The sequence below is a fragment of the Martelella sp. HB161492 genome, from assembly GCF_013184775.1.
GTDB lineage: Bacteria > Pseudomonadota > Alphaproteobacteria > Rhizobiales > Rhizobiaceae > Martelella.
Genome location: NZ_JAATVV010000006.1, coordinates 346,029 through 388,698, shown reverse-complemented (window position 1 = coordinate 388,698; position 42,670 = coordinate 346,029). Strand labels below are relative to the sequence as shown.

31 protein-coding genes and 2 pseudogenes (1 of these 33 running past the window's edge) are annotated in these 42,670 nt (G+C 60.0%); 6 read left to right on the top strand and 27 right to left on the bottom strand.

Going from position 1 to position 42,670, the window contains the following annotated elements:
• Positions 1-774: 774 nt before the first annotated feature.
• The 10 genes and pseudogenes from HCK86_RS24305 to HCK86_RS12580 all read right to left on the bottom strand — a co-directional run.
• Positions 775-987: pseudogene (locus HCK86_RS24305) on the bottom strand (TniB family NTP-binding protein); the annotation flags it as partial.
• 38 nt (positions 988-1,025) lie between these two features.
• The gene (locus tag HCK86_RS12620; RefSeq protein ID WP_176084818.1) at positions 1,026-2,099 is read right to left on the bottom strand and encodes a saccharopine dehydrogenase C-terminal domain-containing protein; all 1,074 of its coding nucleotides are present in this window, start codon (positions 2,097-2,099) and stop codon (positions 1,026-1,028) included.
• Positions 2,096-2,881, bottom strand: coding sequence for an amino acid ABC transporter ATP-binding protein (locus tag HCK86_RS12615; RefSeq protein ID WP_210259903.1), 786 nt, complete (start codon positions 2,879-2,881; stop codon positions 2,096-2,098). The genes HCK86_RS12620 and HCK86_RS12615 overlap by 4 nt, the downstream gene beginning before the upstream one ends.
• Before the next feature lie 16 nt (positions 2,882-2,897).
• A complete protein-coding gene (locus HCK86_RS12610; protein ID WP_176084817.1) occupies positions 2,898-3,563 on the bottom strand; it encodes an amino acid ABC transporter permease in 666 nt (221 codons plus the stop codon).
• 187 nt (positions 3,564-3,750) lie between these two features.
• Positions 3,751-4,668: a 4-hydroxy-tetrahydrodipicolinate synthase gene (dapA, locus tag HCK86_RS12605; RefSeq protein WP_176084816.1), complete on the bottom strand. Its 918-nt coding sequence runs from the start codon at positions 4,666-4,668 to the stop codon at positions 3,751-3,753.
• A gap of 26 nt (positions 4,669-4,694) precedes the next feature.
• Positions 4,695-5,438: a dihydrodipicolinate reductase C-terminal domain-containing protein gene (locus HCK86_RS12600; RefSeq protein WP_176084815.1), complete on the bottom strand. Its 744-nt coding sequence runs from the start codon at positions 5,436-5,438 to the stop codon at positions 4,695-4,697.
• Between the two features lie 10 nt (positions 5,439-5,448).
• Positions 5,449-6,840: an aldehyde dehydrogenase family protein gene (locus HCK86_RS12595; RefSeq protein WP_176084814.1), complete on the bottom strand. Its 1,392-nt coding sequence runs from the start codon at positions 6,838-6,840 to the stop codon at positions 5,449-5,451.
• Between the two features lie 7 nt (positions 6,841-6,847).
• Complete coding sequence (locus HCK86_RS12590) at positions 6,848-8,191, bottom strand: FAD-dependent oxidoreductase (protein WP_176084813.1); 1,344 nt, start codon at positions 8,189-8,191, stop codon at positions 6,848-6,850.
• Entirely contained in the window at positions 8,184-8,438 is a 255-nt protein-coding gene (locus tag HCK86_RS12585; protein WP_246739572.1) for a 2Fe-2S iron-sulfur cluster-binding protein, read from the bottom strand. The genes HCK86_RS12590 and HCK86_RS12585 overlap by 8 nt, the downstream gene beginning before the upstream one ends.
• Positions 8,435-9,610, bottom strand: coding sequence for an FAD-binding oxidoreductase (locus HCK86_RS12580; RefSeq protein WP_176084812.1), 1,176 nt, complete (start codon positions 9,608-9,610; stop codon positions 8,435-8,437). Before HCK86_RS12580 ends, HCK86_RS12585 begins: the two co-directional genes overlap by 4 nt.
• A 154-nt stretch (positions 9,611-9,764) precedes the next feature.
• Here HCK86_RS12580 and HCK86_RS12575 point away from each other — a divergent pair, with 154 nt between their 5' ends.
• Together HCK86_RS12575 and HCK86_RS12570 are read left to right on the top strand one after the other, a co-directional pair.
• Positions 9,765-10,688 (top strand): LysR family transcriptional regulator, encoded by a 924-nt coding sequence (locus HCK86_RS12575; RefSeq protein WP_176084811.1) that lies wholly within the window; start codon positions 9,765-9,767, stop codon positions 10,686-10,688.
• Positions 10,689-10,849: 161 nt separating this feature from the next.
• Positions 10,850-11,674: a transporter substrate-binding domain-containing protein gene (locus HCK86_RS12570; protein ID WP_176084810.1), complete on the top strand. Its 825-nt coding sequence runs from the start codon at positions 10,850-10,852 to the stop codon at positions 11,672-11,674.
• A 223-nt stretch (positions 11,675-11,897) separates the two neighbouring features.
• On the opposite strand, the gene HCK86_RS12565 is transcribed toward HCK86_RS12570, so the two are convergent.
• Entirely contained in the window at positions 11,898-14,201 is a 2,304-nt protein-coding gene (locus HCK86_RS12565) for a molybdopterin-dependent oxidoreductase (protein ID WP_176084809.1), read from the bottom strand.
• The gene (locus tag HCK86_RS12560) at positions 14,195-15,175 is read right to left on the bottom strand and encodes a hypothetical protein (protein ID WP_176084808.1); all 981 of its coding nucleotides are present in this window, start codon (positions 15,173-15,175) and stop codon (positions 14,195-14,197) included. Before HCK86_RS12560 ends, HCK86_RS12565 begins: the two co-directional genes overlap by 7 nt.
• A 169-nt stretch (positions 15,176-15,344) precedes the next feature.
• Between HCK86_RS12560 and HCK86_RS12555 the strand changes: the two genes are divergently transcribed.
• Positions 15,345-16,298, top strand: a complete 954-nt coding sequence (locus tag HCK86_RS12555) for a LysR family transcriptional regulator (RefSeq protein WP_176084807.1) — start codon at positions 15,345-15,347, stop codon at positions 16,296-16,298.
• A 2-nt stretch (positions 16,299-16,300) separates the two neighbouring features.
• On the opposite strand, the gene HCK86_RS12550 is transcribed toward HCK86_RS12555, so the two are convergent.
• From HCK86_RS12550 to HCK86_RS12500, 11 genes and pseudogenes are all read right to left on the bottom strand, one after another.
• Entirely contained in the window at positions 16,301-17,488 is a 1,188-nt protein-coding gene (locus HCK86_RS12550; protein ID WP_176084806.1) for an MFS transporter, read from the bottom strand.
• 3 nt (positions 17,489-17,491) lie between these two features.
• Entirely contained in the window at positions 17,492-18,658 is a 1,167-nt protein-coding gene (gene metC / locus HCK86_RS12545; RefSeq protein ID WP_176084805.1) for a cystathionine beta-lyase, read from the bottom strand.
• Between the two features lie 38 nt (positions 18,659-18,696).
• On the bottom strand, positions 18,697-19,521 hold the full coding sequence (locus tag HCK86_RS12540; RefSeq protein WP_246739571.1) for an ABC transporter permease: 825 nt from the start codon (positions 19,519-19,521) through the stop codon (positions 18,697-18,699).
• Complete coding sequence (locus tag HCK86_RS12535; protein WP_348641072.1) at positions 19,521-20,303, bottom strand: ABC transporter permease; 783 nt, start codon at positions 20,301-20,303, stop codon at positions 19,521-19,523. The genes HCK86_RS12540 and HCK86_RS12535 overlap by 1 nt, the downstream gene beginning before the upstream one ends.
• A gap of 94 nt (positions 20,304-20,397) precedes the next feature.
• On the bottom strand, positions 20,398-21,444 hold the full coding sequence (locus HCK86_RS12530) for an extracellular solute-binding protein (RefSeq protein WP_176084804.1): 1,047 nt from the start codon (positions 21,442-21,444) through the stop codon (positions 20,398-20,400).
• Between the two features lie 54 nt (positions 21,445-21,498).
• Positions 21,499-23,490, bottom strand: coding sequence for a hydantoinase B/oxoprolinase family protein (locus tag HCK86_RS12525; RefSeq protein ID WP_176084803.1), 1,992 nt, complete (start codon positions 23,488-23,490; stop codon positions 21,499-21,501).
• Positions 23,487-25,562 (bottom strand): hydantoinase/oxoprolinase family protein, encoded by a 2,076-nt coding sequence (locus HCK86_RS12520; RefSeq protein ID WP_176084802.1) that lies wholly within the window; start codon positions 25,560-25,562, stop codon positions 23,487-23,489. The genes HCK86_RS12525 and HCK86_RS12520 overlap by 4 nt, the downstream gene beginning before the upstream one ends.
• Before the next feature lie 3 nt (positions 25,563-25,565).
• Complete coding sequence (locus HCK86_RS12515; protein ID WP_176084801.1) at positions 25,566-26,648, bottom strand: ABC transporter ATP-binding protein; 1,083 nt, start codon at positions 26,646-26,648, stop codon at positions 25,566-25,568.
• 464 nt (positions 26,649-27,112) lie between these two features.
• Positions 27,113-27,283: pseudogene (locus tag HCK86_RS12510) on the bottom strand (IS481 family transposase); the annotation flags it as partial.
• A 130-nt stretch (positions 27,284-27,413) separates the two neighbouring features.
• Positions 27,414-33,164 (bottom strand): choice-of-anchor D domain-containing protein, encoded by a 5,751-nt coding sequence (locus HCK86_RS12505; RefSeq protein WP_176084800.1) that lies wholly within the window; start codon positions 33,162-33,164, stop codon positions 27,414-27,416.
• A gap of 361 nt (positions 33,165-33,525) precedes the next feature.
• The gene (locus HCK86_RS12500) at positions 33,526-34,389 is read right to left on the bottom strand and encodes a LysR family transcriptional regulator (protein WP_246739570.1); all 864 of its coding nucleotides are present in this window, start codon (positions 34,387-34,389) and stop codon (positions 33,526-33,528) included.
• Positions 34,390-34,551: 162 nt separating this feature from the next.
• On the opposite strand from HCK86_RS12500, the gene HCK86_RS12495 reads away from it, so the two are divergent.
• Both HCK86_RS12495 and HCK86_RS12490 read left to right on the top strand, forming a co-directional pair.
• On the top strand, positions 34,552-35,715 hold the full coding sequence (locus tag HCK86_RS12495; protein ID WP_176084798.1) for an MFS transporter: 1,164 nt from the start codon (positions 34,552-34,554) through the stop codon (positions 35,713-35,715).
• Positions 35,716-36,136: 421 nt separating this feature from the next.
• A complete protein-coding gene (locus HCK86_RS12490; protein ID WP_176084797.1) occupies positions 36,137-37,312 on the top strand; it encodes an MFS transporter in 1,176 nt (391 codons plus the stop codon).
• A 285-nt stretch (positions 37,313-37,597) separates the two neighbouring features.
• On the opposite strand, the gene HCK86_RS12485 is transcribed toward HCK86_RS12490, so the two are convergent.
• On the bottom strand, positions 37,598-38,479 hold the full coding sequence (locus tag HCK86_RS12485) for an arginase family protein (RefSeq protein ID WP_176084796.1): 882 nt from the start codon (positions 38,477-38,479) through the stop codon (positions 37,598-37,600).
• A gap of 433 nt (positions 38,480-38,912) precedes the next feature.
• Here HCK86_RS12485 and HCK86_RS12480 point away from each other — a divergent pair, with 433 nt between their 5' ends.
• On the top strand, positions 38,913-39,842 hold the full coding sequence (locus HCK86_RS12480) for a helix-turn-helix domain-containing protein (RefSeq protein ID WP_176084795.1): 930 nt from the start codon (positions 38,913-38,915) through the stop codon (positions 39,840-39,842).
• Positions 39,843-39,933: 91 nt separating this feature from the next.
• On the opposite strand, the gene HCK86_RS12475 is transcribed toward HCK86_RS12480, so the two are convergent.
• The 3 genes in view from HCK86_RS12475 to HCK86_RS12465 are tightly spaced (at most 25 nt apart) and all read right to left on the bottom strand, a layout consistent with a single transcriptional unit that may run on beyond the window.
• Entirely contained in the window at positions 39,934-40,935 is a 1,002-nt protein-coding gene (locus HCK86_RS12475) for a sugar ABC transporter substrate-binding protein (RefSeq protein WP_176084794.1), read from the bottom strand.
• Between the two features lie 11 nt (positions 40,936-40,946).
• Entirely contained in the window at positions 40,947-41,909 is a 963-nt protein-coding gene (locus HCK86_RS12470; protein ID WP_176084793.1) for an ABC transporter permease, read from the bottom strand.
• Positions 41,910-41,934: 25 nt separating this feature from the next.
• Positions 41,935-42,670, bottom strand: partial view of an ABC transporter permease gene (locus tag HCK86_RS12465; protein WP_176084792.1) — the 3' portion only. 248 nt of this gene lie beyond the right edge of the window; only the last 736 of its 984 coding nucleotides appear in the window; the start codon falls outside the window, past its right edge; its stop codon occupies positions 41,935-41,937.

Genomic DNA, 42,670 nt, shown 5'->3' with positions numbered 1-42,670 from the left:
GTTTGAAATCGTCACTGAAATTCGATTTGCTCATGGTCGCCTTCTTACCTCATTTTTAGGCAGGAAGGTGTCTACAGTTCCCGGGGCTATTCAGAATGGGCCGCTTGGAAAGATGAGCGATTGATGTTGTTTCCATCCATGTCCGTATTCCAGAGCGAAGTATGAAGTCTCGAGGCCTGTAATTGGTGTCATAGGCAAAACAGATAGAAAAATCCCATTTTTGAATAATGAACTGAAGGGGTTGTCTAATCGCAACTGGGGCGTCGGGATTGAATTTCTCGGAAGATTGCTGCCGGGTGCATGGTTGTCTTCGCGGTCGACATCAGCCGCCGCATGTTGGAGCTACGCAGCACGAGCCTTCAATGTGGATGACCTATTCAGCTGAGACAGCTATCGCTTGTCACTTAAGTGGAAGAATGCGCCAGTTCGGTTCGGGTTTGGCACTTAATTGTGAGAATCTTTGCAGCAGGATTCTCAAATTCGCTGCATTTTCCCATAAGCGCGCAGCTTGTTGGCGCGAGCGATCATGTTCTCGGTGGCGCTAGAGAATCGAGCACGGTTGTCGCCCATCATGCACCCACGCAGCATTCGGAGCATGTCCGGTCCAGCACGCTCGACGATCGCTACGCCCGCTCGCGGAGCCGCAACGCGATTTTGCGGGAAAGGGGAGGGGAGTTCGCGCCCGTTTTCAGCTCGAAGCTGGTCACAGCACAGGACATGTGACGCGCCATCCCAGCGGTTGGCTTCGCAGGATTGGTAACGGTCCCGGGTCCCCAGTGTCTCGAACTGCTCGTTCGCAGCCCATCTGCTCAATGTGAGTTGTCTGAACCTCCGCGCAAGCTGAACGTCGCCGCTGATCGCCTCCCGCGCGTCGTTGACACCGAAGCATACCAGCAAGATCTGTAAACGATTGCTGAGGAAGCGCAGAGTGTTAAGAACAATGCGCTGCTGGCGACAGGTGCCAGCAAGACTGTTGTGCGCATCGTCCTTTCGCGAAGATCGATTCCGATTTTCTAGCTGATGCACTAGGCGGCAATCAGCCTGCTCAGGAACGGGCCCTTCAGCAGCGTAAGGCTTTCGATCTGGTGATGATCGACAAACCCGACCTGGCCAAGCTGGCCGTCCTTCACCAGCGCGATCAGGCTTGCGGCATAGGCCGATGCAGCCGAGATCATGGCGTTGAAGGGATGGTCAGGACCGGGCCGAAAACGGTAGGTCTGTGACTGTTCGATACGCCTCGCACCTGCCTTTTGCCAGGCAGTGAGAAACAGGACCAGTTCATCATCCTTTACGATTGGCAGGCCGTTCATCAACAAGGAGCGCAGCATATCGCGTTTTTCCCGCAGGCCCAGATCATCCAGCAGGAAACGCATATGATCGAGATGACCCGGATAGCGCAAGGTCTTGAAGGTCAGCCGGTCAATGCCCGCGGCGCGGTAGGGTGAGAGGTCGGAAAGCCCGCGCGAGGTTGTGAAACATTCATAGTCCGTGCCGTTGAAGCGCAACTGTTCCAGTTCCTCAAGCGGTGAAATCATAACGGTATTGCCGTCGCGGATCGCTTCGCAGGGTTTCGTGTATTCATCGATAAGCGCATCGATATCCCAGATTTGACCGTAACCGAGACGATTGACCGGGAAACGCGGCAGAGAACCGACGCGGATGGTCAATTCGCTTACCCGTCGGCATTCTGCAATCAGATTGCAGGCAATATTCTCGACCAGTCCGGGTGCGATGCCGCAGCCATTCAGCACCACACGTTTCTGTGCAAGTGGACCAAGCACGTTCTTTACTTCGGCCCGCAGCGGCGCAAAATCGAGAAAATGCGTCTTTGCTCCGACCGCAATCTCGGCAATGCCGCTGACTGCCCAGCCCGGGGTTGCCGCGACAATCAAATCGGCCGTTCTGGCCGCGGCAGGTATATCGCCTGATCGCTTCGGCCGCACCGTCTCGGCCTCGAGGCCGAGTGCCGAGAAGCTATCGAGCGCGTCTTCCGAAGGTTCGATCATCGTGACGTCGACATCCTGCCCGTGTGACAGGTTGGCGGCAAGTGCCGAGCCGATATTGCCGGCGCCGAAAATTGCGACCTTGAACCGCGTCATGCCCCGACCCCTCTGAACCGCGAGACGAAAGCCTGCAGGCGCGGATTTTGCGGATTGAGGATCACTTCGTCGGCGGAGCCCTGTTCGGCGATCACACCCTGATCCAGAAACAGTATGCGGCTTGCGACATCGGCGGCGAAAGCCATTTCATGAGTCACGATCGCCATGGTCATGCCGCCTTCGGCGAGATTGCGGATAACCGCCAGAACCTCGCCGACGAGTTCGGGATCAAGCGCGCTTGTCACCTCGTCGAGCAGCAACACCTCCGGTTTCATGGCGAGCGCCCGGGCAATGGCGACGCGCTGTTTCTGCCCGCCGGACAGATGATTGGGGTAAGCGCCGTGTTTGTCGGCCAACCCCACCTGCTCCAAAAGTTCCATGGCATGGGCCTCTGCCTCCCGTTTCGGCTTCTTGCAGACGATCAGGGGACCTTCGATGACATTCTGCAGCACAGTCTTGTGAGGGAACAGGTTGAAATGCTGGAAAACCATGCCGACATGGCGGCGAAGCGTGCCGATGCCGATCTGCGGGCCGACGTCCCGGAACTTGTTGCCGACCACGCGCTGACGAAAGCGCACCGCACCGCCGGTCGGCGTTTCCAACAGGTTAAGACAGCGGATGAAGGTCGATTTGCCGGAACCGGACGGCCCAATCAGCGCCACCACTTCGCCGCGCGTGAGACTAAGATCAAGCCCTTTGAGAACCTCGTGAATGCCATAGCTCTTGTAGAGGCCGACAGCTTCCAGCACCGGTGTGGTCTTCGTTTTTTCGATCATGTCCATGGGGAACTCCGGTCTCTCAGTCACTCTTGCGCATCCGTTTTTCCAGCCAGTCGGCAGCCTGCATCATCGGCAGCAGAACGACGATATAGAGCACGGCCATGACGGTATAAGATTCGAGCGGGCGGTATGTCTGTCCGTTGACGACGGCGGCCATATAGGCGAGGTCAGCGACGGAAATAACCGAAACCAGCGAGGTATTCTTGAACTGGATCACCGACTGGTTGATGAAGGACGGCAGCATCCGCTTCAGAGCCTGCGGCATGATGATGCGCCACATCGCCTGCGCCGGGCTCATGCCAATGGCAGCAGCAGCCTCGCGCTGCCCCTTTTCGATCGAAACGATACCGCCACGGAAAATCTCGGCATAGAAAGCGCCGACATAAAGCGACAGTGCCAGCGTGGCAGCGACACGGTTGTCGATCGAGATGCCGACGATCAGCGGGAAGGCGTAATAGAACCAGAGAAGCTGGACCAGAAGTGGCGTACAGCGAAAGATTTCCTGATAGATGCGGGCAATCCAGTTCAGCATTTTCCAGGTGGAAAGACGGGCTGAACAGGTCAGAAGACCGATGGCGATCCCGAGAATAATGGAACCGACCGTGTAGACGATGCTGGTCCACAGTCCGAAGATGAACAGATCGCGATATTGCCAGACGGAGTGGAAGTCCCAGTGATACTGCATCACGGTCTCCCCTTCGGCCGTGGTTCCGCCGCGCTGATCACGACATGCCGACAGCGACGGCTTTCCCGTCTTTCTTGCATAAAAATTCCCCTGTCTTTTTTGATTGCCGGTCCGTGAGAGGCCGGATGATATTTTTCAATTCTTGCCTGCAAAGCGAAGGCCGACAATGCAAAGCACATGAGGCCGCTTACCGCATTTCTTGGAAGTTTGAGGCTGCCGATGCGTAACGGCCGAGAATACCGGCAAGCCGTTCCCGGTTCGCATCCGAAACCGGCACCATCGGCAGGCGCATTTCGGGGCCTGCGAGATTGGAGATGGCAAGCGCCGCCTTGACCGGGCCGGGATTGCTTTCGATGAACATGCCATCGGTCAACTCGGCGACGAGTTCATGCAGTTTCAGGGCTTTATGAGTGTCGCCATTCTGGAAGGCGTCAACCATCGCCACCATGACATCCGGTGCGACATTGGCGACCACCGACGTAACGCCGATCGCGCCAAGCGACAGGAAGGGAAGCGTCAGCCCGTCATCACCGGAATGAATGATGAAATCCGGACCGCAGGCAAGGCGCAGAGCCGTCACGCGGGCAGCAGAGCCACCGGCTTCCTTGATGGCGACAATATTGGAATGACGGCCGGCCAGTGTTGCGCAGGTTTCTGGCGCAATCTCAACGCCACAACGCCCCGGGACGGAATAGAGCATGATCGGCAATGTGGTTGCGCTGGCGACAGCGCCATAATGGGCAATCAGGCCGGATTGCGGCGGCTTGTTATAGTAAGGCGTGACGACCAAAACCGCATCGGCGCCTGCCTTTTCTGCGCGGCGCACCTTGTCGACGGCTTTCTTCGTATCATTGGCGCCAGCGCCCGCCATTACCAGCGCACGGCCCTTTGCAAGGGCAACAGTCCTCGCGATCAGGGCTTCGGCTTCATCATCGGAAAGAGTGGCCGCCTCGCCAGTGGTGCCAACCGGCACAAGCCCGGCAACACCGGCTTCAAGCTGGCGCTCTACCAGCGCGTCGAAGGCATCGAAATCAATGGTGCCATCGCGAAAGGGCGTCACAAGTGCGGTAAAAACGCCGGTGAAACGGCTTTTCAGGTCTGTCATTATCTTATCCTCTGGAAATTGGCCACTCAACCTTCAAGGCTATCGGCAAGCGTGTAACGCCCCGCCGGGCGCGGCGTTGCCACCAGCCATTGCGCAGCAGCAAGCGCACCTTCGGCATAGGCAGCGCGTGTGTGTACGCGATAGGTGAAACGGGTTTCGGCCGAACCAAGATCGAAACTCACTTCGTTAATGCCGACGATATCGCCTTCCCGCTTCACCGTGATCGGCGTTTCGGGTGCTTCAAACCCCATCGCCGTGCTGCGGGTCTTCGATATCTCGGCCGCCAGCAGTTTCGATGTGCCGGACGGATCCGCCTTCTTGCGGGCGTGATAGGTTTCGAACACACGCGGTTCGGCATCGGGCATCATCCGGGCATAGCCCAGGCTTGCGAGGCGGAAAGCTTCGAAACCACGGGCGAAATTGGCGCTGATCAGCATCGGCCGGTGCGCGCACCAACCGGTCAGTGTCGCATCGTCTTTGGCGGAAAATCCGGTAGTACCGATTACGGTCGGGATGTTCTTTTTTGCAATCTGGGCCTGAAGGGAGAGGCTTGCCGCCGGCGTCGAAAAATCGATCATCACGTCGCAATGGCTGTTCATCTCAGCGTCAGCCGGGCGGTATTCGATGCCACCGCCGGCAACCGGTGTTCCGGCAAGGCGCGAACCGGGCGAGACAAGGGCAGCGGCCAGTTCGAGGCCGGGACTGTCCAGGATCAGTTGAACCAAACAGGTGCCGACAAGACCCGAGGCGCCGAGAATTCCGATACGCATCATTCTCTCCTCAATCGATCACGACTTTGGGTTCCGACATTTCGCGCATGGCAATGCGCACGCCCTCGCGACCGAGGCCGGAGCGCTTGACGCCGCCGAACGGGACGTGTTCAGCGCGGAAATCCGGGCCCTCATTGATCATCACGCCGCCAACAACGAGATCGCGCGAGAAGCGGCGGATCAGCGCATGGTCATTGGTGAAGACACCAGCCTGAAGTCCGTATGAGCCAGCATTCACTTCAGCGATTGCAGCAGCGGCATCCGTGAAGGTGCGGATCGCGATGATCGGGCCGAACGTTTCCTCGGCGATGATCGGCGCATTCGCAGCGACATCGGCGATCACGGTCGGTGCGAAGATGGTGCCATCATGGGTACCACCAGTCAGCAGCCTGCCACCGTGATCGGAAAGCGTTGCCGAAAGGCGATCGGCCACGGTCTTTGCAGCGGCAAGGTCGATTACGGTGCCCATGTCGGTGTCTTCCTGCGAAGGATCGCCGAATTCAATCGCATCGACGGCGGCCAGCAGTTTCGCGGTGAAGGCTTTCTCGATATCGGCGTGAAGATAGAGCTTTTTCACCGCTGCGCAGCTCTGTCCGGCAATCTCGAAGCGATGGCCGATAGTTGTGGCGACCGCCCGGTCGAGATCGGCGTCGGGCAGGACGAACAGCGGATCATTGCCGCCAAGTTCCATCAGGCAGCGGACCAGGCCGGTGGCATTCTTCAAGGCCAGTCCAGCAACGGGTCCGCCGGTGAACGACAGGAGATCAATGGGCGAGCGGGCGAGCGCCGCCGCCGCCTCGGCTCCGCCATGGATCACCTGAAACAGATACTTCGGGAAACCGGCCTTTTCGGCGAGTTCGCAAAGCCTTGCAGCAGCAAGCGGCGCCTTTGGTGACGGCTTGGCGACAACGGCATTGCCAGCAGCGATCGCAGGGCCAAGCTTGTGGCAAAGAAGATTCAGAGGATAGTTGAATGGGGTGATCGCACCAACGACGCCCACCGGTTCATAGGTGATCGTCGCCAACCGGTCGGCGCCGCCTTCGACGATCGCGCATGAAAGCGCCTCGCCGTCATTGAAGGTGGCGGCATCGCCGGAAAGCTTCAGCGTGTTCTGGGCGCGGCGCACTTCATTGCGGGCCTCGCGAATGGTCTTGCCCATTTCAGTGGAAATGATCTGCGCAAGATTGTCGGCATCCTTGGCGATTTCGCCGGCCAGCGCATTCAGGAGCGCGCGGCGCATGGCCGGTGTCGATGAACGGAAGTCGGCTGCAGCGATCTTCCCACAGGCAACGGCGGCTGCGACTTCAGCCGGCGAGGCCGCGCCGACCGCACCAACAATGGCGCCGTTGAAGGGATTGCGGACGTCTATCGTCACGGTATCGGCTTTGCGTGCCAGGGTCATCTTGTCCTCATTTGTCTTGTATGGCGTCGGGGGAGGTTTCGGGCTCTTGTTTCAGGAATGCGCCGATCGCAACCGGGCGCACGGGCCAGCGTCGGCCGGTCAGATCAGCGGCCGTCACCGGGGGCGAAGTCGGCCTGATTTCCGCCATCAGCGCCGCTGTATTGTGGGCGCAGAAGCGCCCCTGACAGGCGCCCATGGCAAAGCGGCCATTATGCTTGACCTCGCGCCCGCCCGGCGCATCGGCTCCGGTCATCAGCGCCTTGAGCTCGGAGAGCGTCCGGCCCTCGCAGCGACAGATCACCGTCTCGTCCGGCAGGCCGGAAAGGGAGGGTGATGGGTCGGCAGCGCGGAACATCTCTGTGAGGATCGTCTGAGCGCGGCGCATTCGGGCGACCGGCGAAGTGCCTTTGCTGTCAGGCCCGGAAAGGGCGGCAACGGCGTCATCGGCGGCGCGGCGCCCATCCGCCTCTGCCGCTACCGCGCCCAGCGCCTCGCGGCAATCGCCCGCGTGGCGAATGACGGGCTTCACGCCTTCCGAAGGCAGGCCGAAATCATTTGGCCGGATGCCGTCGTGAAGGCAGATTCGGTCGGCGGCAATCTCCTCAAACTTTCCGGAACGAAACCGGATCGTCGCGACGAGGCCGGAATTTTCCGCGCGAATGGCGACAAGCCTGGCGCCTTGCCGGTATGACAGTAAGCGGATGAAGAGCGTTGCCATATAGCCGATGGATTCCATCAGCAGTCCGGGAAACGCCATCAGTTTCAGACCGGCAAGCGGCCGGGCAAAAGGCGTCCCGGCTTCGATGACGGCAATGGGGCGGTTGCCGAGCCGGGTCATCTGGGCGGCCACGGCAATCAGAAGCGGGCCATTGCCTGCAAGAATGATGCGGCCAGCGGGCGCTTTTCCGGTCTCCTTCATCATCACCTGAAGACCGCCAGCGGTGGAAACGCCGGGAAGCTGCCAGCCCGGCCGCGGCAGAACCTTTTCAACCGCGCCAGTGGCGACGATGACGATGCTGGGCCGAAATCGCAACACGCGGCCTGACACCCGCTCCTCGCAAAGGGCAACGCCGTCACCATCGACGCCGAGAAACAGGCATTCGTGGAGCCTTTCGATCGCGCGGGCACCGACAGCTTTTCGCAGAGCTGCAAAGCGGGCCTTTGCGGCGGCTGGCTGCGGCACTGGCGCGACGCCGTCAATCGGCTGGCGATAGATGGCGCCGCCAATGGTCGGGCGCTGTTCTATCATGGTGACGGCAAGACCCAGATCGTCCAGTCGTATTGCGGCGGCAAGGCCAGCGGGGCCTGCTCCGATGACAAGGGCATCGATGGCTTTCTCTGTTTCAGACATAACCGCCCTCCAGACTTTCTACACGCATGCCGGGTCGCGCTGGCGTCAGGCAGGTCTCGCGGACAACGCCATCAATACGGGCAAGGCAGGACTGGCAGGCGCCAATGCCGCAGAAATAGCGGGTTGGCTGACCAAGTCCGTCGGCACCAAAGCGGTTGATGCCTGCTGTAACAAGCGCTGTCGCAACGGTTTCGCCGCTACGAAAGGGAATGTCCTGCCCCATGAAGGTAAAGCTTTGCGTTTTCATGCCGCACGCTCCCGCATGGCAAAGCGACCCGGACTGAACGGGGAAAGATCGAGCGTTGGCGTTTCACCGCAGCACAGCTCGGCAACGCTTTTGCCGGTTACGGGGCCAAGGCATATCCCGTCGCCCTCGAAACCGGTCGCGATATAGGCGTTTTCGAAGTCGGGCAGCCGGCCGATGATCGGCAGGCCGTCGCTGACGGCGGTGCGGGCCCCGGCAAAGGTGCGCAACAGCCGCGCTGTGGCAAGACGCGGTACAAGCGCCACGGCATCGGCGAGAATATGGGCGACAGCATCGATATCAGTGATCTGTTTGTCGCCGAAATCCTCGCGGGTGCCGCCGATCAGGAACTGTCCGGTGCGCAAGGGGTCAATCACCAGACCGAGACCGCGCGCGGGTTCGCCGCTTGCGCCTTTCTGGCTGCCCTTGCTCAGCAGATAGCGGCCGGACATGATCGAGCCGGGCATGGAAGCGTTCAGCGCTGCCACCCGCTCGGTTATCAGCAGCTGCCCTTTTCTGGGTGTCAGCACATGGTCAAGGCCGGCAAGTTTGGCTGAACCGGTGCCAGCAGCGACAATGACAAGATCGGCAGTGAGTAGGCCATTGGCGGTTTCAACGCCCATAATCCGGGTGCCAGCGCGGTTTGCGACAAGCTTCATGACGCTGGCGTTGCGCATCACGGCAATACCGGCCGCCGCAATCAGGCGGTTGACGATCTGATAGCCGATCGCATGACCGTCATTCATCACCTCAATCGCCATTTCGGCCCTGTCCGAAAGCACCGGATAACGGCGGTGCAGCGCACCGCGATCAAGGTGTTCAGTCGCAACACCGGCACCTGAGAGCGCGCTCCTGTGCGCTTCCAGCACCGCGCATTCCACATCGGAGGCGGCGATGATGAAGGTCGACCGATCTCGGAATAGATCGGAAAACAGTCCGTCACGGGCAAGCTGACGATAAAGCTCCACCCCCTTGAGGGCGGCATTCATCATTACGCCCGGACGCTTGCTGGCAACCGAGACGGCGCCGTCGGCAGCCCCCGAGGCTTCGGCTGCGGGTGCTTTCGCATCGAGCAATGTCACGGTGACGCCACGCCTTGTGAGAAAGAAGGCGGTGGCCGCGCCGACGATACCGGCGCCGATGATGATGGCAGTGGATGGCGGATGAACGGGCATTCTGTTTGACCGATTTGCAGGCATTCGATATCGATCATATTGACGGCCGTCAGCGCGGGCCGTCGATACAAGAGAACGGCCCTCAAAGCACAAGAATTTTGTATCGGCGCCTGACTGCCCCGCCCCCTAAAATTGACAAAAGGGGATTTTCAACATGGCAGAAATCAGCCTTACGCTTATTCAGACGTTCTATCAGGTCGCTCGGCACGGGTCCTTTTCGGGAGCTGCTCGCGAACTCAATATTTCCTATCAGTCGGCAGCAAATCACGTTCGGCGTCTCGAGCAGATCCTCAAGGGCAAGCTGATCGACAGCGAGCAAGGCGCCAAGCGCATTGCGCTGACACCACGCGGCCGCACACTCTACAATCTGCTGCATCCGGAACTTGATATCATGCTGGAACGGCTGGCCCGGCTCATTGAGGCGCAGCGCTCCTCGTTGCGTGTCGGCATGCCGCAGGCGACCTTTTTTTACCTGTTCCCCAAAATCATGACACGGTTTCGCGAGGCCTTTCCCGATATGGAGTTCGCCGTCTACGAGCGCGATACGGTGCTGGCGGAACTGGTCAAGAATGGCAGTCTCGATGTCTGTATTTCCGAGCGCTACTTCGGCGATCCTGTGGTGCCGCAGCGGCTGCTTGGCAGTTATCACTTAAGCCTTGTCTATCCGGCGAGCTGGGGCGAGGCACCGGCGCTGGAGCTCATTCCGGACTGGGCCGAAGGACGTCCTTTCGTCACTTACGAGCCCGGCCAGACGCTGCGCAATCTGGCGGTCGACTTTCTGGGCAGCAACGGGCGCAATATCCAGCCGGTGATATCAACCTCGGGCAGTTCGAGCGTCAAACGCTGCGTTGAGGAAGGACTTGGCTTTTCCATCATTCCCTCCTGGTGCGTCGGGCCTGAAGACCTGACGCTTGGAACAAAAAGGCTTGTCAATCTGCCGGAGGTTCGGCTTTATTTCGGCAATGCCGTCTTCCTGCAGCAGCATCCGGTCGTCCAGCAACTGTTCGATGACTGTCTGCATGAGCTGGTCGGACCGATCCTAGATCCGCCACGCGGTGATGCGTTGCCGCCGCTTTGAGGCGGACATACAAAAAAGCGGATAAGCATCTCCAGTTCTCTAGCATTGTTAGCAATTGTCGAGTCGCTAGTCTGATCGTCGTCCGCGACGGCTGCCAAAGCGAAGTCGGCTTCTGCTGAGCGGATCCAACTATTCATTTGGGGAACAATGGAGAATTAACAATGAACTTTTTTGCCAAGATCTGTGGGGTGGCGGCCGTGGCGCTTTCGCTTTTTACTTCGGCGGCGTCGGCTGGCACGATCGATGACATCCGCTCGCGCGGTGTCCTGCGCATTCCGGCAATCCTCAATGAGGTGCCCTATTTCAACAAGGACCCGCGCACCGGCGAATGGTCGGGTTTTGTCATCGATATGGCAAACGACATTGCCAAGACGCTCGATGTAAAGCTTGAAGTGGTGGAATCAAGCTGGGCCAACGCCATCCTTGATGTCCAGAGCGGCAAGGTAGATATGGCTTTTGCAGTAACCGCGACGCCGGTCCGTGCCCTGTCCGTCTCCTTCTCTGACCCAACCTATTACAACAGTTTTGTCGTGGTCTCTGCCGATGATGAACTCTCGGGCAAGAGCTGGAATGAGTTGAACGACTCGAAATACACCTTCGCCGTCGATCTCGGCTCGGCGCAGGACCTGATGGCAACGCAATTTCTGCCCAAGGCCAATATTCTGCGCTTCAAGACTCGTGATGAGGCGATCGTCGCCGTCACCACGGGCAAGGCACAGGGCCTGATCAACACCATGCTCAACGGTCTGGTGATCTCGAAGAAGGCGCCAACGGTCGGTTCGGTCAAGGTTCCGACCCCGGTTCTGTCAACCCCATCGGTGATCGCTGTAAATTACGAAGCGGACGAGACGTTCAAGAGCTTCGTTTCCGCCTGGGCCGAATATAACCGTCGCATCGGTAACAACCAGACCTGGATCATGAAGAGCCTCGAGCCCTTTGGCATCACGCTCACCGACATGCCTCCCGGCTTTGGTTTCGGCGGCTGAAGCGGCTAGTGCATCGGCTAATAATCGGTATCGGCTTTCGGAAAGAACGATGCTCAGATTCAATCAATAGGAGCGCCGGGCGGACAAAAGGACGCCCAGCGCTTGTCTTTTCAGGCTGCAGGATTTGCTGCCCTCTCGGTCGGTGCGGTGTTGATGGCAGAACGGCCGACACCCTCCATAAAAATGGAGGGAAGCCGGGTCCCAGGTCAATCCGGATCAGTCGTTATGAATCTGTGGCCGACCTCGGCCTCGTCACTGGCGCTTGCGTATAGACATCAAGTCTCCGCAGGGTGCCTTCGCAAGGGGTGACGGTCACGCGGCAGGACTGGGCGACAGACCCCTGGGCAAGACGGGATGTTCCCTTGTCGCGGGTCACTGCATTGACATTGCCGGCAAGACAATGCGGCTGCGCGTCGTCCGGGTTTTCCGGCGCGAACCATGCCCCGGTCGAAAGCTGGATCACACCGCGGCGCAGGTTTTCACTGTAGACGGCTCTGGCGATGCAACTTCCGCGCGTCGTCGACAGCTTTATCGTCGCGCCATCGGCAATACCAAGCGCGGCGCCATCGTCGGGGTGAATGCGCGCGGGTTCGCAGCCGCCGGGGCGGCCCTGTTGCGCATAGGAGCCGAATTCGAGCTGCGAATGCAGTTTGCGGTTCGGCTGGTTCGAGATCAGCGCCAGGCCTGGTTCCGACCAGCTTTCAGGCTCAAACCATGTCGGGTGGCCGGGGCAGTCCTCATAGCGGAACGCGGCGATCGTTTCCGATGCGATCTCGATCCGGCCTGTCGGCGTGCGCAGCGGGTTTGCTGCCGGATCATCGCGGAAGGCGCCAAGGAGATCGCCGGCATCCCCGCCTGGAATTTCCAGCGGGCCGCCGGCCCAGAAGCTCTCGAAGTCGGGAATTTCCCGGCCGATATCGGCGAGCCGTCGGCGTGCCTGGTCATAAAGCCTGCGGATCCAGCCCTCTTCGGCCAGCCCCTCGCTGAATTTCTGGCCCGCATCGAGCCTGTCGGCCAGGCCGCACAGGATCGCATAGTTGCTGCGGGCGCCGGCATAGGGTTCAAGGATGCGGTGTGAGGGTGTCAGGATGGCATCACGGGATGAGCAGCTGATATCGTCGCGTTCGACCTGCATGACAACCGGGAAGACGATATCGGCCATTCGGGCCGTCGCGGTCCACACATGATCCTGCACGATGATGGTTGACGGCCGGCGCCAGGCGCGCGTCAGACGCCCGAGATCCTGATGATGGTGAAACGGGTTGCCGCCCGCCCAGTGGATGAGTTCGATTTCGGGATAGCGGCGCTGCTCGCCATTGAAATCATAAGACTCGCCCGGATGAAGCAGCATGTCGGCGATGCGTGCGACCGGAATGAAGCTTTTGACCGGGTTGATGCCCTGAGGAAAGGATGGCCAGCGTATCGGAGCTTCGCGGCCGGTCCCGTCGACAGCGCCATATCCAAATCCGAATCCGCCGCCCGGCAGGCCGATCTGGCCCAGCATGGCCGCGAGTGTCACCAGCATCCAGAACGGCTGCTCGCCATATTCGGCGCGCTGCAGCGACCAGGCCATCATCAGGAAAGTGCGGCCTTTCGCCATGCGCCGGGCGAGAGGACGGATTTCGTCCGGCGGAATGTCGCAAAGCGGCGCTGCCCATTCCGGCGTCTTTGGCTGCCCGTCGTCGCTGCCCCGCAGATAGCCCGCGAAGACGTCGAAGCCGGCCGTGTGGCTCTGAAGAAATGACGTGTCCGTGAGGCCTTCCTCATCAAGGACGAACGCCAGTGCGAGCATCAATGCCACGTCCGATCCAGGGCGGATCGGCAGCCATTCCGCCCGGGTGCCGAGCGGCACGTCGTCCCGGATCGGGCTGATATTGATCGCGCTGACGCCCCGTTCGGCAAAACGGGAAAGATGGGTGCTCAGGCTGTGGCGCGCGACACCGCCGGCATTGACCTGGCTGTTCTTCCAGGGCGTGCCGCCGAACATCACCACCAGATCGGCGTTTTCCGCGATCCGCTCCCAGGATGTATGCCGGCCTGAAAGGCCGTCCGATGAGCCGATGACATGCGGCAAGAGTGTCGAGCCCGCACCATGGCTGTAGGTGCCGACCGAAGAGGTGTAGCCGCCGACACAATTTAGGAACCGGTGGAGCTGGCTTTGTGCGTGATGAAACCGACCGGCGCTGCCCCAGCCGTAGCTGCCACCGTAGATCGCTTCGTTGCCCCGTTCCGATATGACCTGGCGATAGGCACTGGCGGCCAGATCAAGCGCTTCGTCCCAGGACACTTCGACATAGTCTTCGCGCCCGCGTCCATCGCCGCCAGCATCCGCGCCACGCTCAAGATAGGAGCGGCGCACGGAGGGCCGGGCGATGCGAACGGGATGACGGGCCGCTGCCAGCATGTCGAACCCGATCGGCGACGGATCGGGATCGATCGGGTGCGGTTTGAGCCGCTCATCACCCGTCTCGTAGAGATAGGTGCCCCAATGCGTTGCGACGGTTGCGCGGTCGGGTGTGATCAGCATTCGTTTTCCCTGAGATCGAAAAAGACGTCGTCTGCCGCGTATCGTTTTGCAACAAGCGACTGATCGTGTGCCATGTCCAGAAAGGTTTCAATGCCGGGGCCGGCGCTGTCCAGCCCGTAAGGCCAGATGCCTGACGGCATGACCGCGGCCGCCTTCTCGACAACTTCCGACAGGAAGGGCAGCGAGGTGGTGAAAACCGCAGTTTCGGCAAGATCGGAAAGCGCCAGATCGCGTGCGGCAACGAAGGCGCGAAACAGGCGATCGGGCAGGGCAGGCTTAGCCTCCGCAAGCTCTTCACGCATGGCGATCACGTGCAGCAGCGGCACGGTGCCTCCATTTTGCAGATCACGCTGCCATTCTTCCTCGGGACGGGAAAACAGCCGGCGCATCTGGCCGGAACCAACCTCCGCCGGAACCTTGTAGGACAAAATCGCATCGAGTTCGCCGCGCAGAAGCATGGCGACCTGCGTGTCGCCGGCGGCGATCGGAGCGGTGTCAAGCGGGCCCTCCGGCAGGGTCTTTGCCGTTTCCACCGGCTTGTCCAGCGGACCGATCATCCATTTCACGGCGTTGTAGCCGACACCATACTGGCGTCTGAGGATTTCCCTGACCCACATCGTCGTCGTGCCGTGCAGCAGCGTTGCACCGATCCTTTTGCCGGCAAGATCTGAGCCCGTCGCAAGCGGGCTGCCGGCGGCGACATAGAGCGTATCATGCCGAAAGCCGATCGAAGGAAAAACCGGCAGCGCCTTCACGCGCTCTCCCGCCTGTCTGAGGGCAAGCAGTTCACCGAACGAAATCTCGGCGAGATCGAGTTCTCCCCTGGCGAAGGCCGACGGGATGACGGCGACCGACATCGGCTTCCAGTCGATGAACGGGGCCTCGACGCGGCCGTTGGCAAGCGGTTGGATCCGGTCGTAGCGACCGGTTCCCAGACGGAGTGACTGAATTTGGCTGTCGCGTGCTGCGCTCATGTCTCATTCCTGAATTAATTAGTACCGACGTTTCCGATCTAGTTGAAATGGTTCGATCTTCTGTGTAGCTTTCATGCAAGGGGACAGGCGGGTATCGCCAGAAACGGGCGCGGAATGCCGCGATATTCGCGTCCGGTGTCAGAACATTCGCGCGCCGAGGTCCTCCTGCATGGTTGACACTCAAAAGCCAGCTTTCATCGGCAGCAATGCCGATGACAGTGATCGCCTTTCGTTGATTTCCGCCTTTGTAAATGTCGCAAGTCTGGGATCGTTTTCGGCAGCGGCTGAAAGCTCCAAAACCAACGCTTCGACGATCAGCCGTCGCGTCTCGCGACTGGAAGATCTGCTTGGCGTGCGCCTGTTCAATCGGACGACGAGACGTGTCTCTCTGACCGAGCCGGGCCGCCTTTATTACGACAGCTGCCTGCTCATTCTGGAGCAGATTGCCGAAGCAGATGCGATGATGGGCGAATTCACCTCTGCTCCGCGTGGCAAGCTGCGGATCACCATGCCGGTTGCCTTCGGCCGGCTTCACATGGTCGACGCGATTACCGAGTTCATGATCCGCTACCCCGATGTCGAGGTCGAAGCCAATTCGACCGACCGCTTCGTCGATCTGGTCGCGGAAGGCTACGATATCGCGATCCGGACCGGCAGCCTTCAGGATTCCGGCCTGGTGGTCCGGCAGATTGCCGCGAACCGGCGCCTGCTTGTCGGCCGGCGCAGTTACCTTGAGCGCCATTTCTATCCGCGCCAGCCGGAGGATCTGGTTCACCTGAATTGTCTGCGGTTCACCAACTATTCTGCGGCCCACTGGCAGTTCCAGAACGAACGCGAGATCCGCGATATCCTGATCAGCGGGACAATGACTTCCGATAGTTCCGATGCCATCTATGGTGCCATTCTCAAGGGGCTCGGCATCGGGCTCGTGGCGGAATATATGTGCCACAATGAGATCGCCAGTGGCGAGATCGAAGTTCTGCTGCCGGAATGGGCGGTCCAGCCGGAGGCAAAGATTTATATTTCCCACATCGGCAGCCGTCATATTTCGCCCAAGGTCCGGGCGTTCTCCGATTTTGTGGTCGGCTATTTCCGTCGCAGGGATTTTCCGCGCTGGAACTGAAATCATGCCAGTTTCCGGATCATGCTTCCGGCAAGCGCCAGGATCGCAAGCGCGAGAATTGCATCGGTAATCAGATCCCAGCCTGAATAGGCATAGAGATATCCCGACAGCAGTGCAGTCACCGCGACGGAGCCGAAAACCACGAAATCATTGGCGCCTTCCACGGCCGAACGTTCTTCGGGCGCAGCCGCCTGAACCAGCATCGTGGTCGCGCTGATGAAGGTGAAATTCCAGCCGACACCAAGCAGAATGAGTGCAGCCCAGAAATGGGCGACGGAGACGCCCGCCAGACCGGCGACGGCACTCAACGCGAGAAGGATCAGGCCAACCGGTGTCATGCATTTCGCCCCGAACCGATCGATCAGCCTTCCGGTCACAAGGCTTGGAAGATACATGGCGAGAACGTGCCATTGAATTCCGAGGGCGGCGGAGGAGACGCTGTGGCCGCAGGCAACCATCGCCATCGGCGCCGACGTCATCATCAGCGTCATCGCAATGTATGAAATCACGCCCGCTGCGACCGGTCCGGCAAAACGCGGCTGCAGCAGCAGCGACGCGGCGCGGAGCCCCGGCACGACCGCAGCCCCCCCGATACGCCCCGGCCGAAGCAGCGAGACGGCTGAAAGTGCAAGCAGGGCCAGTACGGCCTGCCCGGCAAAGCCGCCGAGATAGGGCTGGTCGGGCAGGGCAAGCCCGGTCCAGACGACGATCTGCGGGCCGATGACCGCGGCAACGAGCCCCGCCGCCATCACATTGGAGATGGCCCGGCCCTTCAGCTCCGGAGCGACCGTTCGGGCCGCCGAGAAGCGGTAGCTCTGCACTGCGGCCCCATAAATGCCGGTGACACCCGTCCCGAGACAGAAAAGCCAGAAATGGGCAAACGCTATTCCTGTGATCGAGCAGAGCGAGGCCAGAAGCGCAATGCAGGCCGTTATCATATAGGTCCTGCGCATGCCCGCGCGTCGGATCGACCCGGCCACCGGCAGGGTGCCGACGGCAATGCCGAACGTATAGGCAGCAACCGGCAGGGTTGCGAGCGACGCATGCGGCGCCAGAACCCCGCCGACCAACGCACCGAGCGACATGATGATCGGAGGTGAGGATGCCCCGAGCGCCTGGGCAAGCGTCAATACCCAGAGATCGCGCGGCATCCTGCTTTCGCCTTCGGCCCGGGCGTTGGTGGCATCCATCGACTAGAGCGCCTTTCCAAGTGCGGTGAGACCGGCTTCAACATTCTCGAGCAAATCATCGATATTCTCGAGGCCTGCATGGAAGCGGATAACCGGCCCCTTGTCGGTCCAGGGGCTGACGGTGCGGGCCTTTTCGGGATGAACCTGCATGACGAGGCTTTCATAGCCACCCCATGATGCGCCGATGGCGAAGAGCGGCATGGCGTCGATGAAAGCGGCGAGCGCCTTTTTGGACATCGGCTTGAAAACGACGCCGAACAGACCGCAGGCGCCGGTGAAATCACGCTTCCACAAGTCGTGCCCGGGATCGCCGGGGCGCTGCGGGCAAAGCATCCGTTCGACAGACGCCGAGCCGGCGAGAAGATCGGCGAGTGCAAGCGCGCTCTTCTGATGCTGGGCCAGCCGCACATGCATTGTGCGCAAGCCGCGCAGCGCGAGGTAGCTGTCGTCGGGGCCCGGAATGAGGCCGAAATCCTGGCGGCAACGCTGAACCTTCGGCGCATGCTCGGACTTTGCCGTCACCAGGCCCATCATCACATCCGAATGACCAACGATGTATTTGGTCGCCGACTGGATCGAGACGTCCACGCCGTGCTCGAAGGGTTTGTAGTAGAGCGGTGTGCCCCATGTATTGTCCATCAGCACAACGGCGCCGATCTTGTGCGCTTCGGCGGCAATCGCCGGGATGTCCTGCATTTCAAAGGTCAGTGAGCCGGGGCTTTCCACATAGACGACCTTGGTGTGGGGGCGGAAGTGCTCCTTCACGCTCGCCCCGGCCAGCGGATCGAAAAACGAAACTTCGACACCCATGCGGCTCAGGACATTGTTCATGAACCGGCGGACGGGGCCGTAAACGCTGTCGGTGAGGAGCACATGGTCGCCCGCGCTGACAAAGGCGACAACCGCGCCGACATTGGCGGCGAGGCCGGACGGATAGGCGAAACTGCGGTCGCCGCCTTCCAGTTCGGCTACGGCTTCCTCCAGCGACCACACCGTGGGTGTGCCGAGCCGTCCGTAGATCATGCCGTCATAATCAGGCTCGTCCATCCGGTTCCAGTCGGCGACGGTTTCAGCGACGACGGTCGATGTTCTGATCACGGGGGTATTGACCGCTCCGCCAAAGCGCTCCGGGTGGCGCCCTCCGGTGACGACTTTCGTTTCTTGACGCATCTAGTATGTCTCCTTGGATAATGCTTTTGAGCGCGTGCTCACATCGACAGGGCCATCCGGCGCAGGCCGTACATCCGCTCCATGATCACGAGCAGCAGGATGGCGAACAGAAGCTGGATCGTGCTGATCGCCGCAATGGCGGGATCGAACTGGTTTTCGAGGTAGGACAGTACGACGACCGGAAGCGTGTTGGTGTTGACTGAACTGAAGAAGAACGACAGCGGCAGGTTGTCGATTGAAATCAGGATGGCAAACAGCGCTCCTGCAAACACGCCGGGCCGGATCATCGGGAGTGTCACATGCCAGAAGGTCTGCATGCTGCCGGCGCCGAGCACCGCCGCCGCTTCCTCATAGCTCGGCGAAACCGAGCGATAGATGCCGATGACGGAACGCATGATGTAGGGAACGGTTACCACCGTGTGGGCGATGAGCAGCGAGGTGATCGAGAGAGGCACGCCGATGGCCGAGAGATAGAAGAGCAGCGAGAAACCGAGGACGATCGCCGGCAGCGACAGCGGCGACAGCATGAAGCTGGAGATCGCCCCGGCGAAGGCCGACCTGGAACGGGCGAGATGGAGCGCCGCCGGGATCGCCAGAATGGCGCCGATAATGGCGGAGCCGAAAGCCACTTCCAGCGAAACGATGAAGCTGTCGACGAAGGGTTTGTAATCCCAGACCTTTCCGAACCATTTCAGCGAAAAGCCCACTGGCGGGAAAGATACATAGCTGACGCTGGTAAAGGACGCAGCGACCACGACCGCAATCGGCGCGATCATGAAGATGAAGAAAAGCAGTGTGAAGACGCTCAGCACCCAGTCTGGCATGCGCGCGGCGAAGCTTCGGGAATAGACATGAGCGGCCATCACTGAACTCCCTTGCGGCGGATCAGACGCAATTGCAGAAACAGGCAGATGACAGCAATGACCAGCAGGACATTGCTCATCGCTGCGGCGAAGGCGAAGTCACGGGTGACATTGAACTGCTGATAAATCAAAAGCGGCAGCGTCTGCATCGAACCTCCGCCGAGCAGCAGAACGGTCACGAAGCTTCCGTTCGCGAGCATGAAGACCAGGATCACCCCCGTGCCGATGCCATCAAGCGTCAGCGGCAGCGTGATCTTGAAGAAGGTGGTGAACCGGGAGGCGCCGAGAATACGCGCGGATTCCTCCAGGCTTGGCCTGACGCCCTGAAGCGAGCTCGCGATCGCCAGAACCATGAACGGCGCCATGACATGCACGAGGCCGATCACCGCCGATGTCGGATTGTTCAGGATTGCCAGCGGATGATCGATAATCCCCCAGTGCACGAGCTGATTGTTGAGCAGCCCGCGGCGGGCGAAGATGACCCGCCAGCCATAGGTGCGCATGATGATCGACGTCAAGAGCGGCGCAATCAGCAGGAATACGATCAGGCCGCTCCATGAGCCCGCCTTTCGCACCAGATAGACCGCTATCGGGTAACACACGATCACGCAGACCAGGGTGACGACCGCGCTGAGCGCGATCGTCTTGAACAGGACGCCAAGATAATAGCTGTCGCTCAGCAGCTTCTCGTAATTCGCCAGCCCCTCGTGCCAGGACGGAAACGAAAACCTGACCGTCCAGACGAGAGGCATGACGTAGAAGGCGAGGAGGAACAAAGCCACCGGAATGAGAAGATACGACCCCGACCGACGCCGGGGTCTTGAGCGCAGCCTCTGCATTGTCGCAGGCGCAGCAGCCGGGATCGTTGTCATGGCCTCAGAACCCGAGCTCGCGATTCCAGGTCTCCACCCACTTGGGGGTGACAGCGGCGATTTCCTCCGTCGGGACAAGGCGCCCCTGTTGCCAGCGCGTGACAATGTCTTTCACGCTGTCGGGATAGACAATCTTGCTGTTGGTCATGCCGTAATAGGTGATCGCGGCAAACTGCCCCTGCAGCACGGGATCGAGCATGTAATTGACGAAATCCCAGGCTTTGGGATGTGCATGCGCCGGCACCATCGCCGCGATGCATTCGATGACCGCGCCTTCTTCCGGATTGATGAACTGGAGCCAGGGATTGCCGGCGCGATTGAAGGCCCAGGTGCGGCCGTCGGTATAGACACCGATATCGGCTTCGCCGGACTGCATCAGGGTGAGGAAGTCGGGCAGGCCGGTCCAGAAGACCAGATTGGGCTTCATCGCCTTCATGGCGTCGATGAACGGGCTGATGTCATCGACGGTTCCACCGAGTGCGTCGTTGAATGCCCAGATCAGATCGGTCGGGGTCGCCTGCCAGGACAGCGTCGGCAGGGCGGCGACCCATTCGCCGTCGATCGTGCGCTGTACGAACTCCTTGATCGACTTGGGCGGGTTCTTGACCGCATTCGTGTTGACCGCAAGGCCGCCGCCGCCATAGTCGAAGGCAACGCCGTAGCCGCCGCAGATATCGACAAAACGGGGATCGACGTCTGCGAGGTTGGGGAGATCGTGGTCGGAAATCTTGCCGTAGTTGCCGGTTGCACCCTCGCTGAGGGCATCGCGCGGCGAGGTCAGGATAACATCAACCGGCGGGCTGTCCGGATTGGCATCCACCTGGCTCAGCCACTGGGAAGGGCCGCCGATCGAAAGCTCGACCGGAACGCCGGTATCGGCGACGAACTTCTGCACAAAGGTCGATTTCATCGCCTCTTCGAATGTTCCGGCATAGCTGCCGACGATCAACGGACGGTCTGCGGCAAAGACCGCACGGCCTGCGCCAGTGGCTGCAACGGCAACGACGCCGGCAGTGGTCTTCAAGAAAATGCGTCTGCTAAACTGGGTCATGCTACGTTCCCCTTCTGGAACTATTGTTTCGTTTTTATTAGCTGGCTTGGTTATTCACTGTTTGAGAAGCGCGAGCGCCGTGTCGAAGCGCCGGCCCTCCGGATCCTCCGCGATATCGGCGAGGATAACCGGCCTGCCATCGCGGAATTCGGGATAAAGGGAGGAGAAGAAGGCCTTGCGGCGCTGGAAGCGGGCGGCCGGGGGATAGCTGTTCAGGGCGGACAGCAGTTCGTGATAGCGATCGTCGGGCATCAGCCGTTCCCAGGCCTCGCGCTCCGGCCCGAAGGCGAACAGCGCGGCCCCGGCGTTTTTACTGCTGCGTTTTCTGCGCAACCCGGCCGTCGCCTCCGCATCCAGTACGCCGTCGCGGATAACGACCCCGTAGCAGGTCTCAGCGGTTTCGGCGTCGATCGCCCCGAGGTTGAGATCGGCAAGGACGGCCTGCGGATCACGCATCAGCGGGTCGCCAAAGCCGCCACCGCCGGGCGTCATCACGGTAAAGGTGTCACCCTTGGCAAGGGTCACCACGTCGATCTTGCCCATGCGACGCTCGTCGGGCCGGCCGAGATTGACGATGTTGACCGCGCCCGCGCCGGGCGCGCCGCCATTCAGGCCCCAGGGCTGGAACCGGAACCGGTCCATGCCGCGACCGAGGACCTGGCAGCCGTCCTTCAGTGCCTCAAAGGTGAGAACCAGGCCATTGCCGCCGCGATACTGACCGGCGCCGCCGGAATTGCGCCGCAGAGAAAATTCGACGATGTGGACCGCGGCGCTGTCCTCGATGATTTCGATCGGATTGTTGACCATGTTGGCAAGCGTCGCACCGCGACCGTCGACGCCGTCCAGACCTTCGCCGGCGCCAAGGCCGCCGACCATCAGTTCGAGCACCAGAACGGCAGCGTCCTTCTCGCTCGGCGGTTCGGCGAAAACCAGCGGGATGATGATACCCGCAGCAGCTGCAGGCACCGATTGCGGGTCCGCCTTGGCCAGCGCGCCGTGGACCACATCCTTGCAGCGCATGGCGATCAGATGGCGAACGCCGACCGATGCGGGAAACACCGGATTGACCAGCGACCCTTCTGGAAGCCTGGCGCGGATATATTTGAAAATGCCGGCATTGCGCGGGATTGTCGGGTCCCTGGTCAGGACCATCATCAGCAGTCCGCCGGTCAGATAGGCGTGCCGGCGTCCGGCGGTCACCATATTGAAGGATGCGCCGGTCTGCGGATCCGTATCCTCGAAGTCGAAGACGATTTCGCCGTCGGTCAGCTCCATCTTCACGCGGATGCGCATCGGAATGGCGGTGAGCAGGTCGTCATCGATATAGTCCGAGAACTCGTAGATGCCGTTCGGGAATGCCCGCATCACGTCGCGCGCCTTCTCCCCGGCATAGTCCATCAGGGCGTTCTGGCAGGCGATGAATGTCTCGAGACCATGCTGGGCGATGATCTGGTTGACGCGCTCTTCGCCGAAGCGATGGGCGGCAAGCATGGCCTTGAGGTCGCCGATATTGTCCTGCGGCGTCCGGGTGTTGGATTGCAGCAGCGCGAGGACTGCCTCGTTCATCTTGCCGCCTTCAACCAGCTTTACCGGCGGGATCAGAATGCCTTCCTGGAAAAGCTCGGTAGAACTCGGCGAGATCGAGCCCGGAACCTTGCCGCTGACATCGGAAATGTGCAGGAACGACCAGCCGAGGCAGACCAGCTGGTCGCCATGGAAATACGGAACGATGATATTGATATCCGGCGTATGGGTCGCAAGCCCTTCGGAGGCATAGGGGTGATTGGTGATGATCACATCGCCCGGCTTCAGCGCGCCGACGGCGGCAACCGAAGGCCCGCAGTCGAGGTCGATGAAATTGGCGACGCCGATCGCCGAAGGATAGGCGAAGAACTTTCCGTCCGGCGTGGCGAGCGCCGTGCCGAAGTCGGCGATTTCCTTGACGAACAGCGAATGACCGATCCTGCGGATGGTAAAGCCGACCTCTTCGGTTACGGATGAGACCTTGTTGTTGAGAATCTCGAGAAGAACGGGGTCGAAGTTCATGCTTGCGTCCTTTCAATGAAGATGACGCCCTTGTCGGTCACGCGTCCGGTCCAGCCAGGCAGGATCCAGACCGTGGTATCTTCCTGTTCGACGAGCGCCGGGCCCGTGAGTTCAGAGCCTGGTTTCAGGCGTTCGCGGCGATAGACGGTGGCCATCTGCGGCCTGCCGTGGACGAAGATTTCGCGGGTGTCGACGACCGCGTTGCTTTCCGCATCCGGGTCATGGGCCGGAAAGCCGAGAGGCGGCATCTGGCCGGTGACCTGAGCGCGCAGCGTGATGAATTCGACAGCGGCATGATCGTCACGAAAGCCGTAAAGCGCATCGTGGCGGGCGTGAAACAGCTCGATGATGCTGGCGAGATCCGCGTTGGCGACCGCGCTTTCCGGCAGGTCGACCATGGTTTCCTGGCCCTCGCCCTTGTAGCGCATGTCGGCACTCCAGCGAGTGGTGACCGGACCGACGATATCGCCTTCTTCCGCGATCCACAGCGCGGCCTCCGCCTCCACGTCCTTTGCCGTTTCGGTCAGGGTGGATGCAAAATCGGCGTCGCCAGCTGCGATCAGTGCACGGACGGAGCGCAGATAGTCCCGTTTCAGGTCGGTCGAGATCGCGCCGAGTGCGCAGAGTGTTCCGGGCGATGGCGGGACCATGATGGCCCGGCAGGCGATTTCCTCGGCCAGATAGTTCGCGTGGGTCGGTCCGGCGCCGCCATAGGCGACCAGCGTGAATTCGCGCGGATCCAGACCGCGCTGAGCCATGAGCTTCTGAAGTTCGGTCGCCATCTTGGCCGTTGCGATGCGCAGAGCCGCTTCGGCCGTCTCGGCCGGACTGTTCAGCCCGACGCCCCTGCCGACCGTCTCGAGTGCAGCCAGCGCGGCGTCGCGATCGAGTTTCATGCGGCCGCCCAGAAAGCCATCGGGCCGGAGAATGCCGAGGCCGACGAAGCAATCGGTCAATGCCGGCTGGGTGCCGCCGCGGCTGTAACAGACGGGGCCCGGATCAGCACCGGCACTGAGCGGACCGACCTTCAGGATGCCCTGAGGGTCTACCCATACGATCGAACCACCACCAGCGCCGATCGCCGAAACATTGACCACAGGCAGGATCAACGGAAAATCGCCGATCATTGTGTGGGTGGTAAATTCCGGCGTCCCCTTCAGCGATACGGCGATGTCGGACGACGTGCCGCCCATATCGAAGGTGATCAGGCGCTCCGTGCCGCTGACCTCGGCAAGCCGCGACGATGCGACGACACCAGCGGACGGGCCCGAGAGGATGGTGTCGATCGGTCGTGAGCGTGCTGTCGAAAAACCCAGCGTGCCGCCATTGTTCGCGGTGATGTAGATCGGTGCGGTCAGGCCGCTTCGCGTAAGCCGCTCTTCCATGCGATCGAAATAGCGGTTCATCAGCGGATGGATATAGGCATTGAGCGAGCAGACGAGGGCGCGTTCATATTCACGGATCTCGGGCCAGATGTCGGCGCTCTCGGAGACAAGAACGTCGGGCAGAGCCTGCTTGATCCGCGTCGCGAGGCCATGCTCGGCCTCCGGTGCGCGATAGGAATTCAGCAGCATCACCGAAACAGCATCAGCGCCGCAATCACGGATCTTTCCGACCAGCGCGGCAAAGCCCGCCTCGTCAAGCCCGTCATCGGTCCGGCCATCCGGCCAGGTCCTGATCGGAACCTCGAAGACATGGTCACGCGGGATGAGGCTGTCTTCCTTCTGAACCCTGTAATCAAAGGCGCTCGGCAGCTTTCCGCGGCCGATTTCGAAAACGTCGCCATTGCCCTTTGAGACAACCAGCGCCATTTTCGCGCCGCGTCGCTGAATGATGGCATTGAGCCCGATCGTCGTGCCGTGAACGATCAGCTCGATATCGGCGGGCGTTTTGCCGGCGCGTTCGATCACGCCGAGAATGCCACGTTCAACAGCTTCGGAGGGATCGGACGGGGTCGATGGTTCCTTGAAAAAGGTCAGCTGGTTGGTTTCGGTGTCGGCCAGGACAAAGTCAGTAAAGGTGCCGCCGACGTCGATGCCGACGCGGCATTTGGATCCGGTAGGCAATGCCATCGGTCAGTCCTCAATTTCAAATACGAAAGAATTGTGCTTATCCCAGCCGATCCAGACCATTTCGCCTTTTGCAGGCAGGCCGCTTCCGGAGAGATCCGAAGCAAGGGAATAGGCGAGTACGGAGCTTGAAAACGCAGGATGAGAAAGCTCGAAGGCACGCGACGAGCCGCGGAAGACCTCGGCCTCGATCCGGCACTGGATTGCGGTGTCGAGGGCGGGCCGCTCTGCCGACATCCGCATCTTCTCCGGGCGTACGCCAAGCGACAGCATTTTTGCGGAAGGGGCATCGTCCGGCAATGTCACAGAGATGGCATCACTGCCGCCGCCGATGCGCAGGCAGTCTTCACTTTCCCGGGTGCCACTGAAGATATTCGCGGCGCCGAGAAACTCGGAAACGAACCGGCTGTTCGGCTTGTCATAGACGGTTGTCGGGCTTCCGAACTGACGGATACGACCGGCTGACATGACCGCGATATTGTCCGAAAGGGTCAAGGCTTCTTCCTGGTCATGGGTCACCATGACCGTCGTGATCCCGAGCTCCCGCTGCAGCCGCTTCAGTTCGAACTGCATGTTTTCCCGCAGGTTCTTGTCGAGTGCGGAAAGCGGCTCGTCGAGCAGCAGAACTTGCGGGTTGGTCACCAGCGAGCGCGCAAGGGCGACACGCTGGCGCTGGCCGCCCGACAGTTCATGCGGAAAACGTGCTTCGACGCGCGGGAGATGAACCATCTCCAGCGCTTCGCGAACCTTCCTTTCACGATCGGCACGTCCGATGCCGGCCATGCGCAGGCCGAAGGCGACATTGTCGCCAATCGTCATGTGCGGAAACAGCGCATAATCCTGAAACATCATGCCAAGATTTCTGCGGTTGGGCGGCAGCGACAGGACATCCTTGCCGGCAATCCTGACTGTGCCGGTGTCCGGCGTTTCGAAACCGGCTATGATGCGCAGGGTCGTTGTCTTGCCGCATCCCGAGGGGCCAAGGAGAGCACAGAAACTTCCCTCTTCTATTGTGAGATCGGTTTGTTGCAGTGCAACCACTGAGCCGAAGGTTCGGCTGACACCGCAGAGTTCCAGCGTTCCAGACATAAGTTGGTATCGCCTTGTTTAGCTGTTGCATTTGACGCGTGTGAGGAACGCTATCAACCGTCCGAGGGCTTAAAAATGGGGTCAGCTGCATTTGATTGTTGCGTGCATTGCAATAAAAAACCCAAAGGGGGAGTGTTTTTGTCTATTTCGTAGGCCAAGTGCAAAGATAACGAGCAGGTCCTCTGCTGCCAGACGATCGGCACCATTGGATTGCCTTCGATCGCCGTCGAGGAATGTGACCCCTGAACTGTTGATTTCCGCGCATAAGTGAGGCGGCCGTCGCATCCCCTTGTTGTCGACCGCGGCATCTACAGGCACGAATTGTCGCGGGTGCCTGCCTTGCAGCCACCGCCCCTTCATATCGTTTGACCAGCGGCGCACACGTTGCGCAGGGCTGACCTGTGCCAGCGATGAGCCGGATCGGCATCGAAACGCGGATGCCACGCAAGCGAAATTGCCAATGCCTCCGCACCGATGCCGTGTGAATTGCTCTTTCCGGTCCTGTCGCCTGTGATGCGGTGACCAACGCGATTGAAGCGGCCAAGGCGCTTGATATCGAGATGGATCAGGCCGCCCGGCTCCTTGTATTCGTAACGCACAACCGGTTCGGCTGGCGCAATGTCCTTCATCCGCGAACAGTCCGGCCCGCCAAAACGAAAAACCCGCCGAAACATCGACGGGTTTGTCTGCAGTTGGGAGCAGCCCCGGGTGCCCGGGGCTGCTGTAACGTCCGCGGAGCGGACCGGAAATCGGCCGCGCGAGCGGTCAGCCTCCGGTTTCGGTGCGCACTTCTATATCGAGTGGCTTCTTGCCGTCGGCCTTTTTCCAGCGTGCCTGGATCGCCTCGCTGAGCGCGTCTGCACGCATTTTCTGCAATGCGCCATTATGCTTGACGCGGTAATTGATCCTGAGCGGCGCCGGCTGCTGTTTCAGCACGGCAATCAGCTGGTCAAGGCCCTGATCCCAGTCGGGGCTCAGTGCGGCCTCATCCTTGAGGAAGGCATCATCGGTAATCTCCAGTCCGATCACCGTGCCGGCCTCCGCACCGAAGTTGAACTTGATCATCTTACCGGCCGTCAGGCGCATGACACGCGGGTTCTCCGTCGTCATGTGATAGCCCTGTGGCAGTGTCCGCTCATCCAGTTTCAGGATGAAGTTGCTACCGATCGTGTTGTCGGGCAGGTCCGCGCAGGCGATGTGGAACCGGCCATACGGATCGGTGGTCACCAGCAGACCGTTGACGGTTGCAACCCTGACGCCCGGCAGTCCCGGTTCGCCATCATCGGGGTAACCATCGCCGTTCTTGTCGTCGAACACGCGGCCGATGATATCCGAGCAGTCAAACACCGGATCGACAGCGATGACCACCGATGCCTCGCCCCGACCCGAGATGGAATTGCCCTTTCCATCATCGGCAATCGCGACATTGGTGTAGGTGCCCGGTGATACCGTCGACAGGGCCATCATCTGCAAGAAGATCGTCAGCTGCTCCTTCGGCTTGAGCGTCAGGTTCTCGAAGCGGACCTGGCGCCCGGCAACAACCGGAGTCACGGATTGACCATTGATCGTTGCCGTGCCCGTGACATAGCGGAAGCCCGAAGGAATGGTGTCGACAACGCTGAAGCCTGTGACCTGACGGTCGCTGTTATTGGTGGCGAGGATGGTGAACGGGGCTTTCTGGCCGCGATGCACCGTGCGGATGCCTGCCGTCTTGACCACCGAAATATCGGCGGGCTCGGTGCGCGGCAGGCTTACCTTGGCTGTCGCGATATTGGCGGGCAGCTGTTGCTTTCCGGCACGGCCGGTGGCCGTTGCCTGGTTGATCACCGCCTCATCCTTGCCAGCCGCAGCTTCAATATCCGCCTCACTCAGCGTGTAGGTCACGGTGTAGTGCTGCGAGGCGCCCGGTGCCAGCGTCACTGGCCCGGAGGGATCGAAGGCGGCGAGCGTGCCGGTGGCCTCATGGCCATCAAAGCTCACGCCCTGATCGACCGGCAGCACGTCTTCGGCCGTCTGGCCACCGTCATTGGTGATGGTGACCTCATAGGTGATCGTATCGCCGAGAGACGCATAGGCGTTCTGGTCGACATCATTATAGGTGCCGGTTTTCTCGACCTTCAGCGTCGAAGGCGCCACCCAGGAAACGGTTACCGTATCCGGGTCGCTGTCGAAGGGCGAGCCGTCGCCGGGCCGTGTGCCTGAGGCATGCGCTTCATTGGTCACGCTGGACCCCTTAGCGTCGCTGTCCGATAGCGGATAGATCGCTGTGAATACCTGCTTTTCTCCCTGTTTGAGGCTGTCGAGCGTCTCCGGGCTGGTCTTCACACCCGCACCGTCAAGCATAGCGTCAACGATGCGGACATCATTGATGGTGGTATTGCCGGTGTTTTCGACCTCGAACGTGTAGGTGATCGTCTCGCCCTTGTCGCCAATCTTGTTGTCGTTGTCGTCGTTGAGCACGCCGGTCTTGTGGATCACCAGACCGGGCCTGGCATCGGCATTGATCCGGTGCTCGGCCTTCGGAGGATCGGCAAGGTCGCTGCCGTCGCGCAGTTTGGCCGTCAGCGTGGCATGGTTGATGATCGCACCGTTGTCGACATCAGCCTGGGTCGCCTTGTACTGTGCTGTGAAGGGCGTGCTGTCGCCCGGCTTCAGCTCAGCATAGACGGACGGATTGATCGTTGCCTTTCCATCCAGAAGGTCATCAATGATCGAGATGCTGTTCATCGTGACATTGCCGGTATTTGTCACCGTGAAGGTGTATTCGATCGTATCGCCGACAACATAGATGTCCGAGACACGATTGATGACCGCGCCATCCTTCTTAAGGCCAAGGCTCGCATTCTGGCTGGCCTCAAGGACGACCTGGTTACTGTCCACGTCTCCCGTCGGCGTACCGTCGAGCCTGTTGGCGTGGCCGGTTGCGATATTGGTGATCGAACCGCGATCAAGGTCGTCCACAGTCACCTTGTAATGGGCGGTGAAACCTGCCTCCGCACCCGGACCAAGATCTGTGAGGGCCTTGTCAGGCGTCACGGTCAGCGGCAGCGACTTGTCGGTGACGCTGATATCCTTCAGCGTGACATTGCCGGTGTTCTTCACCACGAAGTGATAGGTGATCGTGTCATCGGTGCTGTCATAGCGAACGCCGCCATCGTCGATCGTACCACTCTTGACCACGGTGAAGCCAGGCTGCGCTCCGGCATCGGAGGTCACCGTATCGGGCGGGCTGTCGACCGGCGGCAGATCGCCGGGCGGCGTGCCGCTGGCACTGGCCACATTGGTGACGGACCCGTTGTCGAGATCGCTCTGGGTAACATTGTAGGCGGCAGTGAAGGTTACGGTCTCACCCGGCGCAAGGCTTGCCACCTTCGACGGATCGTCGGGTGTCGGCACAATGCCGAGACCGGTCAGAAGGTCATCCTTCAGTGTGATGTTGGTCATCGCCACATTACCGGTGTTTTCGACCTTGATCGTGTAGTCGATCTCATCGCCCACGGCCTGATAGCTATTGTCCGGGCGTCCCTTGATGGTCGCCGTCTTGGTGGTTTTCAGCGCCGGTAGAAGATTGGCCTCAACCGTGTAATGCGCCTCATTCGCGTGAACAACTGTCAGCGCTTTGGTCGAAAGATTGGCCGTAGCCTGGGCATTGGCCGTGTTGGTGAATTCGCCGCGCTTAAGGTCCTCCGCCTTGAGCTTGTAGGATCCGTAAAGCGACGTCTTCTGGCCCGGCGAAAGCGTGGCGACGGTGTTGCCCTGCTCCCAGCTGAGATTCGGATCGTCGATCGTCACATTGGTCAGCTTGATATTGCCGGTGTTTTCGACCGTCAGCGCGTATCGAACCGTCTGACCGACATAGGTGTAATAACCATCATCGCTGTTCTGCACGCTTCCCGTCTTCGCCAGTGTCAGCACCGCATTCTGATACGCATCAAGTGTCTTGGTCGAAGGCGCCGAATCGGGGCCCTTGCCGCCGCCGGGCAGAGTGCTGTGCGCCGTTGCCGTGTTGACGATCCTGCCGTTGTCGACATCGTCCTGTGTGGCTTTGTAGCTGGCGGAGATCCGGGCCGTATTCCCCGGAGCCAGCGTTGCAACAGAAGCCGGACTGTACACCGTGCCAGCAGGCAGGACGTTGTCCGTGATCGTGATGTTGCTCAGCGTCACGTTACCGGTATTTTCGAGATTGAACGTATAGCTGATCGTCTCGCCGGCGGCGTATTTGTTATCGCCACGGCTATTGGCAACCGAGCCGTCCTTCGAAAGCGTCAGGCCCGGGGCCTGCGCAGACGAGATCGTCACGGCATTGGAAGGCGGTGATGTCACCGGCTGGCCGCTGGCCTTTGTAGTGCCGCTGGCAACCGCATTGGCATTGGTAATCTGCCCGGCGTCCATATCGGCCTGCGTCGCCACATAGGTCGAGGTGTAGAAATCCGTTGAACCACCGGGTTGCAGGCTGGTCAAAGACCCCGGCTGGATGGTGATCCCCGATTTGAGGTCATCATCGCGAACGGCGATATTGTCGACGGCAACATTGCCGTTATTGGTCACCTTGAAGGAATAGACGATCTTGCTGCCAAGCTTGTAGGTGCGGACATCCTGCCCGTCCACCTTGACCGACTTGACGATCGAAAGATCCCCCTTCTGGGCAGCATAGACTGTGGCGTCATCCGTACGTGAGCCGCCATCGACGGGGTTGCCGTCGCGCTTGTTTGCCGTGGCAGAGGCGGTATTGTGGATCTGGCCCCGGTCAAGATCGACCTGTGTCACCTTGTAGGTGGCCTGGATCGTCGCGCTCTGTCCCGGTTCGATCGAGGCAATCGTCTGGCCCTCCTTCCAGACAAGACCCGGAAGGTCCGTGTCCGCGATATTGACATCGCGGATCACCGTATCGCCGGTATTGCTCACCTTGAATGCGTAGGAAACCGTCTGGCCGACCGCCGAATAGCGACCGTCCGCCGTGCCATCCTCAACCTTCGCATCCTTCTGAAGCGTGAAGTCATAGGACGGTGCCTGGGCATTAATCTTCGCCTCCCGCGTCAGGCGTTCCAGGTCATTGCCATTGGCATCGCGCGGGGAAACCGTCGCGATGTTGGTGAGGCTGCCGGCATCCACATCGGCAGCGGTTGCCTTGTAGTCTGCGCCATAGACAATCTGCGCTCCGGGCTGAAGCGGTTCCGAGCCGCTTTCGATGCGCAGCGTGATACCCTTCTGCGCCAGCGTCTGGTCATCCGGACGCGTATTCGTCAGTGCCACCGACCCCGTATTCTTCACCGTGATCGTGTAATGCAGGACATCACCTTCACGGTAATAGTCCTTCGTGTTCGCCGTCGTGTTGTAGACGTCCTTATTTGCATCGAAGCTGCCGATCTGACTGGCCTGAACCCTTAGCGTGACCGGATCGGTTTCAACCGAGATGCCATTGCCGATGGCCGCGGCCAGTGCAGTATTGGTAATCTCGCCGCTGGAAAAATCCGCTTGCGTGGCTGTATAGGAAACCGCAAAGGGCGTCTCTGCCGCACCTATGGCAAGATCCGGCATCGGCTGAACGTTCGTCCGGGACCCGAAGGCCGGCGGATTGTCATAGTTCAACCTGACCGAGGACACAGGTGTCGGGCCCGGATTGCTGACCGTGTAGTTGAATGTCACGGTATCGCCGGGCTTGAAGGTGGCATTTTCCTGACCATTGACTTTCGCCACGCCGGAAAGCTTGATCTTGGGCGGGGCAGCCGGATTACAAACACTCGAGGCAGTGAACTGGGCAAGAAATCCCGTCGCATCAAGAGCGGACTTGACCTGAATGACGATCTCGTTGAGGCCAGTCTGGAAGTTTCCCTGTAACTTGCCCTGAGCCTGATGACCGGCTTCCCAACCATTATTGGTATAGTCATATCTGCCCTCAGAAATAGGACTCGAAACGTTCTGGCTCAGCCTATTTACAAAGACGGCTGCAATCGAGTCATCGGCATAGTAGTCCATTTCCAGCTTAAGCGAACTGGGATCGGTATCGGGATCGAGATTAAATCGATAACGCAAATAGTAGTCATGAAAATCAGAGGTTTGCTGACCCGAATCCGAATAGGAGATCCAGTTCGCATTGGTAAATCCCTTGGCATAGGGATATTGCTGCTGAAGGTACTTATTAGCCAGTATTATGGCCGGCTGGAAAGTCACGCTCCCCGCCGGGTACTGGGCACCGCTGACACTGGGACCATTGACTGCGGTTATCTCCCAATGCGGATCCACGCCCGACTGGAGCGCTGATGTTGAAGAGAGACTGGCAGTATTAAGTACCCAGCCTTCAGACTTGCAACTGAGCGTCGGAATCTCAGCGGCCTCAGCGCGTGGCACGATCGCCGGCACGGAGGCGGCAAACAGCGGCAGCACGAGCGTGAAGGCCAGCGAAAAGCAGGCAAGCTGGCGCGACAGATGACGGCGGCGGCGCATCGGCAGCCGGCCGGCACGATGGCCGAAAATGGCAGACAGAAAGGCACAGACCAGTGCGGTCAGAAAGTTCATGACACATTGTCCCCTCGCAGACTGGCTGCCAGTCGCAGTCAGATCTGCATGACGTGATTCGGCAAATGTGATGCCGAATTCCCCGGTGGCAGTTGATGAAAGAGGCGTCCCACCTCTTTCGTGTCTCTTGGCCGCACACAATTTACCTGTGTTACGGACAGAGGTTCTCAATCTGCCTAGGGATAAACGGGCCTATTTCCAAATAACTAAAAACAATACATCAGTTTATTTGTGATGTTGCCTCGGAGACGACCAACCGGCTTTCGGCTCGGTCTTTCGTTAGTCGCCAGGGAGGCCCGAGACGCAGCTTTAGTACTACTTGTTATTAGAGGGGAAACGTGGAATTGACTTTGTCGACCTGCTAATTCAACCGATCCGCCAGGAAGTCGACCAGCGCCCGGACACGGCCGGGAAGCGCCGGCCCGCCAACGAACAGGGCATGGACCGGGTGCTGGTCGTTGGCGCAATAGGGTTCCAAAATTTCCGTCAGAGCCCCTGAGCGCAGTTCTGCTTCAACGGCGAACCTGCCCACACGTGCGATGCCAAGGCCGGACACGGCAAGCATGCCGAGCGCTTCGCCGCTGTTGGCCTGAAAACTGCCACTCACCTGCACCTCGATCTTTCGCCCCTTGTCCAGGAAAGGCCAACGTGAGCGTGACTGATCGAAATTGAAAAGCAGACATTGGTGAGCCTTGAGATCCTCCGGGTGATGCGGGACCCCGCGGGCCTGCAGATAGGCAGGCGCTGCCACCACGGCCATGGGCTCTTCACCCAATTTGCGGGCCATCAGGCTGCTGTCGGCCAGCTTTCCGAAGCGGATGGAGACATCCGTCATGCCCTGTGATGGATCTTCCAGAAGATCCGTCAGGGTCAAATCTATCTGGATGGCCGGATAGAGACGGGAGAATTCTTCCAGCAGAGGAACGATCCTCAAGCGACCATGCGATACCGCCGCCGATATGCGCAGCAGGCCCGATGGGCCGCTGCCCGCCGAAATCTCGTCTTCGGCCTCTGCAAGTTCCTTGATGATGCGGCGGGCCACGATCCCGAAGCGCTGTCCTTCCTCGGTGATTTGCAGGGCCCGGGTCGACCGCGTCAGGAGCCTGACGCCAAGCCGGCTTTCGGTTCGGTTGATGGTTCGACTGACGCCCGAAGGTGTCATGCCGAGCTGTCGCGCAGCGCCCGAGAAGCTCCCCGCATCGAGCACCGCCACAAAGACTTCCATCTCGCGCATCTTGTCTGAACCGGTCTCTATCTTTGCCTCACAGTCAAAAGTGGGTTGCTTGCCACTGGTCTAACGTCATCGGCAGATTTCGTCCATATGCAGCTGGAATCAAATCATCTCCCGCTCTCTGAAGAGCCTTGAGCCAAGGTGAAATCAAGAACAATGAAACTGAATCCGGCATTGCTGGCCCTGTCACTGGGCTCTTTCTCCATCGGCCTGACGGAGTTCTCTCCGATGGGTCTCCTGCCGATGATCGCAAGCGATCTGAATGTTTCGATTCCGAATGCCGGACTGGTCGTCACAGCCTACGCGTTCGGGGTCACGATTTTTGCTCCATTGGTGACCTTGCTGTCGGGGCGCATATCACGAAATCGGCTCCTGATCATATTGGCGCTCATTCTGGCACTTGGTAACCTGCTCGCGGCGATCTCCCCGACCTATCAGGTGCTTCTGGCTGCAAGGGGCCTGACGGCGCTTTGCCAGGGAACATTCTTTGGTGTTGGTGCGATTGTCGCCGCAAGCCTGGTGCCGGCGGATCGGCAGGCGGGCGCCGTTGCGGCTGTGTTCATGGGGCTGACGGTGGCCAATGTTGCCGGTGTGCCGGCGATGACATATCTGGGTGACCTGGCTGGCTGGCGGGTACCGTTCCTGGTCATTGTCGGGTTCAGCATTCTGACCGCGATCGCGCTTTCGCGCGCATTGCCGCATCTGGCGCCAGATGCGGAAGGGGATGCCAGGGCGGAAATTGCAATGTTGCTGCGGCGACCCGTGCTGCTTGCTCTCGGCATGACGGTGCTGACATCGACAGGGCAATTCACCGTCTTCACCTATGTCGCACCGATCCTGGAACATTCCATGGGTGCATCGGCCAGCATGATATCAGTTGCTCTCGTCGTTGTCGGACTTGGCATGACGGTCGGCAATTCTCTCGGCGGGCGGGCGGCTGACCGATCCCTGCAATGGACCCTGGTCGGAACGCTCATTGGTCTGATTGTCGTTCTGATCGCCCTGGTCTTCGTGGTCGATCAGTATATTCCGACGCTGCTGCTGCTGTTCGTCTGGGGCGGTCTGTGTTTTGCCCTTGTGCCGACAATGCAGATGCGGGTGATGTCGGCCGCCGAGGGCATGTCCAGTCTTGCGTCGTCGGTCAATATCGGGGCTTTCAATCTGGGCAATGGATTGGGCGCTGTCGTCGGTGCGGTCGTGCTCAAGGGCGGATTGAGCTATCCCGATATCGCTCTGGCAAGCGCCGCCGTTTTCGCCGTTCCGCTCGTTTTCGTGCTGCTGCAGGCAGTGCTGAACCGTCAAGCCAGAGCTGCGGTCTGAGCTTTTCGCGGACAAATCAACTGCGGTCAGACGAAATTGCCGCCGATAGGCTGGGCGTATCGGCGGTGGCCTCAATCAGGATCGGTGTTTTCGGGTTTGGCTCATTCGGATCGTAGCGAGCTGGACGTCGCCAGAGATGATCCGAGCTCAGGGGCGGGGCCAAAACCGGTGCCTTCAGCGCGAACCGGGGAGGGGCGGCTTGCGGCCCCGGACCGGCCGCCTATCTGGCGATGTCCCTTGACTATGCCCTCTTGGTCAATCTATTTGACGTTCAGTTTGTCCAGAGCCTTGCCGGTATGCCTTTTCAGCTTTTCGGAGTTCGAAAGCCGATGGCAGCGTCAGCTCTCCCATTTTCAACAATGAATTCGCTTCATCTATTCAAGGGCTTATACATTATCACGGCCCTCTGACTGTCTCAGGCATGTCGTCTTCAATCCGATCAAACCAGACTCAATCAGCTCACACCATGCACTCTGTTCCATCCTATTTCCTGGCCCGCGCTTCGGTTGCGCTCGCGGTCTTTGCAGCCCTTCTGGGCAGCACCGCTCCGAGCCCGCTCTATCCCACCTACCTGCAGACGTTCTCGCTCAGCCATGCCATGGTGACGGAGATTTTTGCCACCTATGCACTCGGGACACTCGTTGCGCTTCTGGTATCATCGCGGATCGGCTCGTCCGTTAGCGATCCCCGCCGCATGATGCTGCCCGGCCTGGTCATCACGGCGGCCGGAGCGCTGACCTTTGCATTCGCGCATGACGTGACAATGCTGCTCGCTGGACGGTTCCTGAACGGTATCGGTACGGGTGGCATTACCGCGATGGCGTCCGCATCGCTTTATGAATTGTCGCCGCCGCACAAACGGGGACAGGCGGCAACGCTTGCAACCCTGGCATTCACGGGCGGGGCGGCTGGCGGGCCGTTGATGAGTTCCGCAGCGATTGCCCTGAATTTTGCGCCGACCGTCTCGCCGTTTCTCTTCATTGTCGCCGTTGCCTGCGTGGCTGGACTGGGGTTGATTCTCTCCAGCTGGCCGGACTGGAAGACTAAAGACGCAACTGATTCCGGTTCGGAAGATCCCGAAGAAAGAAGCCGGGCGGTTATACCGCTGTTCGTGCTGTCCTGCATTGCCGTCGGTATCGCCTGGATGGTGGGGTCATTCATCATGGCCGTTTGTCAACGGCGGAGTAAAATCCGGCCACGGGGCGGAGCAAAAGTCGGCCACTTGTGGCGTGCGCATGAGACCGCCGGTACTGTTGCGCCGCCTTCTCGCCGTCGATGCCGGGGCGAGAAGGCGGTCTCGTTACGCCAGAAGCCAGAGCAGGCGAGCCTGTCCTGCGTAAGGCGCCCCATGAAGCCAGTGATGGCCGTCCGGGGGGGGGCTGGCCGCCCGTTCGTTGACGATGCCGGACAATCACATGACACGCCGGCCGGCTGGCCGTATGTTTTGAACCCGACCGATCAGCCGAGAGGAAAGACCTTGCGACGTGCTGCCGGCAGCGTAACCATTGTTTCAAAGTCGATGAAGGCTTCGCTGTCGGCGATCACTTCTGGAAAAGCCCAGCATTTTTCGGCCTGTTCCTGCGTTTCGAAGGTATAGACCGAAATTGCATCATAGGCCGGCCCATCCTTTGCAACGTAGCGGCCATCGGTTATTTCGACATCGACTGGAAAATGATCGTAGGAGATCAGGCCTTCATCCTTGATCAGCTCGACCATGCGCGGGCCGTGACGGTCTTTGTAATAGGCCAGAAACTCTTCCAGGCTCATGCCGGGTTTGCGTTTCATGATGAATGCGACAGTGTACATTATGTTCTCCAGTCTTGTTGTTTATATCCTGCATGCGGGGCTGCATGGCAGCACCTGCCGGGATCTCCGTGCCTCTTCAGACGGTCTGGCCGATAAGAGGCAGGCTTTCCAGCATGTTTTTCAATGCGATGGCGTCCCAGGGAAGATGTTCCGCGATCCCGAGGCCGACAATATCGGCAACCGCGGCGACATCATTCAGCAGGCGCGTGACCTGGTCCATGGTCATCCGGCCTTCCGGTGTTGCTCCGAATACGCCCGGCGCATCCAGAGGATTGCTGAAATAGAGCGAGCGGAAGAATTTCGGATCCAGAACATCGAGGTCGAGGTGGATGGCCAGACGGCTGGCGCCGGTCGACCGAAACCAGTCGAGCACCTTGTCGCTTGAAACGGCAAGCTCGGCGGGGGTGGCCATTGCCATGCCGTTGCCGCGCACGAAATCCCATTCCAGCGGCATCATGTCGTAAAGGCCAGCATACATGACATTCTGCGGCTTGACGGGGTTCCTGACCCGGGAGGCAAAGTCACGATCGCCCTTGCCGAGGAGATTGCCGAGCACCATGGCATGGGCGTGTGAAAAATGGTCCGGCGTCAGGATATCGGGATGGGAGTCGACCCAGAGGACCGCCAGGTCGTCGCCATGGCGTTCGCTCAGATAGGCGAAAGGGGCAAGGTCAACGAGGCAATCGCCACCGAGGACGACGATACGGTCCGGGCATTGTTCAGCAAGAATGGCGGCGGCGGCGTCGGCCTGCTGCAAAAGGACGGTACGGGCAACAATGCCGTCTTCAACCGGAAGGTCGGCCTCGGAAGGGGCTGCGACTGGAACGGTGATCGTGTCGCCTTTGGTGACGGGCGCCAGAAAGTTCAGCATCTGGGCACCGAAATGATAGGCGGGTAGGGTGCCGCCCTGCCATTGGGGCATGAGCAGGCGCAGGGTCTTGGAACTGGCTTCGGTCATTGGTTGGTCCTTCACCTCAGTCTTGTCGGCCAAGCCGGATAGCCTTGATGATGGTTCCCGGTCAGCGTCGAACAGCAATGAGAAGGCAGGATAGCGGCAAGCGCGGCATCGAATTTGTGCTCAGTTGCCAGATTGTCGCCGTTTCGTGCCAGATCGACCCTTCACCTGCACGAACGGCCGCCGTTCGAAGCCGCGCCATATTGCCTCTACTTTGATCACCTGGGTTGTTGATCACTGCTGCCGACCCTTCTCAGAGGGTGAAGGGCGGCGGCTTTCTTTCCCGTCGTGACCGAATTTGACGAAATTCGTCAGGTAGTTAGGCAAGGCATCGACCCTGTCGGCGTCAAGGTATGCCAATCTCAAGAAATTGCTGTGTTTTGGCATGAAAATTGCAAAGATTACGTTAGGGGTTGAAGCCAGACAGGCAGGCGTCATGGAAAAGCAGTTTTCGACGAGGGATATCAGCGCCGGTGAGCGCTTCGATTACTGGCACGAGCTGGTCTACCGCACCTATGCACCTTGCAGCGGCCGTGTCCGCTCGGTTTCCGGCTTCAATGCCAGTCTCAGGACGCAGGAATTCGGGACCACGGAAATCAGCGATGTCGCCTCCACCGGCATTGCCTATGAACGCAAAGCCTTCGATGTCCGACGTGGCCCGCGTGACGATTTCTTCGTTTCCTTCATGGTTTCCGGCGAAGGCCGGTTTGAGCAGAACGGCAATTCGGTGATGCATCGCGCTGGCGACATTCTGCTTTATGATTCCGGTCGGCCCTACAGCTATAGTTATGATCAGGCGTATCGCTCGATCCTGATGCGGATCCCGCGGCCGATCGCATCTTCGCGGCTGGTTGATGTCGACCGGCTGGGCGGCGTGATCCTGTCCGGTGGTTCGCCTTTCGGCAAGTTGCTCGGCACGCTTCTTGGCGAAGCCCACAGTCTGGCGACGTCGGTCGAAAGCGATGCACTGCTGCAGCTCAGCCCATCCATGCTCGACATGATTGCAGCTGCCGTAAGGCAGGGAACCGGCGACACCGCTGCCGAAAGTGCGGCCAGCCGCTCGAAGATAGAGCAGGTCAAACGTTATCTGAACGCCCATATGGCAGACAGTTCACTGACACTGCAGCAGGTTGCAAGGGAGCAGAATGTTTCTGTCAGAACCCTGTGCCGGCTGTTTGCTGAAACCGGCACGACGCCGATGGGATGGCTGCAGACACGTCGGTTGCAGGCGGCCTATTCTGCCATTTCCGAGCGCAGGGTCCGCAGCATCACCGATGCCGCACTGGATTTCGGCTTCAACGACCTTTCCCACTTTGGCCGCTCCTTCAAGAAGGAATTCGGCGTAACGCCCAAATCCCTGCTCTGAGCGCCTTGCTGTCGCAGTCCGGACAGGCCTCAACAGCAAGAGGCGCTCCGGCCAAGCGGAGCGCCTCTCGTCGTTCAGGATGATCAGAGGATCAGAACTGATCCCAGGGCTTGCACTCGGCGCCGCCATTGGCCTTGCGGGCGATCGGCATGGGGGTGTAGACGCTTTTTTCGAGGCTCGCTCCGCTGAAGTAATTCACAATGCTGTCGATGGCATAGCGCGCCTCATCGGCAGGGGCCTGGCCAAGGGTTGCATCAAGCTTGCCCTGTTTCAGCAGCTCGACACCGGCCGGCTCGCAGCCGACGGAAACCATGGCGAGTTTGGTGACATCGACACCGGCACGATCTGCGGCGGCGACGACACCCTTCATCATGACATCTTCATCGGAATAGATGCCCTTGATCGTGCTGCCATATTTTGTCAGCAGGCCCGATGCGGCGTCCATCGCGGTGCCCGTATCCCAGTTGCCGGGTTGCTGGGCGACAATATTGATGCCGGGAGCGATTTCGGCGAGGCGCTCGGAAAAGCCCTTGTATCGCGACATGGTCTGAGCCTGGCCGACAATACCGGTGATCATGATGACGTCGCCTTCCTCGCCGAGGCCCTTCGCCTTGAAGGTTTCGAGCATGAGGTCTGCGGCTTCTCGGCCTTCGCCCTCATAATTGGCGCCGCTGTAGGAGATCCAGAGATCATCATGTGTAGCATCGGGCTGAACGTCGGTCAGGAGCAGCGGAATTCCGGCCTGGCCGATCTTGCGCATGGAGGGAAACAGCGCCGTGCCGTCAATGGTCCAGAGCAGGATCAGATCGGGCTTCTTGGCAATGGCCTGGGTGATCTGGGTCGCCTGCTGGGCGGCATCGAACTTGTTGGTGACGACTTCGAGATCAAGATCGGCATCCTTGGCATAGAGGCGCAGCGCATCATTATAGGCAGCGCAGTATTCGCAGATGTCATCGGCGCCGAGGAAGATGACTTTCTTGCCGGCGGCATCATCGGCGAGCGCCGCGCTGGCCAGCGCACCCGTGGCAACGACGAGAGGCAGGGCCCCGCGCAACAGCGATTTCAGAAAGGAACGCGGATTGAGGTCAAGCATGAAATTCCCCTTTAGTGTTTGCTGGTTTGGATTGATTGACCGAAAGAGCGAAGGAAACGTTCTGTCAGCGCGCTCTCGAAAAGAACGACGATGAGCAGGATCCCGCCATTGGCGAGCAGGATTGTTGAACTGTCGGCGCCGATATAGCTCAGGCCATTGCTGAGGACAGACAGGATCAGTGCACCGAGAAGGATTCCGGAGACCTTGCCGACCCCGCCCGACAGTGCGACGCCACCAAGAATGGCTGCGGTGACAGACTGGATGAGAAGACTTCCACCGAACTGGGAGGATGCACGGCCGAGGCTGATGGCCATCAGCACGCCATCGATGGCGGCGAAAGCGCCGGCGCAGACAAAGACCATGATCAGGGCCGGGCGGATACGGGTCCCGCTCATCAGCGCAGCCTTGCGGTCGCTGCCGGCGGCATAAATGTCACGACCAAGCCTGGTGAAGGACAGGACGACGAACAGGATAGCGCCCAGAACAAGTGCGCTGATGCTCCAGGGCGAGAAAATTCCAACCACCGTGAGACCGACGAAATCCGTCATTTCGAGATGATCGAAAATCGCTGTCTTGCCGCCTTCAAGCCAGACAGAGGCACCCTGCAGGACGATCATGATGCCGAGCGTCGTGACCAGAGACGAGACCTTGAGCCGCAAGGTCAGCCACGCATTCAAAACGCCGACAAGCGCACCGAAAAGGACAGCGGCCAGGATGCCGAGCACGGCGTAATCCGCGCCGAACTTGACCATGATGAGGCCGGCAAGCGCCACCATGGCGCCAACGCTCAGATCGAGCTCGCCGGCAATCATGGTCAGACCGATTGCAAGGGCCACGGGAGCGATGACAGCGAAGGTCTGGCCGATGGCATAGATGTTGCCGATCGAGAGAAAACCCGTGGTCATGACGCTGAAGATGATGACCAGAGCAGGCAGAAGAGCCAGGCGGAGATAGAAGGAGAGGGATCTTGTCACGCTTTCAAACCTTTCGTGGCTTCGATCAGTTCCGTTCGCGGCTCAGCGCAGCGCCAAGCATGACCGAACCGATGACCGCAAGGCCCTTGACCATGAGCTGAACTTCATAGGAGAAGCCGTTGACCAGCAGGATGTTGGAGAGAACGGCGACAAAAATGGCGCCGACGGCGGCATCCAGCACCCGGCCGCGCCCGCCCTTAATGCCGACGCCACCAATGAGGACGGCGGCAATGGCGCTGAAATCGAGATCCTGACCGACCCGCAGATTGCCTGCACCGGCCTGCGCTGCAATCATGACGCCTGCAGCAGCTGCGGCCGTGCCGGCGATGAGATAGGCAAGCATTGCAGCCCGTGATGTGCGGATCCCCGCGAGCGCTGCCGCTGCCTTGTTCATGCCTGTCAGCCTGAGTTCTCTGCCGGTGCGGGACCGTTCGATGATGAATTCGAGGATCAAGGCAAGAACGACGAAAATCAGTGCCTGATAGGGCAGGCCGGAGACAAGCGCGCCATTGCCGAGCCAGCCGGTATCGGCATCAATCAGTACGGTACGGCCGCTGGAAAGATACTGGGCAATCGCGCTGATCAGTGACGCCGCTGCAATCGAGGTGATGATCGGATTGCTGCGAAAGGATACGACGACCACGCCCAGGATCAACCCAACCACCGCGCCCGCAAGAAGGGTCGCAAGGATGGCCGCCGGAAGGCTTCCCGAGGAAAGCATGGCGAAAATGATCGACGCCAGGGCTGCCGTTGCCGAAAGA

Coding starts and splice junctions, on each gene's coding strand:
- HCK86_RS12620 (WP_176084818.1), bottom strand. CDS start 2,099: ATGACGCGGTTCAAGGTCGCAATTTTCGGCGCCGGCAATATCGGCTCG.
- HCK86_RS12615 (WP_210259903.1), bottom strand. CDS start 2,881: ATGGACATGATCGAAAAAACGAAGACCACACCGGTGCTGGAAGCTGTC.
- HCK86_RS12610 (WP_176084817.1), bottom strand. CDS start 3,563: ATGCAGTATCACTGGGACTTCCACTCCGTCTGGCAATATCGCGATCTG.
- dapA (WP_176084816.1), bottom strand. CDS start 4,668: ATGACAGACCTGAAAAGCCGTTTCACCGGCGTTTTTACCGCACTTGTG.
- HCK86_RS12600 (WP_176084815.1), bottom strand. CDS start 5,438: ATGCGTATCGGAATTCTCGGCGCCTCGGGTCTTGTCGGCACCTGTTTG.
- HCK86_RS12595 (WP_176084814.1), bottom strand. CDS start 6,840: ATGACCCTGGCACGCAAAGCCGATACCGTGACGATAGACGTCCGCAAT.
- HCK86_RS12590 (WP_176084813.1), bottom strand. CDS start 8,191: ATGTCTGAAACAGAGAAAGCCATCGATGCCCTTGTCATCGGAGCAGGC.
- HCK86_RS12585 (WP_246739572.1), bottom strand. CDS start 8,438: ATGAAAACGCAAAGCTTTACCTTCATGGGGCAGGACATTCCCTTTCGT.
- HCK86_RS12580 (WP_176084812.1), bottom strand. CDS start 9,610: ATGCCCGTTCATCCGCCATCCACTGCCATCATCATCGGCGCCGGTATC.
- HCK86_RS12575 (WP_176084811.1), top strand. CDS start 9,765: ATGGCAGAAATCAGCCTTACGCTTATTCAGACGTTCTATCAGGTCGCT.
- HCK86_RS12570 (WP_176084810.1), top strand. CDS start 10,850: ATGAACTTTTTTGCCAAGATCTGTGGGGTGGCGGCCGTGGCGCTTTCG.
- HCK86_RS12565 (WP_176084809.1), bottom strand. CDS start 14,201: ATGCTGATCACACCCGACCGCGCAACCGTCGCAACGCATTGGGGCACC.
- HCK86_RS12560 (WP_176084808.1), bottom strand. CDS start 15,175: ATGAGCGCAGCACGCGACAGCCAAATTCAGTCACTCCGTCTGGGAACC.
- HCK86_RS12555 (WP_176084807.1), top strand. CDS start 15,345: ATGGTTGACACTCAAAAGCCAGCTTTCATCGGCAGCAATGCCGATGAC.
- HCK86_RS12550 (WP_176084806.1), bottom strand. CDS start 17,488: ATGGATGCCACCAACGCCCGGGCCGAAGGCGAAAGCAGGATGCCGCGC.
- metC (WP_176084805.1), bottom strand. CDS start 18,658: ATGCGTCAAGAAACGAAAGTCGTCACCGGAGGGCGCCACCCGGAGCGC.
- HCK86_RS12540 (WP_246739571.1), bottom strand. CDS start 19,521: ATGGCCGCTCATGTCTATTCCCGAAGCTTCGCCGCGCGCATGCCAGAC.
- HCK86_RS12530 (WP_176084804.1), bottom strand. CDS start 21,444: ATGACCCAGTTTAGCAGACGCATTTTCTTGAAGACCACTGCCGGCGTC.
- HCK86_RS12525 (WP_176084803.1), bottom strand. CDS start 23,490: ATGAACTTCGACCCCGTTCTTCTCGAGATTCTCAACAACAAGGTCTCA.
- HCK86_RS12520 (WP_176084802.1), bottom strand. CDS start 25,562: ATGGCATTGCCTACCGGATCCAAATGCCGCGTCGGCATCGACGTCGGC.
- HCK86_RS12515 (WP_176084801.1), bottom strand. CDS start 26,648: ATGTCTGGAACGCTGGAACTCTGCGGTGTCAGCCGAACCTTCGGCTCA.
- HCK86_RS12505 (WP_176084800.1), bottom strand. CDS start 33,164: ATGAACTTTCTGACCGCACTGGTCTGTGCCTTTCTGTCTGCCATTTTC.
- HCK86_RS12500 (WP_246739570.1), bottom strand. CDS start 34,389: ATGGAAGTCTTTGTGGCGGTGCTCGATGCGGGGAGCTTCTCGGGCGCT.
- HCK86_RS12495 (WP_176084798.1), top strand. CDS start 34,552: ATGAAACTGAATCCGGCATTGCTGGCCCTGTCACTGGGCTCTTTCTCC.
- HCK86_RS12490 (WP_176084797.1), top strand. CDS start 36,137: ATGTCGTCTTCAATCCGATCAAACCAGACTCAATCAGCTCACACCATG.
- HCK86_RS12485 (WP_176084796.1), bottom strand. CDS start 38,479: ATGACCGAAGCCAGTTCCAAGACCCTGCGCCTGCTCATGCCCCAATGG.
- HCK86_RS12480 (WP_176084795.1), top strand. CDS start 38,913: ATGGAAAAGCAGTTTTCGACGAGGGATATCAGCGCCGGTGAGCGCTTC.
- HCK86_RS12475 (WP_176084794.1), bottom strand. CDS start 40,935: ATGCTTGACCTCAATCCGCGTTCCTTTCTGAAATCGCTGTTGCGCGGG.